The sequence below is a fragment of the Paenibacillus validus NBRC 15382 genome (assembly GCF_004000985.1).
Lineage (GTDB): Bacteria > Bacillota > Bacilli > Paenibacillales > NBRC-103111 > Paenibacillus_G > Paenibacillus_G validus.
In genome coordinates this window covers 1-53,174 of the sequence record NZ_BIMH01000037.1, presented here as the reverse complement: position 1 = coordinate 53,174, position 53,174 = coordinate 1, and the positions used below count along the sequence as shown (strand labels likewise).

Genomic DNA, 53,174 nt, shown 5'->3' with positions numbered 1-53,174 from the left:
AATTTTGAAGTTCGACAATAGTCAACCTTCCGTCGTTTTTTCGACTTGTTTTTACAAACTCGTCAAAAGCGACCTTTATAATATATCATATCCATTCAGGCGATTGCAAGTCTTTTTTTTTAAAAAACTTTTCTCAATCGACATCATATCGACTGTTTTCGCCTGCCGGTCAATCGGCCGGAAGAAAAATATATCACACTCCATTAACAATTGCAACACTTACTCCCTCGGATTTTTAAATCAATGAATCGAGATACACAAGGCTCCGACGGGTCCCCTTCCGGGAAGAAAACGGTTCAAGAAAATGGGAGGCCCGAAGGCCTCCCTACCTTTTTCAACTATAATCCCGTCGCCTCTGCGGTTCCTAGATGATGAGCCAATTCCTCATGAATATGTCCGTTCGTAGCTAGAACATGTCTGACTCCCAAGTGATACGGGTTGCCGAGCGTATCCGTCACACGCCCCCCGGACTCCTGAATCAGCAGCGCTCCGGCAGCCATATCCCATGCATTCAGGCCGATTTCCCAGAAGCCGCTGAGTCTACCCGCCGCCACATAAGCCATATGCAGCGCAGCCGAGCCCGCAACACGAAGATTGCGTACATAAGGGCTGACGGCTTGAACGCCCTTCAAGTTGTGGGCCAGTGCGACTTTGCGATCGGCCGGGAAGCCTGTTGCAATCAAGCTATCGCGAAGCGCGGTCTCTGACGAAACATGCATTCTTTTACCGCGAAGATAAGCGCCCTTCCCCTTCTCCGCAACAAAGAGCTCGTTGTGCACCGGGTTATACACCACGCCCACAATAACCTCGCCACGATAAGCAAGCGCGATAGATACGGAGAAGAACGGGAAGCCGTGTACGAAATTCGTCGTACCATCCAGCGGATCGATGATCCACAAATACTCCTCGTCGCTTACTTGGGCCAGCGCCGCTTTGGACGCCTCCGGCCCGGGTTCGACGCCCTCCTCGCCCAATATAGCGTGGCTTGGAAAATGCGTATGAATCAACTTCCGAATCATCAACTCCGCGCCCTTATCCACTTCCGTCACAAGATCATGCGGAGAGTACTTTGTATGTAAGGTGTTGAAATCGCCGAGTTTGCTTTGAATCCATTCTCCGGTCTTGGAGGCGGTATTAATCGCTACCGCGGTAAAGCTTTTACTTCCGACGGTGAACGTCGTATCCTGATTCGGCATGAACCATCATTCCTTTGCAATTCGTTGGGTAGCCCAAGCTAATATGTACAGTATAGAGAAAATACGTTCAAAAGGCTACGTCGTTTCGCCTAAACATTAAGGAATTGTGTACAAATGGAAAAACCACCCGGGACGTCACTCGCTACGGATGGTTGTCATGTTCTTGATCGGTGGTTATACGCCAACAATATGATAACCGCTGTCCACATAAATCACTTCGCCCGTAATGCCGCGGGACAGATGACTCATCAAGAACAACGCGGTATCTCCGACTTCCGCCACATCGGTCGTACGGCGCAGCGGAGCTTTCTCCTCGACGGTACGCAGGATGGAATTGAAATCCTTAATGCCCTTGGCTGCCAGCGTCCGAATCGGTCCGGCGGAAATCGCATTGACGCGAATGTTGAACTGGCCGAGGTCGCTCGCCAAATAACGTACGCTGGCTTCAAGAGCCGCTTTGGCTACGCCCATGACGTTGTAATTTTTCATCGCGCGCTCCGCGCCGAGGTACGTCATGGTCATAATGCTGCCACCTTCGGTCATCAGAGGATGAAGCCTTTGAGCGACGGCTACGAGCGAATAGGCACTGATATCGTGAGCCAGTGCGAAGCCTTCACGCGACGTGCCTACGAACAGGCCTTCCAGTTCTTCCGTTTTGGCAAAAGCGATGCTATGTACAATACCGTGCAGCACGCCGAATTGGCCGCGCAGCGACTCGGCCAGCCGGTCGATATCTTCGTCGACGGTGACGTTGCAAGGCATGATGACGGCGTTCGGAATCGTATCCGCCAGCTTGCGTACCCGTTCCTCCACCCGTTCATTTTCATATGTAAACACTAAATTTGCCCCTTGGGCGGCTAAGGACTGGGCAATGGCCCATGCGATGCTGCGGTCGTTGGCGACTCCCATGACGACGATGTTTTTCCCTGCAACCAAACTCATAAATTCCGTTCCCCTCTCTACACCAAAAATAAAGCTCGTACTCGTTCTTCCTACTCAAAGTACTTCATTTCAGCTAATATTTCAAGAGCGCTTTTTGTCGGAAAATGCTGCCGCTAAAGCTCAAACGAGGCTTGCGTACGAATGGTTACGTCAGGCTCGTCCCGCACCGCAATCATGAGCTGCATCAGGGCGTCGTCTTTCATTTTCGCTTCCAGCATAACATCGAGGCGCGGCGTGACCGGGGCCACGGCGCGGAGGAAAGCGAGCAGTACCGGAGTTTCGATATAGTCGGCATGGCCGCGCGGATCTGTCTCGCTTCTCGGACTGGAGATGTGAACCTTCGGGGGCAGCTCCTCAGGCTCAGCTGCCGACTCGGGATCGCGCTGGGCTTTGCAGCCGCTCCAGGTCTGCCTGATCCGCGGCCACAGCGACTTCGCCTCTTGGCCGCAAGGATTCACTTGATCGTGGTGGATGTCCAGCACCATCGGCACCCCAACGGCTTCGGCAATCTCCAAGGTTTCAAGCGCGTTGAAGGTCTTGTCGTCGTTCTCAAGCGTAATTCTTTCGCGAATCCGTTCGGACATGGCGGCGAAATTTTGAATAAAACGGCCCCCGGCTGTTTCTTTGCTGCCGTAGGTGCCGCCGATATGAATGTTGCATTTAGCAGAGGCGTCCAGTCCCATCGCTTCCAAGACTTGTACGTGGCGCTCCAGATCGGCGTAAGATTTTTGCAGCACGTCTTTGCGCGGCGTACTGAGCACGGTAAAGTGATCCGGATGAAAACTGATCCGCATTCCATGCCGAATCGCATAACGGCCGACTTCCGCGAAATTATCGGCAAGACGACCGATCGGGTCCCAATCGCCGAGCTCCTCATGACCAATCAGGGGAATGAGCTTGGAGGAGCACCGGTACATCTCGATATCGTGAGCCCTGTTATGCTTTAGCAACCGCAGCGTATTTTGAATGTTCTCTCCGGCAATGCGTTCCAGCTTGCGCAAGGCGGCTGCGCGATCATCCAGTTTGGAGAAGTTGGCGTAGGTCATCGTTTTGGACGGGGAGGCATTCTTGACGGCCACCGACATGGCGACATAGCCGAGACGCACTAACATGCCAGTATCACGCTCCTGTTTGAAATATAGCTTACCCAACGTTGCCCGCGTTAAAAAAACTAAACACCCCTTTACCGATCCGGTAAGAGGTGTTTCCCAAAGTTATCCTTGCTCTCTGGAGCCGAAAAACATTTCGTGCGCGAGCGCCGTCTGCACGCGAGCTTCCTCATCGTTCAGCTTGCGCACAAGCTCCATCTCCACTTGCGTCACTTCTTCGCCTTGAAAGTTGATTTCCGCAATCGAGGCCAAGATCTTCACAATGGCAATCGCCCGGTTATCCGGCGTATACGCGATGACCTTCTGGCCGGTCGGAAAGACGCGGAAGCCGCTTTTGACCATTTTACCTCGGCCGTATTCCAGAAGTTCGTACAGTTCCTGCTCCGATTTGAACTTGCATACGGAATTGAACTCGGTTTGAAAACCCATTAGTCCGCTCCTTTCGCCCTAATACCTGCATGTAGCCTAAGCATAATGGATGCTTTCGGCAGAAAGCAAGTGCGGAGGAATTAGACGTCAAACGAATACTGAAGACGCTGCTTGTCGGCATGGCGCTGAAGCGCCAGCTGAATCAAATCGTCCAGCAGTTCGCCGTACGGCTTGCCGCTTTCCCGCCACAAGAGCGGGTACATACTGTAAGGGGTAAAGCCTGGCATCGTATTAATTTCATTAATGAACACCGCGCCATCTTCTTTGCGCAGGAAAAAGTCGACCCGCGACAAACCGGAACCGTCAACGGAAAGGAACGCGCGAATGGCCAGCTCGCGAATTTGGTCCGACGTCTCCCGTGGAATTTCGGCAGGAATAATCATCGACGATTTGCCGTCGATATACTTGGCTTTATAATCATAAAATTCGTTCGAGGATACGATCTCTCCTACGACGGAAGCCTGCGGTTCGTCATTGCCGAGCACCGCCACCTCAACTTCACGGGCGTTGATGAACTCCTCTACGATGACTTTACGGTCGTAAAGGAACGCCAGGTTGACCGCTTCAATCAGCTCTTCGCGCGTACGCGCCTTGCTGATCCCGACGCTCGATCCCAGGTTGGCCGGCTTCACGAAGCAAGGGTACCCGATGGACACTTCGATCTCCATGAGGAAGAAGGCGTTATCTTTCTCCCATTGCGTCTTAGTGAAATGACGGAACACGCACTGCGGCAAGCCCTCTTGCGCGAATACACGCTTCATCATCACTTTGTCCATACCGACGGAAGAAGCAAGCACCCCGGTTCCTACATAGGCGATATTGGCCATTTCGAGCAATCCTTGAATCGTGCCGTCCTCGCCGAATGTGCCATGAAGCAGCGGGAAAATGACATCGAACGGTTTACCCGCTTGGCCGGCCGTATCCGTCGCCGCTGTTGTTCGGGTTTGCGCCTGCTGAATCGAACCGAAAATCGGCTGGAGCGCAAAAGCGCCGGTCGATGCGGAGGGACCGTCGAACGTAAGCGCCTGCACCGTTTCCACCGGCCCCGTTAGTTGCGTCCCGGCGCGCCATTCGCCGGTTTTCGTTATGTAAAAGGGGGTGACCTCATATTTATTCAGGTCGAACGCCTTGATGACGGCAAGGGCGGTTTGCAAGGATACCTCATGCTCTCCCGATTTCCCCCCATAAATTAAGCCTACTCGAATTTTGTCGCTCATAAGAACCTCCGGATCGCATCTTTAAATAATGATGTAAGTGGAACCATCATGACGGGTTTCAATATAAATAATTTGCATGGTCATCGGCATAAAAGCGAAACCTAGGTAGGACGTCTCGTCTCCAAAGGCTACAACGAATCGGCAATATGGATGAAGCGATATCGCGTTCGTTCCGTCCATGCATGGGAATCGGTGTAGCTCCAATACCGGTGCTTGCTGCTTATCGTATGGGCGTTGACGAGCGGCATGCCGTTCGCGTCCTTAGCCGTGACGACGGTGCTGTGCTGGAATCGGCCGTTGCCGTCCCAGTCATAGCTGATGCAATCGCCGATGTCGAGGTCCTGCGGAGCAAAAACCTCTTGCCCGCGCAGACCGCGTCGGCTCGTCAGCAAATAAAAAGGCAAGCTGTTGGCGACGGACCAGCTGAAACTCCACAGCTCTTGTCCGCCGGCACGGCCTTTGTACCACCAGCCCGAATCCCTTTTACCAGTATAGTTCATAGGCGCTCCGCCTGCAAAGAGGCATTGAGACACATAATTGGTGCAGTCGACTTCAAACGTCAAAAAAGCGGGGTTCTCTTTGTCCCACCATAAATCGGCATAAAAGGCCGCCGCATATCGATTATATACGGCCCGCGCTACGGCGTTAGGCCATTCGGGGATCATATCGCGATTCAGAAACGGAACGGAAGGCGCGCGCATGTAGTCGAAGGACGAGCCGTCGTCTTCGGCCTCAAGCCACGCGCCAGGGGCCGCAGGACGAAGACGGAGAGCCTGCTCCGTCCGCAAAGCTTCGATCCTGGAGATCGACCAGCCGTCCGAATCGGCGAGCAGGATGAGGCGCTCCTTCTCGATACGACGCTCTTCATGAACGGTTTCCCGGATTCGCCCGAACTGTGTTCGCTTCAGCGTCACTTCCGCAATCGTGTGCTCGGGCTGCTCCGAAACCCGGTCGATCACGAGCCGCGTCTCGCATTTAACCGGAACGAGCTTGCGGTCGCGGTCGCTTTCCGCGCGCCGGGTCAGCTGTATATGCTGCCGTTGCAGGAAGGCGGTGTCCTGCACGAAGGGAAGCAGCGGGTCGACGGAATAATCAAGTTCCATTTGATTCCGGTGATGTACATATTCATAAAGGGTCGTTCTCCAAGACATGGTTTCCAAACCCCTTTCCTAATAGAAGAGACTTGATAAGGCGAGCGTATGATCGTTGAACCCGAAAGTAAGCATTCATTCCCATCGTATGCCTCGAAACAAGCAAAAATGATTCAAAACAACCTTTACGAAGAGGGGCCGCAGCATGTATACTGTAAGCAAGGCTAATTTGTGAAATTAAGTTTCATAACGTGAAACTTAGCGCACGCAGCTTTATTAAAGATGATTTAAGGAGGAAATGCCATCATGTCTAACAAAGACCAATACTCGGTCCGCAAGCAGCTGAACGTAGGCAGCCAAACGTACAACTACTACAGCTTGCCGGCGTTTGAAGAGCAGGGCCACGGCAAGATCAATAACCTACCTTTCTCCATTAAAGTGCTTCTCGAAGCGGCTATTCGTCAATTAGACGGAAAAGCGATTACGTCCGAGCACGTTAAACAAATCGCAAACTGGGCCGTGGAGCGCGACGCCAACAAAGAAATCCCGTTCATTCCCGCACGTATCGTGCTTCAGGACTTTACAGGCGTACCGGTTGTCGTTGACCTTGCGGCTATGAGAGATACAATGAAGCGCGCAGGCGGAGACCCGAAACGAATCAATCCGCTTGTACCGGTAGATCTCGTTATCGACCACTCCGTTATGGTTGATGCTTTCGGTTCGAAAGACGCTTTGGAATTCAACGAAAAAATCGAGTTCGAGCGCAATGAAGAACGCTACCGTTTCCTGCGTTGGGCGCAAACGGCGTTCGACAACTTCCGTGCGGTTCCGCCGGATACGGGGATCGTTCACCAAGTCAACTTGGAGTACTTGGCATCCGTAGCCGCTACCAAAACGGTTGACGGCGAAACGTTCGTTTATCCGGATTCCCTGGTCGGTACAGACTCACATACGACGATGATCAACGGCATTGGTGTCGTAGGTTGGGGCGTCGGCGGTATCGAAGCCGAAGCCGGCATGCTCGGACAACCTCTGTACTTCATAACGCCTGAAGTTATCGGATTCAAATTGACGGGTACGCTCGCAGAAGGCGCTACGGCGACCGACCTTGCGTTGACCGTCACGCAAATGCTCCGCAAGAAAGGCGTTGTCGGCAAGTTCGTCGAGTTCTACGGCCCTGGTTTGTCCAACATCAGCCTGGCCGACCGCGCAACCGTTGCGAACATGGCACCGGAATACGGCGCAACCATCGGTTTCTTCCCGGTTGACGCCGAATCCTTGAACTACTTGAGAAGCACAGGCCGCGACGAGAACCAAATCGCATTGGTCGAAGCTTACTATAAAGCGCAAGGCATGTTCCGCACGGACGCAACGCCGGATCCGGTATTCAGCGACGTGATCGAGCTTGATCTCGCTTCCGTCGTACCGAGCCTTGCCGGTCCGAAACGTCCGCAAGACCGCGTCGAATTGACGAACATGAAAGAATCGTTCAACAGCATCATCCGCACACCGATCGACAAAGGCGGATACGGCCTGTCGGACGAGAAAATCAGCGAAGTCGTCGAGGTACCTCATCCGAACGGCGAAGTCAGCAAAATGGGCACAGGCGCCGTCGTCATTGCGGCTATCACGTCCTGTACCAATACATCGAACCCAAGCGTAATGATCGGCGCCGGCCTCGTTGCGAAGAAAGCGGTAGCCCTTGGTTTGCGTAAACCGGGCTACGTCAAAAGCAGCTTGACGCCTGGCTCCTTGGTTGTCACCGAGTACCTGACCAAAGCGGGCTTGATCGAGCCGCTCGAAGCGCTCGGCTTCCACGTTGCCGGTTACGGCTGCGCGACTTGCATCGGGAACTCCGGTCCGCTTCCGGACGAAGTCAGCAAAGCGATCGCCGACAACGATATGACGGTAGCCGCCGTATTGTCCGGTAACCGGAACTTTGAAGGCCGCGTTCACGCGCAAGTGAAAGCCAACTACCTGGCTTCGCCGCCGCTCGTCGTTGCCTACGCAATCGCCGGTACGGTCAATATCGACTTGGCGAACGAGCCGATCGGTTACGATCAGAAGAACGAGCCGGTTTACCTGAAAGACATCTGGCCGTCTTCGCAAGAAATTCAGGAAGCGATCAAATCCGCGATGAGCCCTGAGATGTATCGTGCAAAATATGCGGATGTATTCCGTTCCAACCCGCGCTTCAACGCGATCGAAGTGCCGGAAGGCGACCTGTACTCCTGGGATGAGTCCACGTACATCGCCAACCCGCCGTTCTTCACGAATCTCAGCTCCGAGCTGAGCGACATTGCCGATATCCGCGGCGCGAAAACGTTGGCGCTGATGGGCGACTCCGTTACGACGGACCACATCTCGCCGGCCGGTAACATCAAGGTCGACAGCCCGGCAGGTAAATACCTGCTCGAGCACGGCGTGAAGAAAGAAGACTTCAACTCGTACGGCTCCCGCCGCGGTAACCATGAAGTGATGATGCGCGGTACGTTCGCGAACATCCGGATTCGGAACCAAGTGGCTCCGGGCACCGAGGGCGGCGTAACGACTTACTTGCCGACAGGCGAAGTCATGTCGATCTACGATGCTTCCATGAAATATCAAGAGCAAGGCACGAACCTTGTCGTTATTGCAGGCAAAGAGTACGGCACCGGCTCCTCCCGCGACTGGGCGGCTAAAGGTACGTTCCTCTTGGGCATCAAAGCCGTTATCGCCGAAAGCTTTGAGCGGATTCACCGCTCCAACCTCGTCGGTATGGGCGTGCTGCCGCTGCAATTCGTCGAAGGCCAAAGCTGGAAATCGCTTGGCATCACCGGCCGTGAAACGTTCGACATCGTGGGCCTCTCCAACGATGTGCAGCCGGGTCAGAAAGTAACTGTCAACGCTACGCGTGAAGACGGTACAACGTTCAGCTTCGAGACGCTTGCTCGGCTGGACAGCTACGTGGACGTGGAATACTACCGCAACGGCGGTATCCTGCAAACCGTCTTGCGTCAGATCATGGCGTAAAACGACATTAGCAAATAAAGAGGCAGCCCGATGGGCTGCCTCTTTATTATTTATACGGATAGAGCCGTGAGCTCCGATCCCTGCCAGAAAGCTATCGCAAGTTACTTCAGCATCTTCCCCATCCGCCGGGCGGTTTCCATCAGAAGCGGCGCCTGCTCCTTCATCTTCTCCACCGTCAACCGGTTGGAGGGGCCGGATACGGCCAGCGCGGCGACCAGCCGCTGGGCGCGGTCGAAGATTGGCGCGGATACGGCGGCGGCGCCGGGCTCGCGCTCCTCCACACTCGTGGCGTAGCCGAGTGTGCGCACTTCGCTCAGCTGCTGCAGATACGACTCGGAGGCCGCGGCAGGCGGCCATGTCGGATGGCGCAGCAGCGCCTGCTGCTCGTCGCTTTCGGCGAAGGCGACGAGAATCTTGCTCGACGCGCCGACATACAGCGGCAGGCGGGCTCCGATCGGCGCGACACGGCGGATCGCCTGATTGCTCTGCACGGCCTGCACACGCACACGCTCCATGCCGTCGCGGACATACAAGCTGACCGTCTCGCCGATCTGGTCGCGAAGCCGCTCCATCTCCGGCAGCAGGATGAGCGCAGGGTCGTCGCTATGCGTCAAATTCGCCGACAGCTCCCAAATGCTGAAGCCGAGCCGATACCGCTCGGAGGCGGGGTCGCGGATAACGAAGCCTTTCCCCTCCAGGGAGGCAAGCAGCCGATGCACGGTGCTTTTATGCAGCCCGACCCGACCGGCGATCTCCGTTAGGCTTAAATCCTCCGCTTGGGTAAAACAAAGCAATATATCTAACGCACGTTCTACAGCGCGAACCGTTAATTTACCATCTTCCATCCATTTCCCACTCCCCGAAAACCGGTTTCACTAGTTGAAATCTATTATACCCCATCTTTTTATATTTTCCTACTGGGTTCTTTCTATTACAGCAAGATTACAGAATGTTAACATTTTTCGCGCAATATTGACGACATGTACGCCTCCAGCTTAATATAAAAATATAAGTATGGAGCTCCGGTTACGCAGCCCATCCCTGTCAGCTTTGCTAACAGTCATCTCCGAGAAATGGGGGGGAACCTCTTGAAACCCGACTCTTTCACACCAGTACCTCTAAATTCCGGCAGTGTTGAAATCGCTTCCAAATCATTGCCATATATCCGCCGCCGCAAAGGCTGGCTTCTTGCGCTCTTATCCGTTCTACTGCTGTTGTTCAGCCTAGGCATGGCGTTTCATGCTTATATCGCTTGGACGCTGGCGCGACCGCATATCGACCCGCTCAGCTCCAATCCTTCTGCGGCGTTCGGCGCGTCGTACGAAGACGTCACGTTCCCCAGCCTGAACGAATCGTCAGAGCTTTCCGGCTGGTATATACCTGCGGTCAGCCGTCTGGCCGGCACCGATATCCAGCGGCAAACCATCGTCTTCTCTCATGGCTACGGCGGGAACCGCGAAGAAATATGGGTCCCCCTCTATGACCTGGCCAAAGCAGCGCATCGGCTCGGCTATAGCGTCCTGATGTTCGATTACGGGTACGTGCAGCCTCAATGGAACGTCACCGGCGGACTGCGCGAATCGCAGGAGCTGCTTGGCGCCGTAAAGTATGCGAAAGACCGGGGAGCCGAACGTGTGTACATATGGGGATTCTCCATGGGTGCCGGAACGGCTCTGCAAGCTTCTCTGCAATCCAAAGATATCGACGGCATGATCCTGGACAGCACGTTCGTGCTGGAGCCGGAAACGTTGTACCACAATATGAAACAAGCCGCTAATGTGCCGAAAATTTCTCAATCGCTCGTGCATATGTTTTTTCCTATCATCAACGGCGTCAGCTTGAATCAAATTCCGTACCAGAAGGTCAAAGAAACCGCCTATTCGATTCCGATCTTCTTCATCCACAGCAAGAAAGACGTCAGGGCGCCCTACGAAATGATCCAGGGCATCTTCACCAAGCAGCGCGCAGATTCCGGTTCGTCCTTGTGGCTGCTTGAGGACGACGGACACGAATTGATCTATCGGGCTCATAAGAAAACATATTTGCAAATGACGACCGGCTTCCTGAAGTCGTTGTCGACGGCGCCCGCCGACCCGATCAAATTCGGCACTTCCCGGTAATGCTGTTTAACATAACGCACAAGCCTCCTCGAATACAATAGTCTTGAAGCCCTCCGTTCGTCTGTGAACGATGGGGCGACGAGGCATATCCGAGGAGGTTTTTTGTTTATGCTGTATGTGTACGGGGCTCTTATGCCTTTGCGGGTGCTGGAGGAGATCCGTTTCTGGAAAATGCAAGAGAAGGAGCACACCGTTGTCATTCGCGAACTTGTGCCGACGCTGGAGCCACCCTATATCCAGCTGCTTGAACAATGGGAAAACGTATTCGCCCGGACGGAAGCCGCCGCAGGTCAGTGGATCGAAGCGATCATCCGCAGCCCGGCGCACATCCCGCCCTACACGGATGCGAAAGTAAACGAGCTGCTGCAGACGTCTGCAGCGCAATCCCAGGCATTCGTCCAGCAGTTGTTCCTGCTGCTCGACAAGAGCGCGCCGGTCAAAGCGGATCCGGTCGTTCGCACGGTTGTCATGCATATTATTCGGGAATCCGAATATTTCCTCGGCGTCCTGCACGCCGTTCAGTACTTGCCGCACCCCGGCTGGAGCTTGCCGCCGCATGACGATTACAGGGACTACGGGACTCCGCTTCAGCCGCTACAGCGGCCAGCGGCCGAGGAGCAGGCCGACCTTCTTCCGACCGGGCACAGAGAGCTCTTCGACGAGCCTGGCGCCGAGGAGCCGGCAACGCAAGAAGGAGCATGGTCGATGGGCCTCCGGCCAACCGGTTCCCAGAAGCCGGTGCCGATCGGCGGACATAAGCTGCCTCCCTTGCCTTACGCTTACAATGCCTTGGAGCCTTATATCGACGCCGAAACCATGAGGCTGCATCACGACAAGCATCATAAGAGTTACGTGGATGGATTGAACACAGCGGAGAAGATGCTGGCCCGCGCCCGTGAGTCCGGAGACTTCGCATTAGTGAAGCATTGGGAACGAGAGCTTGCCTTTAACGGCGCCGGCCATTACTTGCACACCATTTTCTGGAATGTCATGAAGCCCGGCGGGGGCGGCAAAGCGACCGGCCCGATCGCTGCCGAAATCAAAAAGTCGTTCGGCAGCTTCGAAGCCTTCCAGAAGCAGTTCAGTGCCGCGGCAGATAAAGTGGAAGGCGGCGGTTGGGCGATCCTTGTCTGGAGCCCGCGCAGCCACCGGTTGGAGATTTTGCAAGCGGAGAAGCACCAGAACCTGTCGCAATGGGATCTGATTCCGCTCCTGCCGCTCGACGTATGGGAGCATGCGTATTACCTCAAATACCAGAACGAGCGCGCCAAATACATCGAGGCGTGGTGGAACACCGTGAATTGGCAGCATGTGAACGACCGCTTCGCCGCCGCAAGCACGCTGCAATGGCCCCCGACTTGACGCTCAAGCAAAAAGGCCTTACAAGCGGGATAGCGCTTGTAAAGCCTTGCATCGTTCGGGTATGCTTACTAGTCCTTAATGAGCGCTAAAAACTCCGCGCGCGCCGGCGCATCGGTCCGGAACAAACCGCGTACGGCCGACGTAACCGTCTTGCTGCCCGGCTTCTTGACGCCGCGAGCGCACATGCACAGATGCTCGCCTTCGACAACGACCATGCAGCCGTGCGGCTCCAGCACGTCTACGATGATGTCCGCAATCTCGGACGTAATGCGTTCCTGTACTTGCAAACGCCGCGTCACGGCCTCGACGAGCCGGGCGAATTTGCTTAGGCCCGCAATTTTACCGCTCGGGATATAACCGATGTGTACTTTGCCGAAAAAAGGCGCCATATGGTGTTCGCATTGACTGTAATACACGATATCTTTTACAATGACCAGCTCTTCGTGCTTCTCGTCGAACGCAACGCCCAATATTTCTCTCGTGTCGGCATCGTAACCTGCAAAAATTTCTTCATACATCCGGGTTACCCTTGCCGGGGTATCCAGCAGCCCTTCGCGGTCTACGTCCTCGCCGATCAAACGTAAAATTTCTCGAATATGATGTTCGATTTGCTCCCGGTTGTCGGCAACCCGACCGTTTTTGTATTCTTTAGCCGGCATCGCATACTCCTCCTTCTTCGTCCGCCAGCTGCGGGGTTCAAGGGAGAATGCCCGCACGATCGTCCTTGGGGCTCAAACTAGGGACGAAACTTTTGATTTTTCATCATTTGCTGCATTTTTTGCATTTGCTTCTTATCGAGGTTGTACCCCATTTGTTTGGCCATCTGCTGCAGCATGGCAGGATCGCTCTGCATTTTCTCCAACTGCTTGCGCAAATAGGATACACCGATGAAAAAGCCCGCCGCTCCGCCTGCAATCAAGGCGACAACGGCCGTAATCGCGTACCACATGATTTCTTCTCACCTCAGGCGTTGTTGAATGTCATCACTTCATCATAACATGTCCCGCTTCAGGTGACAAATGACATCTGGACCTCACATTTGTACGCCTTCGATGAATACCGTCGTATGCTTCGCCAGGTCCACTTCCTTCACCTCAAGCTCATCCGACACGTTCTTGACCACCCGTACGATGGGACGCCCCGGCAACCCGCGATGCTGGCCGACCACGACACCCGTCTCTTTCGTCGACAGCCGTACCGACGTACCGGTCGGGTAGACGGACACTGTACGCAGGAAGTGGACGACCGCTTCATGGTCCAGCTTCTTCCCGGCGAACGCCATCATCCGCTCGCAGGCGTCGTGCGGCAGCATACGGCGCCCTTCCGTTAAATCGAACAGCAGGTTGTCGTAGGTATTGGCCACCGCCACAATCTTGGCGTACAGATGAATTTCATCTCCGCTCAGCCGGCGCGGCATCCCTTCGCCGTCGATCGTCTCATGATGCTGAAAGGCCACATGCGCGATCAACAAGCTCAGCTCTCGCTTATGCTTCAACACTTCGAAGCCCCGCCAAGAGTGGTGCTTGCGCGGATCGGCCGCTTCATCCTCGGTGATAAGCTCCAGCTTACCGACGTCGTGCAGCAGCGCCCCGATGGCCATCTCTCGCAGTTGAACGGTGGACAACCCCATATTGATGCCGATGAGCACGGACATCATACATACATTAACGGCATGTATATACATGTCATTGTCTTTCGTCCGAATATCCGAGAGCTGCACAAGCACCTCTTTATTCGCCATGATTTCTTCGAGCAAAGGATCGACGCTTTGGTACAAATATTTGGTGTTGAAATCTTTGCCGGAACGAATCGAATCGAACGTTTCGCCCATCCGCTGCATGACGGCCCGTTTCGTTTCCTCCGAAATGATCTCCGGAATTTCGATGTCTTCAAACTGCTTGTCTTTCACATAGACCATCGTGACGCCGATTCTCTTCAGCGTGGTGATCATGTATACGGTCAACTGTACGCTTTCGGAAAGCAGCACAGCCCCGTTCGCCGAGAAGATCGTCTTCCCCAAATATTGACCTGACTCCACATTATCTATATGCACATATCTCATAATGCCGCTCCTTCCAAGCGATAGCCCTCGTGCCGCAGCAGGTACGTCTTGATGTCCAGTCCTCCGCCATAACCGACCATGGAACCGGATGCGCCGATAACGCGATGACACGGCACAATAATCGGCACCGGATTGCGGTTGTTCGCGCCGCCAACCGCCCGGACGGCTTTGGGCGCTCCGATCCGTTCGGCGATGTCCTTATACGCGCAAACCTGCGCATACGGGATCGATTGCAGCGCCTGCCACACCTGGCGTTGGAACGGAGTCCCGCGCAAATCCAGCGGAATCGTGAAGCGCTGCAGCTTTCCTGAAAAATAGGCGTCCAGCTGAGCTGCCGCTTCCTTTAACAATGACGGATTTCGTTCCCAACGCGTCGTTCCGAACCAGCGGGACGACCACGCCTCCAGCCTCGACCGGTTCGGCTCGAACGCCCCGAACTCGATCTGGCATAAAGCGCCGCTCCAGCCCAAGGTGAGCCGGCCGATCGGAGATTCGATTTCTTCATATCCGATGGTTGTCATCATACGCTGCTTCACCTGCTCCTTCCACCCTTTCACGGGCCAGCGCCTTGCCGATCTCCCGGAGAACGGCCTCATCCTGCTCATGCCGCGACGCTTCCTCCAGCGCCACCTGTGCCGCAGGACCGCCGATGCGCCCTAGCGACCAGGCGGCCGAGCCGCGAATCTCCGGCCGCTCGTCCCGCTGCAGCAGCTGAGCCAGCTCCGGTACGCTGCTTGCATCGCGGAAATTGCCAAGCGCCAGCACGGCGTTGCGTTGAATCGGCTTCTTTCCCCGCCAAGAGGCCGCACTGCTGCCGAAGCGTTCCTTGAACTCGCGGTTGGACAAAAACAACAGCGATTTCAGCAGCGGTTTGACCTGCTCCGGATCCGGGGTCATCTCCGGATGATGGTCGGCATGGATGCCTTTATTTTTCGGGCATACGATCTGGCACGTATCGCAGCCGTATAAGCGATTGCCGATTTTTCGTTTCATCTCATCGTCTTCAATCAGACCTTTCGTCTGTGTGACGAAGGAGATGCAGCGCTGCGCGTTCAGCTGTCCCGGTCCGACGAGCGCTCCCGTGGGACATGCGTCGATGCAGATCGTGCAGTCGCCGCAGGATTCAGTCACCGGTACGTCCGGCGGGAACGGGATATTGGTGACGAGCTCGCCCAAATACACCCAGGAGCCCCAGTCCGGCGTGATGACCGAGCAATTTTTACCGACCCAACCGATGCCCGCCCGTTCAGCGACCGCCCGGTCGACCAACGCCCCGGTATCGACCATACTGACCGTCCGCGCACCCGGCACACGTTCCTTCAGCCACGCCTCGATGCGCTCAAGGCGGCTGCGCAGCACATGGTGATAATCAAGCCCCCATGCCGAGCGGGATAACATGCCCCGATAGGCGCCCGGCTCTGAGCGCGGAGGCGACTTCAGCTTCGAAGGGTAGGCAACCGCAATCGAAACGATCGAGCGCGGCGCTTCGAGCGATAACGCCGGATTGACGCGCTTGTCCAAGTCGGGTTCCTCGAAGCCGGACTCGTACCCCTTCTGCCGATGCTGCACCAATATCGTCTTTAATTCCTCGAACGGTTCCGCGCTCGCGAACCCGATCCGATCCACGCCGAGCCGCGAAGCCTCGTTCCGCAGCTCTTCTTTCAGAAGCGCCCAATTGATAACGTCCGTCCGGGTCGTTTCCGTTCCCATTACAAATTCCTCCATTGCCGAATCGGCCAAACGATCCATTCCGCCCGCCCTTCGACAAGCGATAACGGAACGGCGCCGAAGCTGCGGCTATCGTTGCTGGCATAACGGCGGCGGTTGTCGCCCATCACGAACACGTAACCATCCGCAACAGTCAGCGGTTCAAACCGGCCGTCCTGGATGGAGGTCTCGGTATAAGGCTCATCCGCCTCCTTGCCGTTCACATACAGTTTACCGCGCCGAATATGCACTTCATCTCCCGCAACGGCCACCACCCGCTTGACGAGATACGTTGGCCCTTCCTCCGCATCGGCCGGTTCCCGCAGCACGACGATGTCCCCTCGCTGGAGCGAACCCGCATAGCGAAGCGTTTTATTAATAAACAGCCATTCCCCTTCTTCGAGCGTAGGCTGCATCGAATTGCCTCTGACAGCGGAGACATGAAACAAATACTGGTGAACGAGCACAACGAGAATGAGGGCGACGGCCATCATTTTGAACCATTCCCACATTTCGCGCGGCCATCCTTGACCCGTATGAGTCTCCGCTGACTCGTCCGACATCAAAACGTCGACCTTCTTGGTTGGAAACAGCCGCATCCTACCCCTCCGATCTCCGTTCCAGCCATTTCTGGTAATACATGTTGACCAGATCATCTTGAAAAGGCGGCTCGCCTCCCCGCACGCGTGCGAGTAAATCGTGAAGCCCCTGCTTCACCTTCGTATCGACGATAGCCGAATAATGATACATTTGTTTATGACGCTCGTATTCCTCTTGATCGACCACATGGATGTCGCCCGCGGGCAAACGAATTACGTCCAAGTCGTAATCGATGTACGTAATTACGCGTCCGTTCACGTAAGGAGGCGAGGCGATATTGCAATAATAGCGTATCCCCTGCTCTTCCATTAAAGCCACAATGTTAAACCATTCGCCCGGGACGAAGAACGAAACGCCCGGAATGCGGCTGACCCATTCTTTGCCGTCGGCTTCGACAATTTTCGTCTGGCTGTTGATCAGCACGTACATCCCTTGCTCCCGGTGGCCATGATGCAGCAGCCGTTCGGGCACCCGCCAGTTTTCAAGCCACATCCGATGCAGATGCCCGTCATGTTTAAAACTTTTGATGATATAAGTAGGAAAAGTTTCCATGAGGTCTAACCCTTCTGCCTTCGGTATCGGCCGGCAGGCGCTTGGGAGCGGTCCAAGGCCATGCTCCGTCTCTTGCTACTAGCATAAACGTATGCAGGACGGCTTTCAAGAGTACAGCCCCGCGAGGCACAAAAAAAGCACAACCGCGAAGGCTGGCGCCTCGTGTCATGCTTGTTTACCATATAAAAAGAGAATTCTTTCTTATCCGTTCACGATACTTAACCGATGCGGGTTTCTGGAGAAGTCGTCCGAACCGTAACCGGCTTTCTCGTACACCGGCAGCACCACTTCATTATGTACGTCGACCGTAACCATAATGCGGTGCACCTTGCGCCCGACAAAACGCTGGCGGAGCGCCTCGATCAACGCTTGCCCGATGCCGCGGCGCTGATACTCTTGCCCGACGGCGATTCGGTAATAGTAGGCTTGCTGTTTATCAATCGTTCCGACAATAACGCCGACGATCTTCTGTTCTTCTTCGGCAACGAGGATGAGCTCGCTATCCCAGGACAATTGCCTGGCGAAAGCCGCCATCGTCTCATCGTAACAATCATCCGACATCACATTCCTGAATAATTCCGTGACAGCAACAGAATCCGAAAGTTGAAACGAACGAACCTGATACGAAGTAACAAGCATGCTGCACTCTCCCTACCATTCAAATGGTACCTTATAAATTACGACAAATAATGCAAAAATCCTTCTGAAAATTAAAAAAAACCTTCATTTTCTTAAGTTTTTTTACAAATACTCTTGAAAGCGCTTAATAGAAAGCGTTTTTAAGGAATTATGATCAATTGTGTCCAATTATTGTCATATACTGCAGCTTATTTTCTTCTTCCGTGTGCAATACCGCCGGGGATGATCACGCAAAAAATAGTCTCCTCTGCAGACGGGAGACTGATCTTATTCACCGCATCCCGCGTTACAGGCTCTCGCCGGGGTTCGGCTGCGAATTGAACTTATAGCCGTACCCGCGGATATTTTGTATGAATACCGGGTCGGACGGGTTCGCTTCGATTTTTTTGCGCAGGCTGCTGATGTGTACGACCACGGTACGCGTATCGGAATAGCTCTCGGCCCCCCACACGTGACGATACAGGTCTTCAGCCGTAAACACACGGTCGGGGTGCTGGGCCAGGAACAACAAAATTTGCATTTCCTTGGTTGATATGCTCACCGGATTCCCGTTCAAGCGTACCGTATAATTGGACATGTCGATCTCCAGCCCGCCGAAAGAAAGCTTACGGAAATCGCCGCGAGCCGGTACGGCCACCCGATGAAAAATCGGCGCCCGCCGCAAGTTCGCTTCCACGCGGGCCACCATCACTTTCGGATCGAACGGCTTCGTAATATAATCGTCCGCCCCTAGTCCTAAGCCATGAATAATGTCCTCATTCTCCGTGTTGCAGCTAATAAACAAAATCGGCACATTGGATACCTTCCGGATATTCTCGCATATTTCCAAGCCGTTCATCCCCGGCAGCCCGATATCCAGCATGACCAAGTCCGGCGCCGTCATCTCGAATTGCTTCAGTCCTTCGATGCCGTCTCTTGCCGACTGCACCTCGTACCCGTGCGAACTCAAGTACAATTGAATCAGTCCGCTAATTTCCTTGTCGTCCTCCACAAGCAAAATACGATGACCCGACACGTCAGCCCACCTCCATATGCAAAAATTCAACCGGCAGCGTAAAGCGGAATGTCGATCCCTCATTCAGCTTGCTGTCCGCTTCGACCTTACCGCCATGAATGTTTACGATTTCTTTGGCAATGGCAAGGCCCAGTCCTGATCCTTCGCCCGCCCTCCGGGTCTGTTCCCCCGAGCCTTTCACAAACCGGTCGAACACGTGGAGCAACACAGACGGCTCAATGCCGACGCCGCTGTCCACGATGGAGACGATCAATTCGCCCTTGGCCGGGTCGCCGGGGTTTGCCGCAAGCTCCCCTCGAATGCTGACCGAACCGCCCTCCGGTGTAAATTTCAATGCGTTATAAATCATGTTGCCGGTTACCTGTTGGATTCGAAACGGATCGATCGACACGATGGGCACGGATGGCGACTCTCCGCTCTCAGGCAGGACCAGTTCAAATCGCAGACCCCTGTTCTCCACATCCAGCCTGTATCTGCCGAAATATTCAAGGAACAGGTCCTCCACCGTCACATAAGTAAAATGAAACTTGGCCTTGCCCGCTTCCAGCTTCGACAAATCGAACAAATCCTGCACCAGCCGGCTGACAAGCACCACTTTATCGTAAATCATCTGTAAATAATGACGCTCATCCGTTCGGATAATCCCGTCCAGCATCGCTTTCAAATACCCCTGCACCGCAGTCATCGGCGTTCCCAGCTCATGGGAGATGTTCGCGAGCAGCCGCTGCCTCGACGATTCGGCCTGCTTCAAATGGCCGTTTGCTTCCTTCAGTTTTTCATAGCTTCTTTCGAGCTCCTGTGTCCGTACCTTGATTCGGTCTTCCAGCGTCGCATTTAGCGACAATAATTCGCCGGACACCTTTTCCACTTTAAAATAAGCGTTTGAAAATTTTAACGCAACGATCAACGTCTGCACGAAAATGAACACGACGACGCCGTACGGTGCGAAGTCGATAGAATGGAGCACGGCGTTATAGTACAGGATGTCGTTCAAAACGGCCAAAAACATGACGATGGAAGCCAAACCGTTCAGCAGTGCGCCCTCCCGACGCCGATACGCCGCTCTGAAGAAAACAACCAGCAAATAAGTGAACACAAGCACGCTGTATACTTGAAACGACACCATCGTATACGTAAACACCCGCGCCGGAAACAAGAGCACGACCAGCGCAAACGCAAATCCGACTGCCACGATCCATTGTGTCAACCGGCGCAGCATATCCTGCGGGTACAGCAAGTTAACGAACAGGGCGAAGATCGGTATGCCGATATAGGGCGCCAAATACTCGGCCTTCACCGCCAGCTCCCACGGGATGTCCGGGAAAAGTCGAACGAGCAGGGTATCCCCGAGCAGCATCGAACGTATAGCGAGCAGCACGCAGACCAGACTAATAAGCAAGCTGAGGTGATCGAGCTTCCGCAGAAGGAAAAGCGCCAAATGATACCCGCCCAAGGTCAGCAGCACGATCGAAATAACAAGCTGGGAAACAAGATTAAACTCACGTTTATAAGTGATGGCTTCCGGACTGCCGACATAAAGGCTGGTCCAAAGCCCCCCTTTACGCTGCACGAAATTCGACACTTGAATGACGATCTCGTTGCTGCCGCCCAGAGCCTGGAAGTAGATGACCCGGGCGTAATTTTTGGGTTTCATCGTCTCGCGCTGCGTGCCCACCTCGCCGCTCTGCGCCTTCAGCTCCCCGTTGATCCAAAGCTTGTACGCCGAGGCCGCCGCCGGTACATAGAGCGCCTTGACGGTATCGCGCTCCGTATCATTTAACTGGAGAAGAAGCCGGTACGTCGCGTAACCTTGTCTATCTGGAGCGGCTTGTCTCCCCCCTCGGCCGGAGCCTTCTCCCGTGCTGGTGCCCCATATATGAGGGAGCGTCACGGTTGCGGATGAGGGCGCAGCAGCTGAGGCCCGGTTCGCCGCCTGATCCGCAAAATCACGGGGCTCCAGCAGCTGCCTCCAATAGAACGTCCACGGCCCGTCCAGCGTGTACACGTCCTGATCGTGAAAGGACCAGCTCGCGGCATCCGTGACGGCAGCATCTCTGGAAGCCTGTTCCGCTGCAAACGCCGGGACCGCGAATAGAAGCGATGTGAGGATAAACGAAAAGAGGAACGCGATAGCTCGCATACGTTATAACGTCCTTCGCCGCATAATCTTGGCAAGTTTTTCCTCTTATTATAACCTTAATTTTTCGCATAGGTTGAAGTTGAACACTTAAAATTCAAAAAAACGCCGAAACGCAAGACAACTCGCGTTTCGGCGTTTTTTATAAAAATCCTTGATCCAGCCGGTCGAGCAAACGGCTCAACACCGTAATCGCCTGGGCGCGCGTGGCTTGGCTGCGCGGCCCGAACGTCCCGTCCGGGTTCCCCTCAAGCAGCCCGTTCCCGACTGCACGCTGTACGGCTTCCAGCGCCCAACGGCTGATATCCGCCCCGTCATTGAAGCGTGACGGCGTATCCCATGCCGTTGATTCCGGACCGGTAGCTGTACCGCTCGCGTAATCGTGAGCGCGGGCGTAGGCGTAGGCGTTCATCAGCATGACCGCCATCTGCTCCCGCGTGATCGACTGCTCCGGCGCAAATTCCGTATCGCTCACGCCGCTGACGAGGCCCGCAGCAAGCGCCTTGGATACGGCTTCGCGATACCATGCGTCTTGCGGCACGTCATGGAACGGAAAGTCGCCTGTACCGGTATGTATCCGGAGGCTCCGGGTCAGCAGCGCGGCAAATTGCGCACGCGTGAGGGTCGCCTCCGGCGCGAAGTCCGCCTCGGTCATCCCGTCGGCGATCTGTCTGGCCGCCATCCGTTCGATGGCTGTCTGCGCCCAGTGTCCTTGAATATCCGCAAAAGTCCGGTTCCACTCCATCACGGCGTACCGGGAGAAGTGCTGCAGTTGCACTTTCGCCGAGCCGTGTGCGGTCTCGCCGCCGACATATTCCCAGCGTCGGTCCGCCGGGTTGTAGTAGAATACGGCCGCTTTACTCGGATCGGCGATTTTGGCGGCATCGTATTTAAACTCCGCCGTGACCGGTTCCGCGAACGTCGTTATCGTCCGCTCTCCCGCGTACACCTGCAAATCGAACACCGCCGAAGCGAGCAATGCGTACGCCGGCTTGTCCGATGCCACCCCGGAGAAACCCGTGGATACTCGGACCGCTGCCGTCGCCGACGTGAGCGCTATGGCGCGGGCCGGTACGGTAAGCGTGGCCTGATCGGTTTCGATGACGATCGACGTCTCGGAAGCGGATGCTTTGCTCCACACTTCGCCGGGTACCTCGACCTCAACCCGGCTAACGGCTTGATCGCTTGTTGCATCGATCGTCACCCGTTTCTCTTTACCGGATTTCAGCTGTTCGAGCAGCTTGTCTTTATCGGGCTTCACGGTAAGCACGCTTTCCTTGACTGGAGCTACCCCAGGCTGGGTCGGCGGAATGAAGCCTCCGCCGCCAACCAGGCCGCCTCCGCCGGACGGCGTGATCGTATACGCGAACGACGCCGCTTCGCTCATCACCCCGCTTTTGACGGTCACGGCCGTTATCGTCGTGCTGGCCCCGACGGTAATCGGGCCGGTGTATTCCGTTGCGGGCGGCCAACTATTCGCCTCGCTCGTCGCGTAATAAATCGTCGCGCCCTGCACATCCGTACTCAGCTCGACCTTCTGCCCGCCGACATAGGCGCCTGCCGCCAGCGAAGCCTTAGGCGCTGCAGGCCGGCGCAGGAAGGTCACGGGCGCCGAGCCGATGAAATCGGACCCCGTCGCGGACAAACTGAGATCATAGTAATCGTCCGAAGCCTGGCCGCTGATATTCGTCCGCGCCTTGCCGTAGACCATGTCCAGCACCGTATTCCCCCCGCCGCCAAGGCGAGTGACGTGTTGGACTTGAAGCGTGACCTTCCCGGTAACATCGGTAAGCGGCTGCCCTCTATCGTCTAACGCCAGGACCGTCACCCCGTAATCGGTGAACCCGTTAACCGTTGAGCCCTTGACCGCTTCGACCTTTAGCCTCGGAAGCGTGAAAGCACGGCCGGCATGCAGAAGGCCGCCGCCGATATAGAACGCATCCAAGGGAAGTCCTTCATAGACAGGATGTGCGATCGGCACCTTGGCGCTGCTGTCCTTAATAATACGGAGCACGTCCCTTGGCGTAAGCTGCCGGTCTTGTGCGACGAGCAGCGCAGCTAAACCGGAGACGAACGGAGCCGAGAACGAGGTGCCGTCTCCTACGGCGTAATCGCCGTTCATCTTCGTGGAGTAAATGCCCGTTCCGGGAGCAACCGTAGCGAGGTTATCGACCACGTTCGAAAAGTCCGAGAGCACAAAGCTTCCGTCATTCAACCTCGTTACGGATCCGACAGCGATGACGCCGTCCATATTCGCCGGAAACGTCGTGCGGCTGAAAGCTCTGGGCGTCTTATTATCCAAATTCCCTTGCTCCTTAGGGAGCCAATGATTGCTCTCGTTACCGGCGGCAGCGACGACAACGACATTCCGGCTAAGCGCGAAATGGATCGCATCGCTAACCGCGCGGCTATACCCGTCCATGCCGAGACTTAAGTTGATGATATCCGCACCGGCGTTTACCGCCCAGTATATGCCTTCGGTCAGGGCGTCGCTCGGAATCACATAATCCTTGCCCTGCCATTGCCCGACTTGAACGGGCAATATTTTCGCACCGCCGGCGGAACCTGCGATTCCCAGGCCGTTGTCGACCAAGGCGGCGGCGATCCCGGCCACCATCGTACCGTGACCGTAGTTATCACGCGTATCGGCATTGTTATTGACCGCGTTATATCCGGGCAGTACGCTGCCCGCCAAATCGGGATGATTCGCGTCGACGCCTGAATCGATAACGGCAATCTTGATATCGTCCCGTAACGACTCCTCTACCCTGCGCCAGCCATAAGTCATGTCCGTCACCGTGTAGCCCCATTGATCCCCTTTCACCAGCAGCGGGTCGTTAGGCATCAAGCTCGTTATGGGCTGCACCGCGCCGTCAGAGACTCCTTGATCTATTCCCGCTCCCGGCGCCGGTACCGGCGGCTGCTCGGGCGTAGCTGCGCCTTCCTCTTGTTCAGCATCCTGCGTCGCCGCCCGATCCATCAAACGGAATAAATAAACCGGTTCCACATATTCCACTTCGGGGTTGCGGGATAATTCCGCGACCGCTTCAGGGACGCTCTGATCTTCGCCCACTTCGACTTCCACGTAAGGATTTGCGCGTAAAGCCGTCATCGACAATCTTGTTGCGGCGGGTAGCCGCTCCTTGTATTTAACGAGCACCTTTCCCGGCTGTATATGATGTAGTGAATGCTCCATCGCCGTTCCGGCAGTCTGCTGGACAGATGGCGCCGCCGCCATCGCTTGCCCGTAGGCGCCCCCGGGCCCCAACCACCCTAGCGAGGACACCGCCAAGACCGCAGCCATGCCAGCGCTAAACCACGCCGTTCTGCGTGTTCCCATCTTCCACTTCCTCCTCCAAAAGCTTGACCTTTACGCAAAAGTTTCCATAATTCGAGTATAGAATCGGTCTAGTGGATTCGCAATGAAAGAAAATGGTATTTTACAAGTTTTATAGAAAATTTTAGAAAATACCGCCCCTGAAACAATCGGCACGCTCCCAACGTATGTAAGGGTACAGAGACTGACGGGAATGGAGCGATACCTAGTGAGCAACAACAATCAAGCAGTACCACCCGCCCGTGGCAAAAAAATGTTACGTCTCTTCGTAGCGACCGCCGCACTTACCGCAAGCGTCGGCTGCACGGATGTCAATCAGCCGGCCGTCCCGGCCGGCAGCGGGGCCGTTGCATCCGTAAGCAATCCGGCGGGCGGAGCGGGGGCCGGCAGCGCCGCCGAAACCGCCATCGGCGGGGCGGCCAGTGCTGCCGCCGGGGCCGCTCTCCCGGACAACTATTGCGCGGACGATGACGATGACGGCCGGTGTGACGACGGGAACGGCTGGGTCGACTATGACAACGATAGCTCGATCTATTACGTCGGGTCGACGCCTTATTACCACCGCTCCGCTCAGGCGACAACCAAGCCGTCGATGATGACGCCGGGAGCTGCGCCCCAATCGGCGAACGCTTCGGCGGCAGCATCGGCTTCGAAGCCGGCGCCGTCCGGCAGTTCCTCCTCAGGAACAACTCAGCAGCCGGCGACAAGCAGCCGGACCGGAAGCTTTTCCGTCAAAGACAGTTCTCCTTCAAGTTCAGCTTCAAGCACGGGCTCCGCTTCAAACTCGAGTTCAAGCTCGAATACGAGTTCAAGTTCATATACGAGCTCCGGTTCAAGCTCAACCGGTCCGGCTCCCTCGGCATCCGGCGTTAGCTCGTCCTCTTCCTCTATTGCCGGCCCTGCGACCGGTTCAAGCAGCGGCATCTCATCCGGCAGCTCCGGTTCCCACGGCGGCATCGGCAGCTCGTCTTCGTCCAGCGGGGGCTAACGCCCGGACGGCGGCACTTCATCCGCCCCCGCCCTTCTTTCGGTCCCTTATGCATAAAAAGGAACTCCTGCGGAAACGATAATTTCGGTAAACTTTGGATACGGAAGGAGGTACTAACATGACTCCGCTATCAAACCACACGGACACCGACGTTCGGCGAATTCATGAGTTGAACGATATGAATACGAATGCCTGGAGTTCGCAAGAGCTTCACTATCATCAACGGGTGATGAGCGATTTGTCCCCTTGGCTGAACGCGCAGGGCAGCGCGATGCTCAGTCAAATCATTCACGAAATCGAACGTCGCGGCCACGAGCATGACCGGCGCCCGTAATGTTTGTACAAACACTTAATATACATAAATGTTGATTTTATATAGTAAATAAGCGATAATAAATATTGGAAGTCTTATATTCTTAGGAGGTAGATTAGACAATGGCACATCAATTACCAGCACTGCCTTACGCGAACAACGCACTTGAACCGCACATCGATGAAATGACCATGATGATTCACCACGATCGTCACCACAATGCATACGTTACGAACCTGAACGCTGCGCTGGAAGGCCATCCCGATCTGCAATCCAAAAGCATTGAAGCCTTGATCGCCGATCTGAACAACGTACCGGAAGCTATCCGTACGGCAGTCCGCAACAACGGCGGCGGCCACGCGAACCACTCCCTCTTCTGGGAGACGATCGGCCCGAACGGCGGCGGCGCTCCAAGCGGCAAGCTGGCTGACGCGATCAACAACGAACTCGGCGGCTTCGAAAAATTCAAAGAGGATTTCGCCAAAGCGGGCGCGACACGTTTCGGTTCCGGCTGGGCATTCCTCGCTGTAACCAAAGAAGGCAAATTGAAAGTGTACAGCTTGCCGAACCAAGACAGCCCGATTATGGAAGGCGAAACGCCGATCCTCGGTCTGGACGTATGGGAGCACGCGTACTACTTGAAATATCAAAACAAACGCCCTGATTACATCGCCGCTTTCTGGAACGTTGTAAACTGGGAAGAAGTCGGCAAACGTTACGAAGCTGCTGTGAAGTAACACCTGCCGCGATATGAAGAAAGACATGGATTTCGGTTTATCCGAGTCCATGTCTTTTTTATGTCAAATAATGAGATTTTCAACACCCGCCTTACCGGTATGGCGAAGATGCGCTGGTATAATAAGGATTTCCGCGCTATAATCTAGTCATATTAATCAATCATCCAGTTTTAGGAAAAGAGTGAGGTTCATGAGTAAACTGATCTCTCTCCTGCGTCATGTGCCCTTGTTTCAAGATTTATCGGCAGCCGAACTTGAGACGATCGCGCCTTTATTTGTCGAACGAAAGTACAAGAAGGGAACAATCTTGTTTTTTGAAGGGGACGCAGGCGAGGAATTCTTCTTAATCCAGAGCGGTGTTGTGAAAGTGTATCGGATCGATAACGCCAAGGAAATTATTCTATCCTTGTTTCGCGGGGGCGATTTCTTCGGCGAGATGTCGCTGATTCAAACAGGTCTTCAGCGCTCCGCTACGGCGGAAACGATGGACAACTGCTCGATTTACACGCTTGTCCGTTCTGAATTTTACCACTTCATGGAAAGAACCCCCAAGCTTTGTTTGCGCCTGTTGGAAGTCACGATGGAGCGGTTGCGCAAGACCAACGAACAAATCTACGATCTAACCTTCCTCGACGTACGGTCCCGCATCATCAAAACGATCTTCCGATTGTCGGAGCAATACGGCCAGCCCAAAACGAACGGTACCTTCATCAACATGAAACTGACGCATCAGCAGCTGGCCAATATGGTCGGCACCGTACGCGAGTCCGTTACGAAAGTGCTGCAGGAGCTGCAGGAGGATCATATTATTACGATCGACAAAAAGTTCATCTTCGTCCGCGATGTGGAAGGTCTGAAAAAGATGATTCATTAAATAAAGACCGTCCGAGGCCGGGCGGTCTTTGGCGCGTCCTCAGGAAGAGGCGCACTCTCCGGAAAAATATGCGTTCAGAATCCGGATGAATACGTTCGGAAACGCGTGCTCGGCCATGTCCTCCCGGCCGATCCAGCGATAATGCGACGGCAGCAGCGGCCCAGCCTCGCCGAATACCGGCGACGCGTCCAGCCGGGCGGCATACACGTCCATATTCCAATGAATATGGCTGAATGTGTGCTCGGCCTCCATGACCCAGGCAAGCGCCTCCAGCCCGATCCCGTCTCCGGCCAGGTGCGCGTTCAGCGCCGCATGCGCAGTCGGCAGTCCCGCTTCGCCCGTCCGAGCGCCCGGCAGCAGCGCCGTATGCGGAAGCTCCCACATGCGGGCGAGCAGTCCGTCCTGCGGGCGCTGCCGGATCAATACCTTGCCGGCCTGCCGGCCGGCGCCTTCGATCAGCACGGCGGCGCGCGATTCCGGGCGCGGAGGCTTCGCCTTCGTCTTGACCGGCAGCGTCTCCTCCATGCCGGCCGCCCGCCCGTCGCAATGCGCCAAGACCGGACAGGTCAGGCAGTGAGGCGACTTCGGGGTACAGACAAGCGCGCCGAGCTCCATCAGCGCTTGGTTGAAATCGCCGGCGGCGCCTTCCGGGATAAGCTCCTGCGCCAAAGCTTCCATGCGGACGCGGGTTTTCGGCTTCATGATGTCGTCCTCGATCAGGAAGTAGCGCGAGAGCACGCGCATGACGTTGCCGTCAACCGCCGGCTCCGGCTTATTGTACGCGATGCTGAGAATCGCTCCGGTCGTGTAAGGACCGACGCCCTTCAGCGAGGCGACATCGTCCTTCGTATCCGGCACGACGCCGCCGTACCGTTCATTCACTTCGCGCACGGCGCTTTGCAGGTTGCGCGCACGGGAATAGTAGCCAAGGCCTTCCCACGCCTTCAGCACCTCATCCTCCGGCGCTTCCGCAAGCGCCTGCACCGTAGGAAATTTATCGATAAACCGGTTGAAATACGGGATAACCGTGTCGACCCGGGTTTGCTGCAGCATAATTTCCGATACCCAGATATAATAAGGATTCCGGCTGCGGCGCCAAGGCAAATCCCGCTTATGACGCCGGTACCACGATAACAGCTCGGTGGAAAAGTAATGTTTTTGCGTTGATCGATCCATGTTGTCTCCTTTGCTCGGCTTCACTATCTATCTATTATACGATATTCGCCAAACGAGTAAAAACGATAATATTGGCTTAGCAAAGGCGCTACATTCCCCTTCTTCCGTACGTTTGACTTGGCGTCTCCGAACGTGTACGCTCAAATCATAATGATACATCCATTCATGAAGAGAGGTGAACGGAACTATGGGCCAAGCAGGCGCAGCCGCAGACAAACTATCCAAGGGCGGTAACGCCGAAGGCAGACACGCCGATCCCAAGGCTCTGTCGGATGCGAGAAGCGATGCGGTTCCTTATGCCGTTTACTTGTACATATGGGGCTTGGCATGGATTGCATCGGCCGCTCTCACGTTCCTGCAGCAGTTCCTCCAGCCCGGAGCAGCCCAGATCGTCATCACGGCCATCGCCGTTACGCTAACGGGATGGGTCCTCTATTATCGGCGCCGGAAGAACCGGCCTGTCCCTTCAACGCCCGGGGTAATCGTCATCGCGGCAGTTCCGGTCGTCATGGGCGTTCTATTCGCTCTTGCCCGATTCGGCTGGATCGATCCGTTGGACGGGTATATCGGCAAAGGGCTGCTGCTTGCGATTGTATACGCGGGGTTAAGCCGCTCGCTCGGACGGCCGGTTGTTTATTTAAGCCTATGGCAGTTCGCCGTCGCGCTGACGATCGGCTGGAGTTACCTTGGGTATGCGCCCGTCCTGATCGACGCATTCGGCGGGGCGGGTATGGTGGCGCTAGGCGTCATGATTCACATATGGAAAAGGGGATGGGTCAACCAATGAAGCTCAAACCATCAAGAATGCAAGCAGCCGCGCTAGCGGCAGTGCTGGCTGTCAGCCTCTTGTCGGGCTGCGCGTCGAAAAACAGTCCCGAGCCGTTCGGCGGCGGCAAGTCGGGGAATGCCGCCACGGCGGAAGAAGCGATGGCCGGCGCCTCGGAAGCCGTGCAAGCGGTATACAAGCAGTCATGCTTGTCCTGTCATGCCAGCAACCTGGAAGGCCGGGTCGGGCCGAAAACGAACCTGAAGCAGGTTGGGGCCCGCTTAAGCAAGGAGCAAATCGTGAAGCAAATCGAGAACGGCGGCAACGGCATGCCGGGCTTTCACGGCAAGCTGAAGCCGGAAGAAATCAGCGCGCTGGCCGAGTGGTTGGCGGAGAAGAAATAAGAAGCCTGGCTTCAATAAGCTTCACCCTTCAAAATCCCGAATGCCGGCCCGTCCGCCATCCGGGATTTTAGGTTATCCGCTCCACCACGGCATACGCCATCGCCGCCGACTCCGAGTGCGTGATGCTGAGATGGATCACGAGGTCCGCTGCGGACGGCCCCGAACCCGCCGGATACAGCCGGTCCCACGCGGCGTCCGAGATCCGGCAAAGCGGCTTGCCCTTCTCGTCCGGCAGCACCTCGATGTCCTGCAGCGACACCTGCTTGCCGATGCCGCAGCCGAGCGCTTTCACCACCGCTTCCTTGGCGGCGAAACGGCCGGCCGTAAATTCCGCCAGCCGGCCCTTGCGGGCGTGCGCCAGCTCCCGCTCCCGCGAGGTCAGTACCCGCTCCAGAAAGCGCGCGCCCGAGCTCTGCTCCAGGATCGTCCGCACCCGTGCGATTTCCAGCAGATCGGTGCCGATTCCGATAATCATCGAACGTCTCCTCCTCTTCTCATTTCCGGACTTCCAATGGTACAATGTGGATTGGCTTTATCGTATCCGATCCGAAAGCGAAGTTCAAGGAGGAGCCGTGTGATGGATCCGAAGGAAAAAGAACGGCTGCTGCAAGCGGACCGCCGCTACGTCTGGCACCCGTTCACCCAAATGAAAGATTACGCCGAGCGCGATCCGATACTCATCGAGAAAGCGGAAGGCGTCTATTTGTTCGATGCGGACGGCAACCGTTATTACGACACCAATTCGTCGTGGTGGGTAAACGTTCACGGCCATGCCCATCCCCGCATCCGGGAAGCGATTGAGAAGCAGCTGCGCCAGGCCGATCATGTCATGTTCGCCGGCTTGACGCACCGCCCCGGCATCGAACTCGCCGAACGACTCGTGCAGGTTACCCCGCAAGGTCTGGACAAGGTGTTCTATTCCGACAACGGCTCCACTTCGGTCGAGGTCGCGCTCAAGATGTCGTTCCAATATTGGCAGCAATCGGGCTGCGCCGGTAAAACGAAGTTTGCGTTCGTGGAGAACAGCTATCACGGCGATACGATCGGCGCCGTCAGCGTCGGCAGCGTCGATCAATATTTCTCAGTCTTTCGCCCGCTCTTGTTTGCCGCGTTCGGCGTGCCCTCGCCCGACCCGCGCAACGATCCGAACGGCGACGCGGAAGCCAGCGCAGCCGCGGCGCTCGAAGCCGTTCGCGCGCTGTTCGCCGCATCGGCCGATCAGATTGCGGCCATCATCGTTGAGCCGATGCTGCAAGCCGCCGGCGGCATGATCATGTACGCAGCCTCGTACCTGCAAGGATTAAGACAGCTCTGCAGCGAGTACGACGTCCATCTGATCGCCGATGAAGTGGCCGTCGGCTTCGGACGCACCGGACGCATGTTCGGCTGCAACCATGCCGCAATATCGCCGGATTTCATGTGCTTGTCCAAGGGGTTGACAGCGGGCGTGCTCCCGCTCTCTGTGACGATGACGACCGCAGCCGTATTCGATGCGTTCTACGATGATTATGCGAAGCTGAAGACGTTCACGCATGGACACAGCTTCACGGGCAATCCGCTGTCGGCCGCCGCTGCGCTCGAATCGCTGCAAATCCTGGAAGACGAACGCGTGCTGGAGCATGTGGAGGAGGTGTCCGCGCATCTGAGCGAGCGCGTCCTCAGGTTCCAAGCGTTCCAAGGTGTCGCCCATCTGCGTACGCTCGGCATGGTTGCCGCTTTCGACCTGTACAAGGACGCGGCGCTCGGCGCCCGTTATGCCCTTGAAGACCGCATGGGCTTTCATATTTATTTGGAAGGCTTGAATGAAGGTCTCTTTCTCCGCCCGCTTGGGGATACGATTTACTACTGGCTGCCGCTCTGCACGACGAAAGCGCAAATCGACGACATCGTCGAGCGAACGTTCCGCGTGCTGCGCCGCGTGCTGCCCAGCGCCGGCGAATGAGCCAGGCAAATCAGCCGCTCGAAAAGCAAAACACCGTACGCTCGGGAACACTGGCCCGAATGTACGGTGTTTGCTTCATTAAATACCCGGAATCGGAGCGCGTTTATGCTCCGTCTTTATATATTGCCGCTCCAATTTCTCCTGCGCTTCCGGCGAAATCGTTTTGCCTTCGAGATAATCGCTGTTATCGTCGTAACTGATGCCGAGCTCCGCTTCGTCCGTCTGCCCTTCCCATAATCCGGCCGTCGGCGCTTTGTCCAGCACGCTCTGCGGAACGCCGAGCTTCTGCGCGAGCTGGCGCACCTGCCGCTTGTTCAGCGTGCTGAGCGGCGTAATGTCCACGGCGCCGTCCCCGTACTTCGTGAAGAAGCCGGTAATCGCCTCGGACGCGTGGTCGGTCCCGACCACGAGCAGGTTCAGCTCGAACGCCAGCGCATACTGCACGACCATGCGCGTTCTCGCCTTCACGTTCCCTTTGCCTCCGCGGCTCAAGTGGCGGTGCACGCCGATTGACTTCAAGCCGTACTCGGCTTCCAAGGCAATTTCATTTACGGCTTCTTCAATGTTCGTCTCCACCCGGTACTTCAGCTGGAACGCATCGGCCACCGCATAGCTGTCCGAGATGTCGACCTGCTCCCCATAAGGCTGGAACACGCCGACCGTCTTGAACTCCCTTCCCTTCTCCGCCGTCAGCTCGTCCGTCGCGATCTTACACAAGCCTGCCGCTACCGCGCTGTCGATGCCTCCGCTGATCGCAATCAGAAGTCCGTCTACCCCGGATTTCACAACGTATTCCTTCAGAAATTCGACCCGGCGGCGAATCTCTTCATCCGTGTCGATCACCGGCTTCACGCCGAGTTTGGCAATTATATCCTGCTGCAAACTCATCCCAACAGCACCTCTCCTCTTCGACTCTTCGGAGTCCGAATGTTACGCTTTCGTTGTACCGGATTATACCATATACAAAAACTCCCGTCGACGACGCCGAAGCGAGTCGAAGGGAGTTTGGGAGCGCGCTATTATTTGCAATAGGTTTCGAATGCGTTGATCAAGTCGCCCGCAATCATATCGGCGGAACGATCTTCGATCTGATGACGCTGGATGAAATGAACAAGCTGTCCGTCCTTCATCAAGGCGATAGACGGCGACGACGGCGGATACGGTGCGAAGTACTCGCGCGCTTTCGCCGTTGCTTCTTTATCTTGTCCGGCAAATACGGTAAACAACCGGTCCGGCTTCACTTCGTGCTGAAGCGCCTTCGCTACGCCCGGACGGCACTGGCCTGCCGCACAGCCGCAGACGGAGTTGACGACGATAAGGGTCGTGCCTGTTTTATTTTCCAACGCTTCGGTTACTTCCTCGGGGGTACGAAGCTCTTGTACGCCGATTCGGGTTAAATCATCGCGCATCGGCTGAACCGAGTCGCGCATAAAGCTTTCGAATGACATGGACATAGGTGTTTCACTCCTTTTCCTAACATAAAGGTATATGATCTATCGGATGTCCCCATTATACTCGGCTCGCGGGTTGAAAGCAAAGCCTATTCCTCATGCCATTCCCCCGAAATCGATCATGGTGCCGTGTAAAACCCGCCGCACTTCATGACTTGCTTCGTTTGCTTCCCTTCTCTTTCGAATCCGCCTCGCCGCTTTGAAACGATTTATAGGCGACGTCTTTATCCGAATGCATGAAAGGGTAGCCTTGCGGAACGATGCCTTCTTCGAACAAGTCGCGGTTTTCCTTCGTTTGGAAGCCTATGTCTTTATAAGGGTGCACCCATTCGTCACCGGACATGACCGCCGGATCGACGTCTTCATTCCATTGCTCGAGCGGCGATTCGACCGATTCGTATTCGTGATCTCCGATCAAGACGCCGTGTTCGTTCACGAACGCTTCGCGAGGCCCGCGCTCCGACTTGAACTCGGGCTTGAAGTTTATCTCGAACGGATCCAGCTTCGGATCGTTCTTGCGGTTATAGTTGATATCCGTTTCGACGTTATCGTAAGACTCTTCCGACTTGTCGCTCATCGAACACCCTCCTTCTGGAGAACGGAATTAGATAGAAGGACGATTCGGTCCGTTCAGTTTCTTGTCCGTGCCTCCGGCTTGATCCGCTTCGTTTATTTGGCTGGCTTGTTTAACTTGCTCCTTGGAATCGCGGCTATGCGTTTTATCCGGCTGCGCCATCGCATGTTATCTCCTTTGCTTCGTATTCTTAGTATGCATGAGCTTTAACAAAAACAATCAAATCCACGGTTGAAGAAAACCGGTATTACCTAAAGTATGGCACAATGTAAAGTGACCCTATGCTTCAATCCCCGAGGAACAATTTAACAATCGCGTTTGCAGCTATGATTCCAAACCGCCCGCTTCCGCAAAAGCAGATCAAAGAAACGAACGACAAAAAGGACCTCGCCGACTTTCAAGCTGAACGAAGCCCTTTTCTTTGTAAACACTTTATCCTGTATAAACTTTGCAAAACTAGGCTGTATATGCAAAACAGGTTACCCCTATTGTGAATCTCAACGCTTGTAACTAAAACAATGAAAGCCCTGCCTCTCTTCCATCCTTGCGGCTCCGAAGACCGCGCCAGTGTGAATCAGATTACCTATCACGTACTTCCTACGTTCCTTATCAGGGACACATTCCGAATCTTCTTGAGCGGAAACAATCGAGTAAATGAGGAATTCGATTCTGATGGGGGTAATTGAGGTTAATAAAGCTAATCATTATCATACTATAATTTAAAAAATATTGCAAGTGGTTTTTCCTCTGAAGCTTTGTTCCATCAGTCACCTGTCGTGCCAATTTCAAGGCAGTCCCCGGTAAAGTAGACGGGCCGAAACCTGTTTTCGCACAAAATCACGCAAATTCGCGTCAATAGGGTTGAAATCAGGCATTACGAATGCAGAGTAGGGGCGCAGCACGTTGACGTGCACCCTCAAGGCCAGACCTTCGGTTTGAGCGGGTTCTTCCATTCCGATATAATGAACTATAAGCATTATTTATTATTTTTAATTGATCGTTTAAGGGAGGTGTACCTATCCGCCTGACTTAGGGGATAGGGAATGATTGAGTAGTGACCCGTTACCTTTATTGATTAACGCGGTTTTAATTGTTGTTTTAATTGCGCTCAACGGCTTCTTCGTGGCCGCTGAGTTCGCTATCATCAAAGTTCGTAACACCCGTATCGATACGCTTGCCCAAAGCGGCCATTTAAGCGCCCGCATCGCCAAGACGATCACGGGCAACCTGAACGCGTATTTATCCGCCTGCCAGCTCGGTATTACGCTGACGTCCCTCGTGCTGGGGTGGGTCGGCGAACCGACCATATCCAAAGTGTTGGAGCCTATCCTCAAGGATTGGCTGGGCTTGAGCCCCGTCGCCATGCATGCGGTTTCGTTCATTATCGCCTTCTCGGTGATTACCGCCTTCCACATTACACTTGGCGAACAATTTCCGAAAACGTATGCGATTCGGCAATCGGAGAAGGTTACCTTGTGGACCGCCATCCCGCTTATTCTTTTCTACAAGCTGATGTTCCCTTTTATTTGGCTGCTGAACGGCGTATCCAACTGGATGCTGCGGCTCGTCGGGATCGAACCGACGAACGACCACGAATCGGCTCACACCGAGGATGAAATACGCGTCCTCATGAAAGAAAGTCACAAAAGCGGATTTATCGACAACACAGAGCTTACGCTGTTTGATAATATATTCGAATTTACCGAGACGAACGCACGCGAAATCATGATTCCGCGTACCGACATGGGCTGTCTTTACGCCAATCTTCCGTTCGAAGATAATATGGAGATCGCGCTCAAGGAAATGCGTACACGGTATCCGGTCTGCGATCCCGATAAGGACAATATTATCGGTTTCGTGCACATTAAAGATCTGCTCAAGGCGCAGAATGGATTAGACGATATTCGGACCATCCTCAGGCCGATGACCAAGGTGCCCGACTCGATGCCGATCAGCAACCTGCTGAAGCTAATGCAGCGCAAGAAGGTGCAAATCGCGCTGCTGATCGACGAATACGGCGGCACGGCCGGTATGGTGACGATTGAAGATATTTTGGAAGAAATCGTCGGCGAAATTCAAGACGAATTCGACCCGGACGAACGGCCGAGCATCGAGAAGAAGGACGATTCAACGTTCTCCATCGACGGTCGTACGTTGATCGACGAGGTCAACGACCATCTCGGACTCGAAATCCAATCCGAGGACTACGATACGATCGGCGGTTGGATCTACGCGCAAGTTGAAATTCCGCCGAAGCGCGGGCAATCGGTACTGTACGAGGATCTTTACGAGTTCACCATCGAGGAAACGGACGACTTGCGTATCGCCCGCCTGACCGTCCGCAGCTTGCAAGCCCAGCCGCAAACGGCATAATCATAAATACATTTAAAAAAACGAGGCCGATTTTTCGGACCTCGTTTTTTCTCACGACCGGACTCGGCTATGGATAGGGGCATTGATGAAGAATGCGCAGCTCGTTCAATTGCTGCCACAGTTGATGCATGTGCGTTTTACTGATCATAACCGCCTCTTTTGTCGCTCGAAGCGCCTCGGCGTTCTGCATGATGTCCCTCATCAATCTCCGGTTTTTGACGCCCAGCTGCAGGATGCGCTTCTCCATGTCGTCCAACTGCGTTCTGCCCGAGTGGCGGTTTACCTCACGTGAGCCTGCTTGAAACGCGTTCGATGCATTCATCGTACGATCAAACCTCCTTTTTTACAAGGGTTGGCACAACGATTATAATGGAAGTCTGCTATAGAAAATGTCAAAGCACGTTGCAGGAATATCACTATTTTTGTCGGAAAAAATTACGGTACAATGAAAACAAATGAAACCATATAGGAGCATAACGAATGGCTTATGACGTAATTGTAATCGGCGGAGGCTCAGCCGGATTGATGGCCAGCGTGGCTGCAAGCGAGCACGGTGCAAAGGTTTTGTTGGTGGACAAAGGGGATAAACTGGGGCGCAAGCTCGGAATTTCGGGCGGAGGCCGCTGCAATGTGACGAATGCCAAAGAGCCGGATGAACTGATCAAGCATATTCCGGGCAACGGACGCTTCCTGCATAGCGCTCTTGCGACATTCAGCAATCGCGACATCATCGCCTTCTTCGAAGGGATGGGCATCCGCTTGAAGGAGGAAGACCGCGGGCGCATGTTCCCGGTGAGCGACAAGGCCAAGACCGTGGTGGATGCGCTTGTGAATCGCGTGCGCCATCAAGGCGTCTCCATTCGTGTCAACAGCCCGGTTCGCCGGGTGTTGTACGATGAGGAGCGCGCATGGGGCGTCGAATTGACCACCGGCGAACGGATTAACGGACGCGCCGTCATTATCGCCACCGGGGGCAAGTCGGTGCCGCAAACCGGCTCGACCGGCGACGGATACCCTTGGGCAGAGGCCGCCGGTCATACGATCACCGAGCTGTATCCGACGGAAGTGCCGCTAACGTCGAACGAACCGTGGATTCGCAGCAAGGAGCTGCAAGGGTTATCGCTGCGCGGCATTACGTTATCGGTCTGGACTCCGAAGGGGAAGAAAATCGTCGAACACGAAGGCGACCTGCTGTTCACCCACTTCGGCTTGTCCGGCCCGGCCGCGCTGCGCTGCAGCCAGTTCGTCGTGAAGGCGAAGAAGCAGTTTAACGTCCCGAGCGTGCGGCTGACGATCGATTTGTTTCCCGATAAGAGCGTGGATGAGGTGTACACCGATACGTATCGGCTGGCCCGGCACGAGCCGAAGAAAGCGGCCAAGAACGTCTTGAAACCGCTCCTCCCGGAACGGCTCGTTCCTTTCGTGCTCGAACGGGCGGGTATTAAGGAAGACGTCACGTTCGATAACATTCCGAAGCAGCCATGGATGGATATGGCGAAGCTGCTGAAGGCGTTTCCCGTGGAAGTGAACGGCACGCTATCGCTTGAAGAAGCTTTCGTCACCGGCGGCGGCGTCAACCTGAAGGAGGTCGATCCGCGGACGATGCAGTCAAAGCTGAAGCTTGGGCTGTACTTTTGCGGCGAAGTGCTGGACATTCACGGCTATACCGGCGGCTACAACATCACGGCGGCATTCACAACCGGGTATACGGCAGGGAAAAGCGCAGCGGAATTTGCAAGGAGTTAGTTCCACAGTTTCACAGCTTCACGGCGGCTGCGAGGTCGTTGATCGTCGGCATCGCGGGCGCGGAATGGCGCACTCGTTTTCCGGCCGCCGCCTTCGCCAGAAGCGCATCCGCTTGTCCTGCCGCACCGCGTTCTGTTTAAGCGCTGCTCATAAAAAAACGGCGACCCCTTATCGATAAGGTTGGTTGCCGTTTTTTTCTTGCTCTTCGAAAGGCTCGATATGCACATGCACATTGTTCACCCGATGCTCTCTGAGCATCCGCCGTTCGATTTCATCGCTGATATCGTGGCTTTCGCCGACGGACAATTCGGCGCTTACCTCGACGACCACGTCAAGCAGCACGCTGTTGCCGTGAATGCGGGCGCGGATATCCTTAATGCGCTTGACGCCCGGCGTTGTCTTGACGGTCTGCTTGAACACCTTCAGCCGCTGGTCGTCGAAGCCGTCCGTCAACGTATGCGATGCATGGGAGAACACTTCCCAAGCCGTTTTCAAAATAATAAGACCGACGATCAGCGCCGCTACTGCATCGAGTACCGGAAAGCCAAGCCGCGATCCGATGATGCCGACGGCGGCGCCTATACTGACGAGCGCGTCGGAACGATTGTCCTGCGCAGCGGCCATCAGCGATTGGTTCTCGATCCGTTTGGCCAACCGGTAATTGTAAACGTACACGCCCCACATGACGGCGGCGCAAGCCAGAGCTACCCAGGCGGCCAGCATGTCCGGCGCCGTGCGCTCATCGGCGAAGAAGCTGCGGCCCGCTTGCAAGACAACCTGCAGGCCTGCTGCTGCCATAATAAACGAAGCGATGAGCGAAGCGATCGTCTCCGCCCGTTTATGCCCATACGGATGATCGCGATCCGGCGGCTTCCGGGAAATGCGAAGCCCGATCAGCACCGCCAGTGAAACGACGATATCCGTCGTATTGTTAATTCCGTCCGCCGCGAGCGCTTCCGAACCGGTCATATAACCTATGGTTATTTTAAAAGCGGACAAAAAAACATAGGCGACGATACTAAGCCACGCGCCCTTTTCGCCCTCTTTCAAAGAATCATAGGAATCCACAGTGTTTCCCTCCATCCTCTATTGAAAAACCCTATCATTCCCGAAGTCCCAACCCATCATAGCAAACGAATGAGGTGTGGGTCTAGAGAAACAGTGTTTTCCGAGCTAATAAAAATAGGCGCAGGGCAACTTTGTTTTCCCGGTCAAATGTTGTGGGACTTGTCCAACGGTTTTGGCCTAATCCACTATAAATGAATACCCGCGTCGAAGCCGTCGTAATCTTCCCCGGACGGGTCGAATTTCGCGTGCTCATCCTTGTAGGCGCCGCTCGAGCGGTTCGAGTAAGCCGAGGCGGATAAATGAACCTCGGCTTCATCCGGTTCAACCTCGTTCACGAAGTGGGCGGGAATCGGAATGAGCCCGTCCGGATCGTATGCCATGGCATACGTCGAAATCTCGGACGGAGATGCTTGCCCCTCCAGCAGCCGACCGCCGTGAGCTTGCGCGACTTCGAGAGCCGACGTCAGATCATTGCGATCGACGATGACGTGCAGAACGGGGCTCTTCGTCTCCGTATGCAGGCTGACCTTGTAGCCAAGCTCCTCCAGCGTATCAAGCGCCATATAAGCTTCCTGGTTCGTCTCGAATTGAAAAAAGATCGGGGTGTGGGTCATGTGTGCCTCGTTCCTTTCTTGGATATGGCTGGATTTAGGTTGCCCCATCGCTTTACGGTTATTCCTCGGAAAGGCGAACATACTCGAACGGCTATCGGCATAAGATGGTAGCGGCTAATCTGGGAAGCTCTTCCGCATCCAGACCTGAGAAAGGAGGTGTTCCACCGATGTCTGACCCCGGACAGACGCCGCCGCAAGGCTCCCCCTCTCCGACGCCGGAAGATGTGCGGGCCAACAAGGCCGTTGCCGCTATCGCTTATCTGTTGTTTTTTGTGCCGCTGCTCGCCGCGAACCATTCACGCTTTGCGATGTATCACGCCAATCAAGGCCTTATGCTGCTGCTCGCCTTGATCGCTTGCAACATCTTACTGGGACTTATTCCTCTGCTCAATTTGCTGCTCGTGCCTTTAGCCCACCTCGTGTGCCTCGTATTCTGCGTGATCGGGATGATGAATGCGATCAACGGGGATATGAAGCCGCTGCCGCTGATCGGCCGTATTGAGATCATTAAGCATCCCTAGGATCAAAAAAAGGCGCTTTATCCCTAGGATGAAACGCCTTTTTGGGTATGACGGCTGCCGCCTGCTGCCTAGTTGACGAATTTCAGTCCGGTCAAAAGCCGCTTCAGCAGCACGGCCGCTTGAGCCCTTGAAGCGTTCTGCTGCGGCGCAAATTCATTTTTTTGCGGCGGCGTCATCCCCGGCTGCAAGCGAGTCGCCTAAATCCAAATACGTGAGCGGTTTCGGCCATACCGGCTCGTCCTGATCCTGCACGAGCAAGGACGCGGCCTCGGTTGAAGCGACCGGTCCGGCGCCCCAAGCAGCGAACGGGACGATCATGACGAACAACATGACGAATAAGGTAAACGATGCGATTTTACGAATGTACTTGGATCCTCCCGAGTCAATGATCTTATTCTTAGTGAACTTCCTGTAAAAGCGTTCCTCCTCCCTCTCATTATAGATACTATTTGTATATTATATTAGATTTTGATAGCAGGTCGCCCTGCACAACGGTTGGCCGACTGATTTTTCAATATATAAGGAAATTGCCACTCGTTCTGGAATTTGTTATGATTGACAAATACAAAAAACTGTGTAAAATTAGTAATTAATAAAACACTTTACCGCTTAAAAGCTAAAAAGCTTAAAAGCCCGAAAGATGTCAGCGAGCACTTGTTAATTTGGAGAGGGGTAATTTTGATGACACGCGACACACACCACAAAATTTTGGATTGTACGATCCGCGACGGCGGTTTAGTGAATAACTGGGACTTTAGCGTCCAATTCGTGAAGGACATGTACCAGGGTCTAAGCGAAGCCGGCGTCGAATATATGGAAATTGGTTACAAAAACTCGGCCAAATTGCTGAAAGGTGCTGATGCCGGCCCTTGGCGCTTCCTTAACGAGGATTTCCTGAAGGAAGTCATCCCCCAAAAAACCAGTACGAAGCTTTCCGCGTTGGTCGATATCGGCCGTGTGGATGAGAAGGATATTCTCCCGCGCGATCAAAGCATGTTGGATCTGATCCGCGTCGCTTGTTACATTAAAGATGTGGACAAAGCGCTCGATCTGGTGCAAAAATTCCACGACTACGGCTATGAAACGACGATCAACATCATGGCGCTTTCGCATGTGATGGAGAATGATCTGAACGAAGCGTTCGAAGAAATCGCCAAAAGCCCGGTCGATGTCGTGTACGTCGTCGACTCCTACGGCAGCATGGATCACAAAGACATCGACTACCTGGTGTCCAAATTCCAACGACTGCTTCCGAACAAGAAGCTCGGCCTGCACATGCACAACAACATGCAGCTGGCGTTCTCCAACACGATCACGGGTGCGAGCAAAGGCGTCGAGTTCCTCGACACGTCCGTCTACGGAATGGGTCGCGCAGCGGGCAACTGTCCGACTGAACTGCTCGTCAGCTACTTGAAAAACCCGAAATACGATCTTCGTCCGGTGCTCGGCATTATCGAGAAACACATGATTTCGATGCGCGAGAAATGGGAGTGGGGTTACATCATCCCTTACATGATCGCCGGCGTCCTGAACGATCACCCGCGTGCCGCGATGGCCATTCGCTCCAGCGACGACAAGGACAAATTTACGGAGTTCTACGACAAGCTGACTTCCCCGGAAGTGATGCCGACCGGCTCCACTGACTAATAGCACACATCTGACCCGGTTTTCCATGCTGCTGCAGCGGCGGAGAATCGGGTTTCTCTATTGGCGCGCAGCCTCTGAAGCGGCCACCGGCTCCAACAGTCATTCGGAAAGGATTCGTGCTGAAGCTTATGTCCCGTCAAAAATCCATCAAAGTCACAGCGCCCAAGCGGCTGCTCCTTCCCGCATCGGGCTTCTTGAGCGGGTACACGCACACGTTAAATCCGTATGTAGGCTGTGCCTTCGCTTGCTCATACTGCTATGTGCGGGAGATGCCGGTCGCAAAATTTCGCGGCTCGCCTTGGGGCGATTGGGTGGACGTAAAAGCAAATACAGCCAGCTTGTTGAGCCGGGAGCTGAAGCGTGCCGGACGCAAAAAACCGGTTACGGTATTCATGTCGTCCGCGACGGACCCCTACCAGCCTGAGGAGTTCCGCGCCTGTCTGACGCGGTCTTGGCTGGAGGTCATGGCGGCATCCCCGCCCGAGGAGCTCGCCTTCGTGATGGTGCAGACGCGCAGCCCGTTGGTCACGCGAGATATCGACGTGCTGCGGCGGCTCGGGCCCCGCGTCCGCGTCAGCCTGACCATTGAGACCGACATGGAGTCGGTCCGGAAGCTGTTCACGCCGGCGGCGCCGCCGATTGCCGCCCGATTCGAGGCCTTGCGGCGGCTCGCCGAGGCGGGGGTGCCGACGCAGGCCGCCGTGTCGCCCGTGCTGCCGTGCAGCGACGGGCTGGCCGACCGGCTGGCGGAAACCGGTGTCGATCGCGTGGTGATCGACGATTATTTTATGGGCGACGGCAGCCAGGGGCGCCGGACGGAGAGGCTTGGTATGCGCGAGCTGTATCGCGCGAACGGGTACGACGCGTGGTACGACCGCGGCGCGTACTTGCGCGTGCGGGAGCAGCTCGCGCGGCGATTCGAGGCGCAGCGGATACGCGTGAGCCAAGAGGGCTTTATGCCCTGAAGCGGGCGGGAGCCGACCGGGCGGACGGGCGTTCGACGCGTTTCTTCGCAAGTTGGCCTTGCGGGCTATCCGCTATTGATGTAGTATCGCGAGTTAAAAAATAACCCCCCAACTCCACTTTAACAGTGGTTTTGGAGGGTTATTCGTTTATTCTTGAAAAACTGTCTTCATCAAGGGGTTACCCTTTGGGCCACGCCTTCTCTCTTCCTGCACGATCCTACCGGAAATCCGGCGGAATCCGTCTTGCCACCCCGGTTAGGATAGCGGCTTCGATAATTGCGTGGCGAACCTTCGTCACGACCTTGTCGTTAAATATACTCGGGATGATGTAGTGCTCGTTCAGCTCCGCTTCGGTAACAACCGAAGCGATTGCGCGGGCGGCCGCCAGCTTCATCGGCTCGTTGATCCGCCGTGCCCGGCAGTCGAGCGCCCCACGGAAAATACCGGGGAACACGAGTACGTTATTGATTTGGTTCGGATAGTCGCTTCGACCTGTTGCAAACACACGAACATGCGGGAGCGCTTCCTCCGGCGCAATTTCCGGTTCCGGATTCGCCATCGCGAAGACGATGCTGTCCGGCTTCATTTTCTTGATGTCGTCCTCGTTCAGCAAACCGCCCCGCGATACACCGATAAACACGTCGGCGTCTTGAATAACGTCCTTCAGCGTTCCGGCCTTATCTTCGACTTGCGGCTGGTCGGCCAACCACTGCCACATCGGGTAAGGATAGCTGCCTCCGTGAACGATGGCACCCTCGCGGTCGACAGGCACCAAGCGCGTCACCCCTGCGGCGAGCAGCATTTTGCAGATCGATACGCCTGCCGCTCCGATTCCGTTGACCACAACGCGGACGTTCTCGATTCGTTTACCGACCACTTTCAAGGCATTCAGCAAACCCGCGATAACGACGACAGCCGTTCCGTGCTGATCGTCATGAAACACCGGTATATCGAGCTCCTCGTTCAGGCGTGTCTCGATCTCGAAGCATCGCGGAGAGCTGATATCCTCCAGGTTAATGCCTCCGAAAATCGGGCTGATCGCTTTAATAGTACGAATAATTTCTTCCGTATCCTTCGTATCCAGACAAATCGGGAACGCATCGACGCCGGCGAGCTGCTTGAACAGCATCGCTTTCCCTTCCATGACAGGCGCGGCTGCATGCGGACCGATGTCGCCCAGTCCGAGCACTGCCGTTCCGTCGGTGACGACGGCTACCGTATTGCGTTTTATCGTAAGCGAGTAAGCTTTTCTCGGATTTTCATGAATTGCGGTACAAACTCTAGCCACCCCAGGGGTGTAAACACGGGACAAGTCGTCGCGGTTTTTGATCGGCAGATTCGGCTGCATGTTGATTTTCCCGCCTAGATGCACGAGAAACGTACGGTCGGATACGTTAATCAGCTTGATCCCGTCATGCGATTTCAACGCTTCAACCACCTGCGACTCGGCGGATTCCGCCACATCGACGGTAATATCGCGTACCGACGATTCCTTGCCGGGACGAATAACGTCGATCGAGGTGATGTCTCCCCCTACTTTACTGATTGTTGCAGCTACATCTCCGAACGTTACTTGCTCATGATTGAGCTCCACACGCAAAATAATACTTGTCTGTGCCACGCTGATTCCCTTCCTTCAACTGAAAAGTGATGTCACGAAAACGTATATATGACCTGCCAATAGATTCATGGTATCATGCGTAAGGTTTTTTATGCAAATGAAAAAGAGCTTGCACCCCTATTAGAATCATTTTTCACTTTTATTTGTTATTTTCTCCCATGCCGACATCAGCATATCACCGTTCATCGGCCCGGGATGCTTCTCCCGAATGACGCCGTCGGGGTCGACGACATACGTAGCCGGGTAGGCATTCACGCGGTAAGTATCCATCACGCCCCCCGTCGTGTCAAGCGCAATCGGGAAGGTAATCTTCCATTCCTTAACCCACGCCGCAACGACCGGTACGCTAGCCTCGGTATGCGTCGCGTTAACGCCCAGAATCACCACGCCGTCTCTTGCATAATCCGAGTAAAATTGCTGCATATACGGCATCTCCGCCTGACAAGGCGGACACCAGGTCGCCCAAAAATTAACAAACACGGTTTGGCCCCTGTAATCCGACAATCGGATGGTTTCCCCATTCAGCAGTTTTAGCTCGAAATCAGGGGCCTGCTGTCCGACGCCCAGTCCGGGCACTCCTTCCGCTGTTCCCGCCGCAGGCGGCCCCCCCGGCTTGTCAAACAGGCCGTTCGCCACTGTAATGACCAGCACCCAGCCAATCGCAATGACTAGCAGCCTCTGCACCGACGCGCGATGGGTCTCCGGCAAAGGGGAACGCAGCCAAACGATGGCGGCTGCCGCGCCCAACGCCCCAATGATGCCCGATGTGACCGGCTGAAAGCCGCTCATTATAAAATGCAGCGCATGAAATATCGCATACCCCCCCAAAACCGAGACGGCTAACGAATCGATATAAACAGGTCTGCCTATTTTTCTTTTCTCAGCAGCGATTGCTGCATATCCGGCCGAGAGCAGCCAAGCAAGCCAAACTCCGCGCCGACCGCCGTTAAAATAAAGCAGCGACATCGGATTTTCCAATACAGCGCGAAAATCCAGCAGCAGCAAACTTAATTTCCAGACAAGCACCCACACAAGCAGCGCATTGACGGCAATCGACGTAACAATGCCTCTATCGGATCTCCGAAGCAACCGCAGGTGCAGCGCGCCGTAGCCCGCCGCAATCGCACCCATGATCAGCAGCATGTTGTAATGGAGGACAAGCGGTCCCCATGTCCATGTATTCATCGTTGACGTTCACCTGTCTCCCTTTCATCTGGCTATAATTCCATTGTGGAACGGTCTGCCGTCCGTTGTCAACTTGTTGTCGCGTCCCACGAACGAAGCCGATTCCCGGCAATCGCGGAAGCGTCGGCACTTACATGCATACCACAACACCTAGAACTGCAGGAGGGAATTTCTATGAAAAAGCAAATCGTTGCCGTTGTCCTTGCCGCCACGTTTACGGTCGGGTCCTTGGCCGCATACGCCGATCAAGCCCACGCCGCCGCCACCGGTACGATTACAAGCAGCGTGAACTTCCGTAAACAACCTGATACAAGTTCAGCTGCATACGGTTACCTCAAAGCCGGAGAAAAGGTTACCATCCTGTCCAAAGTCAACGCCTGGTGGTATCAAGTGCAAGACGACCAGGGCCGCACCGGCTATATCTCAACGAGCAGCAAATACGTCCGGGTATCGGACTCCTCTCCGATCAGTTCCGAGACGCCTTCCGGCGGGTCGACAACAGCTCCCTCGACGGGCAATACGACAGCAGCCATTGATAAAATAATCGCGGCTGGCAAGAAGTACTTGGGCACCCCTTACGAGTATGGGTCAGACCGTTCCAATACCCGTACTTTCGACTGCTCTGACTTCGTCCGTCAAGCCTTCAAGGAAGGTGCCGGCGTGACGCTCCCGAGCGATTCCCGCGCCCAAGGCAGCTATGTCAAGTCACTTGGGAATACGACAACGAACTGGAAAAGCCTAAAGCCCGGCGACCTGATGTTCTTCATGGAGTATCGCGGAAGCAGCAAATCGTCATACCCGTCCAACAAGGCCAATCAGCGCATCACTCATGTCGGCATTTACCTAGGGGAAGGCAAAGTTTTGCATACATACTCCAAGGAATCCGGCGGGGTTCGGATCGATAGTATCGAGAACAAGCACTGGGAATACCGCTTTATGTTCGGCGGCAGCGCTTTAAAATAATGTTGTTATACCAAAGAAAGAAGACCTTCCCCGAATTGCCCTTGAGGAAGGTCTTCTTTCTTTCTGCTTATAGCCCGAAGATTGCATCGATCATCGGTTTCGTTTCGCCGCCCGGATACAACACATACAGCAGCGTGTACACCGCGACGCCCGTCGGTGCAGTCAACAGCCACATAACGGCTGTCCAGCGCCCGATTTTCTTATGTTTGGCAAAACGCTCATTAAACGCATGCAGCAGCGTTACGATACCGAAAACGCCCGCAGCGGTAGCCAGCGCTATATGGAAGAACAAAAATAAATGATACGCCAGCTTCAGCTCTTCCGGCCCGCCGAAGCTTGTGTTGCCGACAAAAATCGTGCGGCTCGCATAAATCAGAAAGAAGGCAAGCGCGAAGCCCGCGCCCCACAACATCAGCTTCTTATGCGTATCCCGGTTGCCCTTAACAATATGATACCATCCGAATGCAACGAATATCGCGCTTATGACGATAAAGCTCGTACTGATCGTAGGCAGCAAAACGGAAAGCTTCATAAACTAGTCCACCACCATTCGCAACTCAATCTATTCGATATAGCTTAGGCTCGGTTCACATTCCCTGACGCCGGATAATAATCATCGTCCGCAAACTCTTCCTCATCCTCGCGTTTACGTTCCCTTCGGTACCAACGGTAGAACGTGTAGCCGAGTGCCATGCCGTAAACGATTTCCTGGACGATTTTCATGATGACTCCGCCCAACTGCTGATCGTCGAGCATCGGGAGCAGCAGATGATACTCGGGCACAGCCGAATACATCGCGTACATCGGGTCTTTGGCGAAAATAATGAGCGCACAAGCGGGCGTTAGCAGCACCCCATTGATGAAAATGTACGCCATTCTCTTCAGCTCGGACATCCGGCTGTACTCGGGCATCGGGCAAAACACAGGAAACCAGAGCATAAACGCCGACAGCAAGAAGACCGCCTTATAGAGCGTGAGAATCGTAGGATGAGTCATCAACCAATCCATCACGACCGGGATATGATAAACCGAAAAAATAAAGTTGAACAAAAACAACGCAAGCACGGGATTGGTCATTATATACACGACACGCTTAGCCGTTTCCCCTTGGATCGCGGAGCGCATAAGCCATCCCGGCAAGCCGAGCAGCAGGAGCGGCGGCATAATTAAATACAAGATGGACTGCTGAAACATGTGCACACTGAAAAAATAGTGATGCCCGTAATAGGCCAGCGGGCTTCCTTCCGCGGCATACCATAGGATTAAACCAAGCCAACCGTACAGCTGCAGCTTGAGGGGTACGGGTTCGCTGTCCGCAAACCGATGCCGCCAAGCGTTAACGCATAACGTATACAACACACCGACAACAAGCAGCAGCAGGAGCAGGCCTGGGCTCCACAACTCGGCAAACGTTCCCGCTGCTCCATGTCCTGAATGGGAAACAGTGGAATCCATATCGGTTAACTCCTTTCGGGCGTAGCCCCAAATTCGAGTCTGTGTCTGATTCGTGAATTTTTTCCCAAAGTATTTTAAAAAAGAGGGGCTTTCAATAATGACAAGCCGCCTCTCTTCTATCTTACCACCAGAGCCAGTAAACACCGGCCGCAACAGCTGTAAGTGCAACAAACGTTCCGAATGCTAACCCGATGATCGGGAAAAAGTGGCCCCGATCCTTCATGTGCATCCAATAAGCAAGCTGGAAAATGACCTGGACAACGGCCAAACCAACAAGGAAGAAGATAATAAACGTGCGATCCAAACCGCCGTACAGAACCACGGCGAAAGCCAGCATGGTCAACACGATCGAAACAATGTACGAAATGTAATGGTTTCGAGGTCCTTCCAAACGGTGACGATGATCTCCAGCCGAAGATGATTGGTGCTGATTACTCATCTTATGGACCCACCTTTCCGAGGAGGTATACGACCGTGAAGATGAATACCCAAACGACGTCGATAAAGTGCCAGTACAAACCGGCTACGTAATACTTAGGCGCCGTAACCACGGTTAAACCTTTTTTGAACCCGGAAATAATCAACAAGGTAATCCAAAGCACACCGAAGGCAACGTGCGCTCCATGGAACCCTACCAACGTATAGAACGAAGTAGCGAAGGCGCTCTTCGAGAACGTGTGGCCTTCGTGCACGTAGTGAACAAACTCGTAAATTTCAAGACCCAAGAACGCCAGACCGAGCAATACGGTTACTGCCATCCACGCTTGCAGCTTCTTGAACTGATTGCGGTGAAGCGCCATCGTGGCAAATACGCTGGTCAACGAGCTTGTCAGCAGGATGAACGTTGAAATCGCAACAAGATCCATCGTGAACAAATGCTGAGCCGTCGGACCGTCCGGCACTTGATTCCGGAGGGCGATGAAGGAAGCGAACAACGTACCGAACAGTACGCATTCGCCGCCAAGGAACAACCAAAAGCCCAAAACTTTATTCTTACCTTCCAAGGTTGCTGTTTCCGCGTGAGGTGGCAGGGCACCGCCTACTTCATGATGTGCTGCACTCATGCCTTAACCCCCTTATCGTTTAACTCTTCGGGCTCGATATGGAAGCCGTGATCGTCATAGACGGAACGGAAGAACATACATATGAGCGTAAACCCGATACCGAGAATACTTACAATATAAATGTGGTACATAAAGCCATAACCGGCGATAAACAAGCCGAGCGACATCAGGAAAGGCAGAATCGAAGGCGACGGCATATGAATCGAGCCCAGCGGCTCGGCCGGCGTCATCTCTTTGTTGCCCGCCATTTTCTCTTTCCAGAACGCATCGTAACCGCGTACGAGAGGCGTTTGTTTGAAGTTGTATTCCGGTGCCGGGGACGGAATCGTCCACTCGAGCGTACGAGCATCCCAAGGGTCTGACCCTGCATTCATCGGTTTTCTGGCAGTAGCCGCGATATTGATCAGGAACACGATCATACCGATACCCATCAAGAAAGCGCCAATCGTACTGATAAAGTTACCTTGTTCCAAGCCAACGCCCGGCTGGAATGTAAACACCCGGCGCGGCATCCCCATCAAGCCGAGGAAATGCTGCGGGAAGAACGTCATATGGAAGCCGATGAAAAATGTCCAGAAGTGGATTTTGCCCAGCGTTTCGTTCAACAAGCGGCCAAACATCTTCGGCCACCAGTAGTACGAAGCCGCGAACAAGCCCAAAACCAAGCCCCCTACGATAACGTAGTGGAAATGCGCAACGACGAAATACGTGTCGTGGTACTGGAAGTCAGCCGCCGGTACGGCGAGCATAACGCCCGTTACGCCACCCATGGTGAACGTCGGAATAAACGAAGTGGCGAACATGTTAGCTGTTGTAAAGCGAATTTGACCGCCCCACAGCGTAAACAGCCAGTTAAAGATTTTGACGCCGGTCGGAATCGCGATCGCCATCGTCGCAACCCCGAATATGGCATCCCCGACAGGGCCAATACCCGTTGTAAACATGTGATGCGCCCAAACCATGAAGCCCAGGAATCCGATCAAAGCCGTTGCGAATACCATGGAGCTGTATCCGAACAAACGCTTACGCGAGAATGTAGCTACGATCTCGGAAATAATACCGAAAGCCGGCAAAATCAAGATATAAACCTCAGGGTGACCGAAGATCCAGAAGATGTGCTCCCAGAGAATCGGATTACCGCCCTTCGCAACATCAAAGAAAGCACCGCCAAAAATCCGGTCGAACATCAATTCTACAAGACCGACCGTAATGGCAGGGAAAGCGAACAAAATCAGCAACGATGTAATGAACGATGCCCAAGTGAACATCGGCATTCTCATATAGGTCATGCCCGGGGCACGCATATTAATGATCGTAACCAGGAAGTTGATCCCCCCGATCAGCGTACCGATACCGGCAATCTGAAGACCGAGCACGTAGAAGTCAACGCCCTTGAATGCCCCCGTAGCATCTACAATACCGGAGAGCGGCGGGTAAGCCGTCCAGCCGGCGGCAGGTGCGCCGCCCAAAAACCAAGACGTATTGAGCAATAAGCCCCCGAAGACGAAAAGCCACAAACCAAGTGCGTTTACGAACGGGAACGCAACGTCCCGGGCCCCAATCTGCAAAGGAACGATGGCATTCATAAAGGCGAAGATGACCGGCATCGCCGCCAAGAAAATCATGGTCGTACCATGCATGGTTGTTAATTGGTTGAACGTATCGCCGATAAAAATCTTTTGATCCGGATAAAGCAACTGAATACGAATCAAAATCGCTTCGATTCCGCCCAGTAAGAAGAAAATTCCGCCGGCGATCATATACAGAACACCGATCTTTTTATGGTCAACCGTCGTCAGCCAGTCCATCAGACCGGTGTGCCGTTTTACCGTGTGTGCGTGAGCCACGTATTTAACCTCCTTTTTCCCTGATGCTCGTTTACTGAGGCAACTTCAGCGAATTCAAATATTTAACCAAGTCGTTGATCTCTTGATCCTTAAGCGCTTTAGCTACATTCGGCGCGCCTTCGGAAAACGCAGGCATCTTCGCACCCGGCTTCACCGATTGAGGATCTGCGATCCATTGCTTCAAGCTCTCTTCGTTATGCGGCATAATGCCGGCTATTTTCTCGCGTGAAGCGAAACCGTTCAAGTTCGGTCCTGCGCCGAGCCCTTGCGCGTTGACCGCGTGACAGGACAAGCAGTTGTCTTTAAAGATCTGCTCCCCGGCTTTGGCGTCTGCAGGAATTGCCGCCGGCGCTTTCATCTTCGCAACCCATTGATCGAACTGAGCCGGTTCCATCGACTTGACTTTGAAATCCATCAAGGAGTGGGACGCACCGCAAAGCTCCGCACATTTACCCAAGAATGTATCCGCATCGTCGGCTTCCAAGTAATAAACGTTCGTCAAGCCCGGGTTCGTGTCCATCTTACCGCCGAGCGAAGGAACCCAGAAGGAGTGTTTCACATCGGAAGCAGTTAGTTCGAAAGCGATTTTCTTACCCGTTGGAATAACCAGATCCTGTGCCGTGGAAATGCCCAGCGACGGATATTCAAACTGCCACCAGAAAGCATGAGCCGTTACTTTGACCGTAAGCGCATCCTTGTTTTCACGGTGGTCCTCCAACACCTTGAAGGTGTATTGAACCGTCGGCACCGCCAGAACCAGGAGCAGGATAATCGGAATAACCGTCCAAATGATCTCCAGCGTATGGCTGCCTTCCACTTGTTTCGGAATGATGTCTTTCTCGCCTTTTTTCTTTCTAAAACGAACCAAGACATACAAATAAATCGCAAACACGACAACGACGACCGCAATCATGATCCCGAAGCTGAGTTCCATCAGGAACATCTGATCTCTGGCCACCGGACCCCTTGGCTTCAAGGCGGAAATCGTATCGTCCCCACACCCCGTTAGCAGCAGCATCATCAACCCGAAGAGAGGGATGAAACGCCACAGATTTTGCCATCGAATCATCTTATCAATCCCACCTTATGAAGCAAGTATTTTTCGAACAAAATAGGTCATATCTTGTCAATGAACCTAATTACCATTATAACTATAAATTCGTCCCTGTTTTTTGTCAATGAATCTGGGAAAGTTCACAAAACGTTCGGAAGTCTAGGTTTATCAAGCTTTTCGAGGCTTTCGGCTTCTTTGTAAAATGCGTTTTGGCCGACCTCTCGAATGGCGCAGACCCTCACATACGGTTCTATTAGGTTATTTCCATAAAGCGGCCGGTTTATGCATGTTTTGGACTCCCGTACAGGCGAATCAAAACACATTCGGAGACCCATTCTAATGTCAAGGAGCAGCAGTCGCGTCCAGCAGAACACAATCTGCATTCTATCGTTTGCAATGCGCTGATTCCTATTCATGAAGGAGGGCTTTCGTTTGCGTACTCTTCGATCGATATCCGTGGCCGCCATAATGATGCTTTGCCTTATTGTTACCGGCTGCTTCAGTTGGTACGACTACAACAGCGCCAATAACTATGGAAGTAAAAGGGATATGCCGAGACAGGACACGTCCCGCGCTTATCAGACCCAGCAGCAATACGCTCCCGTCACGCATCAAGTGTCCAAGCTGGAGATGAACCAGCACCTGTCCGATCAGGTAGCCGCCATGGACGGCGTCAGCAGCGCGATCGTCATGATGGGCGATAACAACGCTTATACGGCCATAACGATTGATATGACAGCTACCGGAACGCGAGGCGGCGATGTGAGAGGAACCGAAACCAATAATTACGGTATCGTGAAAGGGTTATATAATCCTTATACCCCAGAGAACGACTATGCGGATCCGAACCAGCTGATTACGGGAAGCGGCGCCGAAACGGAAATGCATCACGAGCATCTCTCCCATCTGTTCAAGCAAAAAATCGCTGAAAAGATTCGTTCGCTGCAGCCTAGTGTGACGGACGTGTATATCTCCGCCAATCGTACGGTTGTCAATGAATTTAACCGCATCGCTCAAGAGAGCTGGCAAGGGCGTTCGCTGGAGCCCTACCGACCGCAATTCATCCAGCTGATGGAGCTTACCTTCGGAACGGCCCCGACTATACCGAATCAAGCGGAAGGCAACGGACGGGAATATTAGCCGCGTCGAGCGGACTGCACATGGCCGATGCGCGGCGTGTGCAGTTTCTTTTTGTACAGGATTGCTGTAGAATGCTTTATTAATAAGAAGTAATTATTTCAGAAATGGTCCGCAGCTGCCGTACCGGCCGCTATCGGGCGCATTCAAATCGGTTCTATA

53 protein-coding genes are annotated in these 53,174 nt (G+C 54.5%); 17 read left to right on the top strand and 36 right to left on the bottom strand.

Features of this window, described 5'->3' with window-relative positions:
• Positions 1 to 338 precede the first annotated feature (338 nt).
• The 6 genes from PVA01S_RS19850 to PVA01S_RS19825 all read right to left on the bottom strand — a co-directional run bounded on the left by PVA01S_RS19850 (position 339) and on the right by PVA01S_RS19825 (position 6,044).
• Positions 339 to 1,196, bottom strand: a complete 858-nt coding sequence (locus tag PVA01S_RS19850) for an inositol monophosphatase family protein (protein ID WP_127609022.1) — start codon at positions 1,194 to 1,196, stop codon at positions 339 to 341.
• Between the two features lie 174 nt (positions 1,197 to 1,370).
• Positions 1,371 to 2,138: an enoyl-ACP reductase FabI gene (gene fabI / locus PVA01S_RS19845; protein ID WP_127609021.1), complete on the bottom strand. Its 768-nt coding sequence runs from the start codon at positions 2,136 to 2,138 to the stop codon at positions 1,371 to 1,373.
• Positions 2,139 to 2,251: 113 nt separating this feature from the next.
• Positions 2,252 to 3,250: a UV DNA damage repair endonuclease UvsE gene (gene uvsE / locus PVA01S_RS19840; RefSeq protein ID WP_127609020.1), complete on the bottom strand. Its 999-nt coding sequence runs from the start codon at positions 3,248 to 3,250 to the stop codon at positions 2,252 to 2,254.
• A 102-nt stretch (positions 3,251 to 3,352) separates the two neighbouring features.
• Positions 3,353 to 3,676: a hypothetical protein gene (locus PVA01S_RS19835; RefSeq protein WP_054798461.1), complete on the bottom strand. Its 324-nt coding sequence runs from the start codon at positions 3,674 to 3,676 to the stop codon at positions 3,353 to 3,355.
• Between the two features lie 80 nt (positions 3,677 to 3,756).
• A complete protein-coding gene (locus PVA01S_RS19830) occupies positions 3,757 to 4,893 on the bottom strand; it encodes a D-alanine--D-alanine ligase (protein ID WP_127609019.1) in 1,137 nt (378 codons plus the stop codon).
• Positions 4,894 to 5,021: 128 nt separating this feature from the next.
• Positions 5,022 to 6,044 carry an amidase domain-containing protein gene (locus PVA01S_RS19825; protein ID WP_127609018.1) on the bottom strand — a complete coding sequence of 341 codons (1,023 nt, stop codon included), beginning with the start codon at positions 6,042 to 6,044 and terminating at the stop codon, positions 5,022 to 5,024.
• 246 nt (positions 6,045 to 6,290) lie between these two features.
• Here PVA01S_RS19825 and acnA point away from each other — a divergent pair, with 246 nt between their 5' ends.
• Positions 6,291 to 8,996 carry an aconitate hydratase AcnA gene (gene acnA, locus PVA01S_RS19820; protein ID WP_127609017.1) on the top strand — a complete coding sequence of 902 codons (2,706 nt, stop codon included), beginning with the start codon at positions 6,291 to 6,293 and terminating at the stop codon, positions 8,994 to 8,996.
• A gap of 101 nt (positions 8,997 to 9,097) precedes the next feature.
• Here acnA and PVA01S_RS19815 read toward each other — a convergent pair whose 3' ends face one another.
• Entirely contained in the window at positions 9,098 to 9,841 is a 744-nt protein-coding gene (locus tag PVA01S_RS19815) for an IclR family transcriptional regulator (protein WP_054798460.1), read from the bottom strand.
• A gap of 243 nt (positions 9,842 to 10,084) precedes the next feature.
• Here PVA01S_RS19815 and PVA01S_RS19810 point away from each other — a divergent pair, with 243 nt between their 5' ends.
• Together PVA01S_RS19810 and PVA01S_RS19805 are read left to right on the top strand one after the other, a co-directional pair.
• Positions 10,085 to 11,116 (top strand): alpha/beta hydrolase, encoded by a 1,032-nt coding sequence (locus PVA01S_RS19810; protein ID WP_230876357.1) that lies wholly within the window; start codon positions 10,085 to 10,087, stop codon positions 11,114 to 11,116.
• A 108-nt stretch (positions 11,117 to 11,224) separates the two neighbouring features.
• Complete coding sequence (locus tag PVA01S_RS19805; protein WP_127609016.1) at positions 11,225 to 12,478, top strand: Fe-Mn family superoxide dismutase; 1,254 nt, start codon at positions 11,225 to 11,227, stop codon at positions 12,476 to 12,478.
• 68 nt (positions 12,479 to 12,546) lie between these two features.
• On the opposite strand, the gene folE is transcribed toward PVA01S_RS19805, so the two are convergent.
• The 11 genes from folE to PVA01S_RS19750 form a co-directional block, all read right to left on the bottom strand.
• Complete coding sequence (folE, locus tag PVA01S_RS19800) at positions 12,547 to 13,137, bottom strand: GTP cyclohydrolase I FolE (RefSeq protein ID WP_127609015.1); 591 nt, start codon at positions 13,135 to 13,137, stop codon at positions 12,547 to 12,549.
• Between the two features lie 77 nt (positions 13,138 to 13,214).
• Positions 13,215 to 13,427 (bottom strand): YneF family protein, encoded by a 213-nt coding sequence (locus PVA01S_RS19795; protein ID WP_127609014.1) that lies wholly within the window; start codon positions 13,425 to 13,427, stop codon positions 13,215 to 13,217.
• An 84-nt stretch (positions 13,428 to 13,511) separates the two neighbouring features.
• Positions 13,512 to 14,540, bottom strand: a complete 1,029-nt coding sequence (locus PVA01S_RS19790; protein WP_054798402.1) for an HD-GYP domain-containing protein — start codon at positions 14,538 to 14,540, stop codon at positions 13,512 to 13,514.
• Positions 14,537 to 15,064: a methylated-DNA--[protein]-cysteine S-methyltransferase gene (locus PVA01S_RS19785; RefSeq protein WP_280531825.1), complete on the bottom strand. Its 528-nt coding sequence runs from the start codon at positions 15,062 to 15,064 to the stop codon at positions 14,537 to 14,539. Before PVA01S_RS19785 ends, PVA01S_RS19790 begins: the two co-directional genes overlap by 4 nt.
• Positions 15,042 to 16,250: a tRNA epoxyqueuosine(34) reductase QueG gene (queG, locus tag PVA01S_RS19780; protein WP_127609013.1), complete on the bottom strand. Its 1,209-nt coding sequence runs from the start codon at positions 16,248 to 16,250 to the stop codon at positions 15,042 to 15,044. Before queG ends, PVA01S_RS19785 begins: the two co-directional genes overlap by 23 nt.
• Positions 16,250 to 16,846, bottom strand: coding sequence for a signal peptidase I (gene lepB, locus PVA01S_RS19775; protein WP_164751912.1), 597 nt, complete (start codon positions 16,844 to 16,846; stop codon positions 16,250 to 16,252). The genes queG and lepB overlap by 1 nt, the downstream gene beginning before the upstream one ends.
• Position 16,847: 1 nt before the next feature.
• Positions 16,848 to 17,399 carry a DUF402 domain-containing protein gene (locus PVA01S_RS19770; RefSeq protein ID WP_127609012.1) on the bottom strand — a complete coding sequence of 184 codons (552 nt, stop codon included), beginning with the start codon at positions 17,397 to 17,399 and terminating at the stop codon, positions 16,848 to 16,850.
• A gap of 201 nt (positions 17,400 to 17,600) precedes the next feature.
• Positions 17,601 to 18,038: a GNAT family N-acetyltransferase gene (locus PVA01S_RS19765; protein WP_054798404.1), complete on the bottom strand. Its 438-nt coding sequence runs from the start codon at positions 18,036 to 18,038 to the stop codon at positions 17,601 to 17,603.
• Between the two features lie 286 nt (positions 18,039 to 18,324).
• On the bottom strand, positions 18,325 to 19,053 hold the full coding sequence (locus PVA01S_RS19760; RefSeq protein ID WP_127609011.1) for a response regulator transcription factor: 729 nt from the start codon (positions 19,051 to 19,053) through the stop codon (positions 18,325 to 18,327).
• A 1-nt stretch (position 19,054) separates the two neighbouring features.
• Complete coding sequence (locus tag PVA01S_RS19755; RefSeq protein ID WP_127609010.1) at positions 19,055 to 21,193, bottom strand: sensor histidine kinase; 2,139 nt, start codon at positions 21,191 to 21,193, stop codon at positions 19,055 to 19,057.
• Positions 21,194 to 21,332: 139 nt separating this feature from the next.
• Entirely contained in the window at positions 21,333 to 24,530 is a 3,198-nt protein-coding gene (locus tag PVA01S_RS19750; RefSeq protein WP_127609009.1) for a S8 family serine peptidase, read from the bottom strand.
• A gap of 205 nt (positions 24,531 to 24,735) precedes the next feature.
• Between PVA01S_RS19750 and PVA01S_RS19745 the strand changes: the two genes are divergently transcribed.
• From PVA01S_RS19745 to PVA01S_RS19730, 4 genes are all read left to right on the top strand, one after another.
• Complete coding sequence (locus PVA01S_RS19745) at positions 24,736 to 25,515, top strand: hypothetical protein (RefSeq protein WP_127609008.1); 780 nt, start codon at positions 24,736 to 24,738, stop codon at positions 25,513 to 25,515.
• Positions 25,516 to 25,633: 118 nt separating this feature from the next.
• Positions 25,634 to 25,849, top strand: a complete 216-nt coding sequence (locus PVA01S_RS19740; RefSeq protein WP_127609007.1) for a hypothetical protein — start codon at positions 25,634 to 25,636, stop codon at positions 25,847 to 25,849.
• A 101-nt stretch (positions 25,850 to 25,950) separates the two neighbouring features.
• The gene (locus PVA01S_RS19735) at positions 25,951 to 26,565 is read left to right on the top strand and encodes a superoxide dismutase (protein WP_127609006.1); all 615 of its coding nucleotides are present in this window, start codon (positions 25,951 to 25,953) and stop codon (positions 26,563 to 26,565) included.
• 190 nt (positions 26,566 to 26,755) lie between these two features.
• Complete coding sequence (locus tag PVA01S_RS19730) at positions 26,756 to 27,439, top strand: Crp/Fnr family transcriptional regulator (RefSeq protein ID WP_127609005.1); 684 nt, start codon at positions 26,756 to 26,758, stop codon at positions 27,437 to 27,439.
• 39 nt (positions 27,440 to 27,478) lie between these two features.
• Here PVA01S_RS19730 and mutY read toward each other — a convergent pair whose 3' ends face one another.
• Positions 27,479 to 28,615: an A/G-specific adenine glycosylase gene (gene mutY / locus PVA01S_RS19725; RefSeq protein WP_127609004.1), complete on the bottom strand. Its 1,137-nt coding sequence runs from the start codon at positions 28,613 to 28,615 to the stop codon at positions 27,479 to 27,481.
• Positions 28,616 to 28,802: 187 nt separating this feature from the next.
• Here mutY and PVA01S_RS19720 point away from each other — a divergent pair, with 187 nt between their 5' ends.
• On the top strand, positions 28,803 to 29,402 hold the full coding sequence (locus tag PVA01S_RS19720; RefSeq protein WP_127609003.1) for a hypothetical protein: 600 nt from the start codon (positions 28,803 to 28,805) through the stop codon (positions 29,400 to 29,402).
• Positions 29,399 to 29,785 carry a c-type cytochrome gene (locus PVA01S_RS19715; protein WP_054798681.1) on the top strand — a complete coding sequence of 129 codons (387 nt, stop codon included), beginning with the start codon at positions 29,399 to 29,401 and terminating at the stop codon, positions 29,783 to 29,785. Before PVA01S_RS19720 ends, PVA01S_RS19715 begins: the two co-directional genes overlap by 4 nt.
• Positions 29,786 to 29,852: 67 nt before the next feature.
• On the opposite strand, the gene acpS is transcribed toward PVA01S_RS19715, so the two are convergent.
• Complete coding sequence (gene acpS, locus PVA01S_RS19710; protein WP_127609002.1) at positions 29,853 to 30,260, bottom strand: holo-ACP synthase; 408 nt, start codon at positions 30,258 to 30,260, stop codon at positions 29,853 to 29,855.
• Between the two features lie 102 nt (positions 30,261 to 30,362).
• Here acpS and bioA point away from each other — a divergent pair, with 102 nt between their 5' ends.
• Positions 30,363 to 31,727, top strand: coding sequence for an adenosylmethionine--8-amino-7-oxononanoate transaminase (bioA, locus tag PVA01S_RS19705; RefSeq protein WP_127609001.1), 1,365 nt, complete (start codon positions 30,363 to 30,365; stop codon positions 31,725 to 31,727).
• 78 nt (positions 31,728 to 31,805) lie between these two features.
• Here bioA and nadE read toward each other — a convergent pair whose 3' ends face one another.
• The 4 genes from nadE to PVA01S_RS27525 all read right to left on the bottom strand — a co-directional run bounded on the left by nadE (position 31,806) and on the right by PVA01S_RS27525 (position 33,914).
• Positions 31,806 to 32,615 (bottom strand): ammonia-dependent NAD(+) synthetase, encoded by an 810-nt coding sequence (nadE, locus tag PVA01S_RS19700; protein WP_127609000.1) that lies wholly within the window; start codon positions 32,613 to 32,615, stop codon positions 31,806 to 31,808.
• A 131-nt stretch (positions 32,616 to 32,746) separates the two neighbouring features.
• Complete coding sequence (locus PVA01S_RS19695) at positions 32,747 to 33,181, bottom strand: BrxA/BrxB family bacilliredoxin (protein WP_054798501.1); 435 nt, start codon at positions 33,179 to 33,181, stop codon at positions 32,747 to 32,749.
• A gap of 145 nt (positions 33,182 to 33,326) precedes the next feature.
• Entirely contained in the window at positions 33,327 to 33,755 is a 429-nt protein-coding gene (locus tag PVA01S_RS19690) for a DUF3905 domain-containing protein (protein ID WP_054798502.1), read from the bottom strand.
• 27 nt (positions 33,756 to 33,782) lie between these two features.
• Positions 33,783 to 33,914 (bottom strand): hypothetical protein, encoded by a 132-nt coding sequence (locus tag PVA01S_RS27525; protein ID WP_258313516.1) that lies wholly within the window; start codon positions 33,912 to 33,914, stop codon positions 33,783 to 33,785.
• Positions 33,915 to 34,799: 885 nt separating this feature from the next.
• Here PVA01S_RS27525 and PVA01S_RS19685 point away from each other — a divergent pair.
• A complete protein-coding gene (locus PVA01S_RS19685; RefSeq protein ID WP_054800187.1) occupies positions 34,800 to 36,125 on the top strand; it encodes a hemolysin family protein in 1,326 nt (441 codons plus the stop codon).
• A 67-nt stretch (positions 36,126 to 36,192) separates the two neighbouring features.
• Here the strand turns inward: PVA01S_RS19685 and PVA01S_RS19680 are convergent, their stop codons facing one another.
• The gene (locus PVA01S_RS19680; RefSeq protein ID WP_236595758.1) at positions 36,193 to 36,447 is read right to left on the bottom strand and encodes a hypothetical protein; all 255 of its coding nucleotides are present in this window, start codon (positions 36,445 to 36,447) and stop codon (positions 36,193 to 36,195) included.
• A gap of 158 nt (positions 36,448 to 36,605) precedes the next feature.
• Here PVA01S_RS19680 and PVA01S_RS19675 point away from each other — a divergent pair, with 158 nt between their 5' ends.
• The gene (locus PVA01S_RS19675; RefSeq protein ID WP_127608999.1) at positions 36,606 to 37,871 is read left to right on the top strand and encodes a BaiN/RdsA family NAD(P)/FAD-dependent oxidoreductase; all 1,266 of its coding nucleotides are present in this window, start codon (positions 36,606 to 36,608) and stop codon (positions 37,869 to 37,871) included.
• 168 nt (positions 37,872 to 38,039) lie between these two features.
• Here PVA01S_RS19675 and PVA01S_RS19670 read toward each other — a convergent pair whose 3' ends face one another.
• Positions 38,040 to 38,939, bottom strand: coding sequence for a cation diffusion facilitator family transporter (locus PVA01S_RS19670; protein WP_127608998.1), 900 nt, complete (start codon positions 38,937 to 38,939; stop codon positions 38,040 to 38,042).
• A 185-nt stretch (positions 38,940 to 39,124) separates the two neighbouring features.
• Positions 39,125 to 39,553 (bottom strand): hypothetical protein, encoded by a 429-nt coding sequence (locus tag PVA01S_RS19665; RefSeq protein WP_127608997.1) that lies wholly within the window; start codon positions 39,551 to 39,553, stop codon positions 39,125 to 39,127.
• Positions 39,554 to 39,720: 167 nt separating this feature from the next.
• Here PVA01S_RS19665 and PVA01S_RS19660 point away from each other — a divergent pair, with 167 nt between their 5' ends.
• Positions 39,721 to 40,074, top strand: a complete 354-nt coding sequence (locus PVA01S_RS19660; protein WP_127608996.1) for a magnetosome magnetite crystal formation protein family — start codon at positions 39,721 to 39,723, stop codon at positions 40,072 to 40,074.
• Positions 40,075 to 40,227: 153 nt separating this feature from the next.
• Here the strand turns inward: PVA01S_RS19660 and PVA01S_RS26765 are convergent, their stop codons facing one another.
• Complete coding sequence (locus PVA01S_RS26765) at positions 40,228 to 40,392, bottom strand: hypothetical protein (RefSeq protein WP_164751911.1); 165 nt, start codon at positions 40,390 to 40,392, stop codon at positions 40,228 to 40,230.
• 363 nt (positions 40,393 to 40,755) lie between these two features.
• Between PVA01S_RS26765 and PVA01S_RS19655 the strand changes: the two genes are divergently transcribed.
• Together PVA01S_RS19655 and PVA01S_RS19650 are read left to right on the top strand one after the other, a co-directional pair.
• Positions 40,756 to 41,721, top strand: a complete 966-nt coding sequence (locus tag PVA01S_RS19655; protein WP_127608995.1) for an aldolase catalytic domain-containing protein — start codon at positions 40,756 to 40,758, stop codon at positions 41,719 to 41,721.
• A 128-nt stretch (positions 41,722 to 41,849) separates the two neighbouring features.
• On the top strand, positions 41,850 to 42,686 hold the full coding sequence (locus tag PVA01S_RS19650; protein ID WP_127608994.1) for an SPL family radical SAM protein: 837 nt from the start codon (positions 41,850 to 41,852) through the stop codon (positions 42,684 to 42,686).
• A gap of 217 nt (positions 42,687 to 42,903) precedes the next feature.
• Here the strand turns inward: PVA01S_RS19650 and PVA01S_RS19645 are convergent, their stop codons facing one another.
• Positions 42,904 to 44,307: an NAD-dependent malic enzyme gene (locus PVA01S_RS19645; RefSeq protein ID WP_127608993.1), complete on the bottom strand. Its 1,404-nt coding sequence runs from the start codon at positions 44,305 to 44,307 to the stop codon at positions 42,904 to 42,906.
• A 126-nt stretch (positions 44,308 to 44,433) separates the two neighbouring features.
• Entirely contained in the window at positions 44,434 to 45,492 is a 1,059-nt protein-coding gene (locus PVA01S_RS19640) for a redoxin domain-containing protein (RefSeq protein ID WP_127608992.1), read from the bottom strand.
• 174 nt (positions 45,493 to 45,666) lie between these two features.
• Between PVA01S_RS19640 and PVA01S_RS19635 the strand changes: the two genes are divergently transcribed.
• Complete coding sequence (locus PVA01S_RS19635; protein ID WP_127608991.1) at positions 45,667 to 46,455, top strand: C40 family peptidase; 789 nt, start codon at positions 45,667 to 45,669, stop codon at positions 46,453 to 46,455.
• Between the two features lie 67 nt (positions 46,456 to 46,522).
• Here PVA01S_RS19635 and PVA01S_RS19630 read toward each other — a convergent pair whose 3' ends face one another.
• The 6 genes from PVA01S_RS19630 to coxB form a co-directional block, all read right to left on the bottom strand.
• Positions 46,523 to 46,987: a DUF420 domain-containing protein gene (locus PVA01S_RS19630; RefSeq protein ID WP_127608990.1), complete on the bottom strand. Its 465-nt coding sequence runs from the start codon at positions 46,985 to 46,987 to the stop codon at positions 46,523 to 46,525.
• A gap of 44 nt (positions 46,988 to 47,031) precedes the next feature.
• The gene (locus tag PVA01S_RS19625) at positions 47,032 to 47,910 is read right to left on the bottom strand and encodes a cytochrome c oxidase assembly protein (protein ID WP_127608989.1); all 879 of its coding nucleotides are present in this window, start codon (positions 47,908 to 47,910) and stop codon (positions 47,032 to 47,034) included.
• Between the two features lie 121 nt (positions 47,911 to 48,031).
• Complete coding sequence (locus tag PVA01S_RS19620; protein ID WP_127608988.1) at positions 48,032 to 48,349, bottom strand: cytochrome C oxidase subunit IV family protein; 318 nt, start codon at positions 48,347 to 48,349, stop codon at positions 48,032 to 48,034.
• A 1-nt stretch (position 48,350) separates the two neighbouring features.
• Positions 48,351 to 48,974, bottom strand: coding sequence for a cytochrome (ubi)quinol oxidase subunit III (locus PVA01S_RS19615; RefSeq protein WP_127608987.1), 624 nt, complete (start codon positions 48,972 to 48,974; stop codon positions 48,351 to 48,353).
• Positions 48,971 to 50,782, bottom strand: coding sequence for a cytochrome c oxidase subunit I (gene ctaD / locus PVA01S_RS19610; protein WP_155614721.1), 1,812 nt, complete (start codon positions 50,780 to 50,782; stop codon positions 48,971 to 48,973). The genes PVA01S_RS19615 and ctaD overlap by 4 nt, the downstream gene beginning before the upstream one ends.
• Positions 50,783 to 50,852: 70 nt before the next feature.
• On the bottom strand, positions 50,853 to 51,890 hold the full coding sequence (gene coxB, locus PVA01S_RS19605) for a cytochrome c oxidase subunit II (protein WP_127608985.1): 1,038 nt from the start codon (positions 51,888 to 51,890) through the stop codon (positions 50,853 to 50,855).
• A 417-nt stretch (positions 51,891 to 52,307) separates the two neighbouring features.
• Between coxB and PVA01S_RS19600 the strand changes: the two genes are divergently transcribed.
• Complete coding sequence (locus PVA01S_RS19600) at positions 52,308 to 53,015, top strand: YhcN/YlaJ family sporulation lipoprotein (RefSeq protein WP_244932997.1); 708 nt, start codon at positions 52,308 to 52,310, stop codon at positions 53,013 to 53,015.
• Positions 53,016 to 53,174: the final 159 nt, after the last annotated feature.

Bases quoted from the DNA above. Each gene is read 5' to 3' on its own strand.
- PVA01S_RS19850 (WP_127609022.1), bottom strand. From the start codon at position 1,196: ATGCCGAATCAGGATACGACGTTCACCGTCGGAAGTAAAAGCTTTACC.
- fabI (WP_127609021.1), bottom strand. From the start codon at position 2,138: ATGAGTTTGGTTGCAGGGAAAAACATCGTCGTCATGGGAGTCGCCAAC.
- uvsE (WP_127609020.1), bottom strand. From the start codon at position 3,250: ATGTTAGTGCGTCTCGGCTATGTCGCCATGTCGGTGGCCGTCAAGAAT.
- PVA01S_RS19835 (WP_054798461.1), bottom strand. From the start codon at position 3,676: ATGGGTTTTCAAACCGAGTTCAATTCCGTATGCAAGTTCAAATCGGAG.
- PVA01S_RS19830 (WP_127609019.1), bottom strand. From the start codon at position 4,893: ATGAGCGACAAAATTCGAGTAGGCTTAATTTATGGGGGGAAATCGGGA.
- PVA01S_RS19825 (WP_127609018.1), bottom strand. From the start codon at position 6,044: ATGTCTTGGAGAACGACCCTTTATGAATATGTACATCACCGGAATCAA.
- acnA (WP_127609017.1), top strand. From the start codon at position 6,291: ATGTCTAACAAAGACCAATACTCGGTCCGCAAGCAGCTGAACGTAGGC.
- PVA01S_RS19815 (WP_054798460.1), bottom strand. From the start codon at position 9,841: ATGGAAGATGGTAAATTAACGGTTCGCGCTGTAGAACGTGCGTTAGAT.
- PVA01S_RS19805 (WP_127609016.1), top strand. From the start codon at position 11,225: ATGCTGTATGTGTACGGGGCTCTTATGCCTTTGCGGGTGCTGGAGGAG.
- folE (WP_127609015.1), bottom strand. From the start codon at position 13,137: ATGCCGGCTAAAGAATACAAAAACGGTCGGGTTGCCGACAACCGGGAG.
- PVA01S_RS19795 (WP_127609014.1), bottom strand. From the start codon at position 13,427: ATGTGGTACGCGATTACGGCCGTTGTCGCCTTGATTGCAGGCGGAGCG.
- PVA01S_RS19790 (WP_054798402.1), bottom strand. From the start codon at position 14,540: ATGAGATATGTGCATATAGATAATGTGGAGTCAGGTCAATATTTGGGG.
- PVA01S_RS19785 (WP_280531825.1), bottom strand. From the start codon at position 15,064: ATGATGACAACCATCGGATATGAAGAAATCGAATCTCCGATCGGCCGG.
- queG (WP_127609013.1), bottom strand. From the start codon at position 16,250: ATGGGAACGGAAACGACCCGGACGGACGTTATCAATTGGGCGCTTCTG.
- lepB (WP_164751912.1), bottom strand. From the start codon at position 16,846: ATGCGGCTGTTTCCAACCAAGAAGGTCGACGTTTTGATGTCGGACGAG.
- PVA01S_RS19770 (WP_127609012.1), bottom strand. From the start codon at position 17,399: ATGGAAACTTTTCCTACTTATATCATCAAAAGTTTTAAACATGACGGG.
- PVA01S_RS19765 (WP_054798404.1), bottom strand. From the start codon at position 18,038: ATGCTTGTTACTTCGTATCAGGTTCGTTCGTTTCAACTTTCGGATTCT.
- PVA01S_RS19755 (WP_127609010.1), bottom strand. From the start codon at position 21,193: ATGCGAGCTATCGCGTTCCTCTTTTCGTTTATCCTCACATCGCTTCTA.
- PVA01S_RS19750 (WP_127609009.1), bottom strand. From the start codon at position 24,530: ATGGGAACACGCAGAACGGCGTGGTTTAGCGCTGGCATGGCTGCGGTC.
- PVA01S_RS19740 (WP_127609007.1), top strand. From the start codon at position 25,634: ATGACTCCGCTATCAAACCACACGGACACCGACGTTCGGCGAATTCAT.
- PVA01S_RS19735 (WP_127609006.1), top strand. From the start codon at position 25,951: ATGGCACATCAATTACCAGCACTGCCTTACGCGAACAACGCACTTGAA.
- PVA01S_RS19730 (WP_127609005.1), top strand. From the start codon at position 26,756: ATGAGTAAACTGATCTCTCTCCTGCGTCATGTGCCCTTGTTTCAAGAT.
- mutY (WP_127609004.1), bottom strand. From the start codon at position 28,615: ATGGATCGATCAACGCAAAAACATTACTTTTCCACCGAGCTGTTATCG.
- PVA01S_RS19720 (WP_127609003.1), top strand. From the start codon at position 28,803: ATGGGCCAAGCAGGCGCAGCCGCAGACAAACTATCCAAGGGCGGTAAC.
- PVA01S_RS19715 (WP_054798681.1), top strand. From the start codon at position 29,399: ATGAAGCTCAAACCATCAAGAATGCAAGCAGCCGCGCTAGCGGCAGTG.
- acpS (WP_127609002.1), bottom strand. From the start codon at position 30,260: ATGATTATCGGAATCGGCACCGATCTGCTGGAAATCGCACGGGTGCGG.
- bioA (WP_127609001.1), top strand. From the start codon at position 30,363: ATGGATCCGAAGGAAAAAGAACGGCTGCTGCAAGCGGACCGCCGCTAC.
- nadE (WP_127609000.1), bottom strand. From the start codon at position 32,615: ATGAGTTTGCAGCAGGATATAATTGCCAAACTCGGCGTGAAGCCGGTG.
- PVA01S_RS19695 (WP_054798501.1), bottom strand. From the start codon at position 33,181: ATGTCCATGTCATTCGAAAGCTTTATGCGCGACTCGGTTCAGCCGATG.
- PVA01S_RS19690 (WP_054798502.1), bottom strand. From the start codon at position 33,755: ATGAGCGACAAGTCGGAAGAGTCTTACGATAACGTCGAAACGGATATC.
- PVA01S_RS27525 (WP_258313516.1), bottom strand. From the start codon at position 33,914: ATGGCGCAGCCGGATAAAACGCATAGCCGCGATTCCAAGGAGCAAGTT.
- PVA01S_RS19680 (WP_236595758.1), bottom strand. From the start codon at position 36,447: ATGAATGCATCGAACGCGTTTCAAGCAGGCTCACGTGAGGTAAACCGC.
- PVA01S_RS19675 (WP_127608999.1), top strand. From the start codon at position 36,606: ATGGCTTATGACGTAATTGTAATCGGCGGAGGCTCAGCCGGATTGATG.
- PVA01S_RS19665 (WP_127608997.1), bottom strand. From the start codon at position 39,553: ATGACCCACACCCCGATCTTTTTTCAATTCGAGACGAACCAGGAAGCT.
- PVA01S_RS19660 (WP_127608996.1), top strand. From the start codon at position 39,721: ATGTCTGACCCCGGACAGACGCCGCCGCAAGGCTCCCCCTCTCCGACG.
- PVA01S_RS26765 (WP_164751911.1), bottom strand. From the start codon at position 40,392: ATGATCGTCCCGTTCGCTGCTTGGGGCGCCGGACCGGTCGCTTCAACC.
- PVA01S_RS19655 (WP_127608995.1), top strand. From the start codon at position 40,756: ATGACACGCGACACACACCACAAAATTTTGGATTGTACGATCCGCGAC.
- PVA01S_RS19650 (WP_127608994.1), top strand. From the start codon at position 41,850: ATGTCCCGTCAAAAATCCATCAAAGTCACAGCGCCCAAGCGGCTGCTC.
- PVA01S_RS19640 (WP_127608992.1), bottom strand. From the start codon at position 45,492: ATGAATACATGGACATGGGGACCGCTTGTCCTCCATTACAACATGCTG.
- PVA01S_RS19635 (WP_127608991.1), top strand. From the start codon at position 45,667: ATGAAAAAGCAAATCGTTGCCGTTGTCCTTGCCGCCACGTTTACGGTC.
- PVA01S_RS19630 (WP_127608990.1), bottom strand. From the start codon at position 46,987: ATGAAGCTTTCCGTTTTGCTGCCTACGATCAGTACGAGCTTTATCGTC.
- PVA01S_RS19625 (WP_127608989.1), bottom strand. From the start codon at position 47,910: ATGGATTCCACTGTTTCCCATTCAGGACATGGAGCAGCGGGAACGTTT.
- PVA01S_RS19620 (WP_127608988.1), bottom strand. From the start codon at position 48,349: ATGAGTAATCAGCACCAATCATCTTCGGCTGGAGATCATCGTCACCGT.
- PVA01S_RS19615 (WP_127608987.1), bottom strand. From the start codon at position 48,974: ATGAGTGCAGCACATCATGAAGTAGGCGGTGCCCTGCCACCTCACGCG.
- ctaD (WP_155614721.1), bottom strand. From the start codon at position 50,782: ATGGACTGGCTGACGACGGTTGACCATAAAAAGATCGGTGTTCTGTAT.
- coxB (WP_127608985.1), bottom strand. From the start codon at position 51,890: ATGATTCGATGGCAAAATCTGTGGCGTTTCATCCCTCTCTTCGGGTTG.